Below are 57,126 nucleotides of genomic sequence, written 5' to 3' on the forward strand. Positions count from 1 at the left end.
ACCGAATGTAAAAGGTCGTGAGCAGATATTGAAAGTTCACTTGAAAAAAGTACCGCTTGCAGAAGGTGTTGATCCTATGCAAATTGCTCGCGGTACACCAGGTTACTCAGGGGCTCAGCTTGCGAACTTAGTGAATGAAGCAGCATTGTTTGCTGCACGCAAGAACAAACGTGTAGTCACAATGGAAGACTTTGAAGAAGCTCGTGATAAGATCAATATGGGGCCGGAACGCCGCTCAAATACGATGACAGAAAAAGAGATCATCAACACAGCGTATCACGAAGCAGGCCACGTTATTATTGGTTATTTAATGCCGGAACACGATCCATTAAATAAAGTGACCATTGTTCCTCGTGGTCAAGCCTTAGGTTTTGCTCAGTTCTTGCCAGAGGGTGACCGTGTAAGTGAAACCTTCACAAAATTAGAAAGCCAGCTTTCAACCTTATTTGCAGGTCGTATTGCGGAAGGCTTGATTTTTGGCGAAGACAAAATTACCACAGGAGCATCGTCTGATATTCATCGTGCAACCCAAATTGCTCGCGCAATGGTAACACAATGGGGCTTCTCGAAAGAGCTTGGACCAATCTTCTATCAAAATGAAGATGGAATGGGAGCGATTAAAGGCGTATCTGAAGAGTCGCAAAAACTCATTGATACCGAAATGCGTAAGATCATTGATAGAAACTATCAACGTGCAAAACAGACGTTAGAAGAGAATATGGACATCTTACACGCAATGAAAGATGCCCTATTGAAGTACGAAACGCTAGATAGTAAACAAATTGATGACTTAATGGCTCGTCGCCCAGTTAGAGAACCATCAGGTTGGACAGATACCCCAACCAAAGATGACAATGCAACCCCACCAAGCGGTGAGCAAGCGGCAGATACAACCTCTATTACCTTAGATGATAAGCCAGCTAAGGATAATAATATTGGTGATTCTCTTGCTGATACAAAAGCAGAAAACTAAGAGATAATTTAAAAGCCGAGAGTAAAAATTACTCTCGGTTTTTTGTTTACAAGCGGTCGTTTTTTGCTAATTTTTTGCAAATAGGGTAAAGAATTAACCTGTAATAATTTCTTTCCGTTTGTAACAAAATTTTTACTGGCAAAATCGTGCGTTCTCCTCTAAAATCACTCGATATTTTAATAAGAAAAACAGAGGTCATTATGCAATTTTTCAACATCGCCAATGAGGGGGTGAAATCACTTTCCCCTTATCAAGCAGGTAAGCCTATTGAGGAATTAGAACGTGAACGGGGCATTCAAAATATCATCAAACTAGCTTCAAATGAAAACCCGTTTGGTTTTCCTGAAAGTGCGAAACAAGCCATTATCAATCAACTTGATGATTTAACCCGTTACCCAGATTCAAACGGTTTTGAACTGAAATCAACCATTGCCAAAAAATTCAATTTACAGCCAAATCAAATTACCTTAGGCAATGGCTCAAATGATTTATTAGAGTTATTTGCCCACACCTTTGCCAGCGATAAAGATGAAATTATCTATTCACAATATGCGTTTATTGTTTATCCGCTGGTAACAAAAGCCATCAATGCCGTTGCTCGTGAAATTCCTGCTAAAAATTGGGGACACGATTTAGAGGGCTTTTTAGCAGCAATCAATGAAAAGACTAAACTCATTTTTATTGCAAACCCGAATAACCCAACAGGTAACTTCTTAACTCAAGCTGATATTGAGGTATTTTTAGCAAGAGTGCCAGCTAACGTCATTGTTGTGCTAGACGAAGCCTATACTGAATTTACGGCGACAGAAGAGCGAATTGATTCTTTCGGTTTATTAGTAAAATACCCGAATTTAATTGTGTCTCGCTCGCTTTCCAAAGCTTATGGTTTAGCAGGGCTTCGCATGGGTTATGCGGTGTCAAATCCTGAAATTGCGGACTTATTAAATCGTGTTCGCCAGCCGTTTAATTGCAACAGCCTTGCACTTGCTTCTGCGATTGCTGTGATGAATGACGATGCTTTTGTACAAAAAGTCGCAAAAAATAACAGCTTGGAAATGGCTCGCTATGAAGCATTTTGCCAAGCAAACGGATTAGACTATATTCCGTCTAAAGGTAATTTTATCACTATCGATTTTAAACGCCCTGCCGCCCCAATTTATGATGCATTATTGCGTGAAGGTGTGATTGTTCGCCCAATTGCAGGCTATGGAATGCCAAATCACTTACGTGTGAGTATCGGGCTACCTGAAGAAAATGACAGGTTTTTTACTGCATTATTAAAGGTTTTAGCTTAACAAGCGGTCTCTTTTATCAAAATTTTACAAATTATAGAAACAAATGGAAAAATTAACCTTAAACCCAATTTCCCGAGTAGAGGGAGAAATTAACTTACCCGGCTCAAAAAGCCTTTCTAACCGTGCATTATTATTGGCAGCATTAGCTAAAGGCACAACACGAGTAACTAATTTATTAGATAGTGATGATATTCGCCATATGCTGAATGCGTTAAAAGCCTTAGGTGTGTCTTACGAATTATCAGAAGACAAAACTGTTTGCGAGGTACAGGGTATTGGCGGTGCATTCCAAGCTCAAAATGGCTTATCGCTCTTTTTAGGAAATGCGGGTACGGCAATGCGACCATTAGCCGCCGCATTATGTTTAAAAGGCGAAAACAAGGCTCAAGTTATTTTAACAGGCGAGCCTCGAATGAAAGAACGCCCAATCAAGCATTTGGTTGATGCGTTACGTCAAGTTGGGGCAGAGGTGGAGTATTTAGAAAACGAAGGCTATCCACCGCTTGCGATTACAAACAGAGGTTTAAAGGGCGGAAAAGTACAGATTGATGGTTCTATCTCTAGCCAATTCTTAACTGCATTATTGATGTCTGCACCGCTCGCTAAAAATGATATGGAAATTGAGATTATTGGTGATTTGGTATCAAAACCTTATATCGACATCACACTCTCAATGATGAAAGATTTCGGTGTAACCGTTGAAAATCGTGATTACAACACATTTATTGTGAAAGGCAATCAAACTTATATAGCTCCACAAGGCAATTATTTAGTGGAAGGTGATGCTTCATCTGCCTCTTATTTCTTAGCTGCTGGGGCGATTAAAGGGAGCGTTAAGGTTACAGGTATTGGTAAAAAATCGATACAAGGCGACCGCTTGTTTGCTGATGTGTTAGAGAAAATGGGGGCAAAAATCATTTGGGGAGAGGATTTCATTCAAGCAGAACAAGCCCCATTAAAAGGCGTTGATATGGATATGAATCATATCCCTGATGCGGCAATGACTATTGCCACAACGGCGCTTTTTGTAGAAGGCGAGACGGTTATTCGTAACATCTACAACTGGCGAGTGAAAGAAACTGACCGTTTAACCGCAATGGCAACAGAGTTGCGTAAAGTGGGGGCAACTGTTGAGGAGGGAGAAGATTTTATCCGCATTCAACCGCTTGAATTAGATAAATTCCAACACGCAGAAATTGAGACCTATAACGATCACCGAGTGGCAATGTGTTTCTCATTAATTGCGTTGTCTAATACAGCGGTTACGATTTTAGATCCGAACTGCACGGCAAAAACATTCCCGACCTATTTCACTGAACTAGAAAAGCTATCGGTAAGATGAAAACAAAAAGGATTTAGTTTAAAACTAAATCCTTTTTTAATCTCTACTTATTATGCCCAACCACCGCTATTACGTCTGCGGCGAGGAATTAAGAGCGGCACAATCAAGCCAAGTAGTAAGCCAGCCCCTAATACAGCACCGCCGTAAATAAACCATTGAATCACAATTTCACGCTTTTCAGAATCGTGCATCGTTTCTAAATCACGGTTTTTGTTTTTTAAGATCTCAAGCTCACGTTTTAACTGTGCGTTTTCTTCCACTAAATCACTGCTTTTTTGAACCGCATCTTGCGTTCTACGCTGCATTTCTGCTGTGCGTTGTTGCCATTCATTGTCAATTTTACTTAAACGATTAGTTAAATCTTGAACTTGTTGGTTTAATTGTGGAATAAGCTCTTTTGGGCTTGCAGTATCACTTAAATCAGAGTTTAACACCCAGCCTTCACGGTTTCGGCTGTCTCTAATTAAGCTATAACGCTCTTTTTTATCTAATACTGTTACTTTTTCCCCTGCTTGGATTGCACCAGAAATTCTAAAATTATCTCCTGCACCTTTACGCATATAAGTATTCAGGTTTTCGCTAATATATTGCGTTTGAGCAAGTGTAGGAAGAGCAGTGTAGGATAACATTCCCACCAGTAAATAAACGATTTTTTTCATAATTCTCCTTGCAATCTAAAAAAGGAAAGGGGTAAACGAGTTACCCCTAAAGAATAGTAAGTGAATTAAATAAAAATTGCACTCAAAATATAGTAGATGATAATCGCAAGTAATGCACCTGCTGGTAATGTAACCACCCAAGAAGCGATAATATTACGGATTACACCAAGATTAAGTGCCGCAATACCTCGTGCAAAGGCAACACCAATTACTGCACCCACAAGTGTTTGTGTGGTAGAAATTGGCAGACCAGTACCAGATGCAATTACTACCGTGATTGAACAAGCAAATTGTGCCGCAAAGCCACGACTTGGTGTTAAATCAGTAATACCTGTACCGATAGTGCCCATCACTTTATGCCCCATTACTGCAAGACCAATTGCAATACCTACCGCACCTAATGGTAAAACCCAAGGAGCCATAACTGTTTTGCCATCGATAACACCTCCGTGATCTACAATAGAAACAACTGCAGCTAAAGGACCAATTGCATTCGCAACATCATTTGAACCGTGTGCAAATGCCATTGCACAAGCGGTAATCAGCATTAAAATACTGAATACTTTTTCTACACCGCTAAATGTAGCTTTTTCTTTTAAACTTGCTTTGAATGCATTGCTGCGAAGATAGAACACACAAATGATTGCACAAATCACAGAAATTACAGCAGAAAGAAGTGTAGTTTGTAAACCACTAAGATTTAAGCCGACGTGCTTTAAGCCTTTTTCTAGGGTGACGATACAAATAATAAATACCGTCAAGGCTGTATAGTAAGGCGCATATTTCTCAGCATTTGCCATTGGTTTATCTGTGTCAAATATCATTTTTTGTGTGGAAACAAAGATAAGATAAGCAATAACACCAGAAATGAAAGGCGTAACAAACCAGCTACCAACAATACCACCGAATTGAGACCATTGAACAGCTTCCATACCCACTGAAATAACAGCAAAACCAACAATAGCTCCGATGATGGAGTGAGTTGTTGAAACTGGCCAGCCTTTTTGAGAGGCGACAACTAACCAAATACCTGCAGCAAAAAGAGCAGACATCATACCTAGAATAAGAACTTCTGGATGACCGATGAAAGCTTCAGTTGAGATAACACCACTTTTGATTGTTTCCGCTACTTGACCACCTGCGAGATAAGCCCCAAAAAATTCAAAAACTAATGCAATATAAACAGCTTGTTTTGCGGTAATCGTACGAGAGCCAACGGCAGTTCCCATTGCATTTGCAACGTCATTTGCACCGATACCGAATGCCATAATAAAGCCGAAAATAGCCGTAATGACAACAATAATAAAACCGTAGTTGTTAATCAGTTCCATTGTACTTCCTATGATTTCGCTAACATTAACTCAATGCGGGAACCGATACGTTGTGCTTGATCGGCTAAAATACTGATACGCTCGATACATTTGTACAAGAACATTACATCAATCGGATTAAGCGTTTTTTCCAATGATAACAGGGTATGGCGTAATGTGATTTGGTATTGATCGGTATCGTCTTCGATTTGGTCAAGTTCTAAAATCATCTTATTAACGAAATCAAGTTCTCTACCTCTAAAGCCGGTTTCTAATAATTGATCCATTTCATCTAAAACTTTGCCGACTTGACGGCTGGCGTCAATACTACGAGAAAGGAATTTCTTAAAAAGAGGCTGCATTTCTGCAGGAATGACTAATTGGCGTCCGATAATGCGACCTGAAATATCTCTTGAATAATTTGCAAGTTTGTCTAGTTGCGTTACTAGCTCTAACAAATCCGTTCTTTCTAAAGGCATAAATAAGCCACGAGGAAGTTTTAGGCGGATTTCACGCTTTAGTGAGTCTGCACGGCGTTCTAAATCAACGATTTGACCGCGAACTAAAGAGGCTTTTTCCCAGTTATGTTCAAAAGTCGCGTCAAAAAAAGATTCTAACAATTCGCTACATTCTACAACTTTATTCGAGTGTTTTTGTAACGGTTTAAGTGGGGACTGGGCGAATAAACCTAAAATGTTATTCAGTGCCATAGGATATCTCCATAATGATAAATTTAAAATGACTTCCAATTTGAAATCTTGTGTATTTTACTTGATGTATCAGTAAAGATCACTGCATAACGCTTGTTTTTTAAACAGGTGATTGAGTTTTGTCAGAATTTTGCAAAAATTTAAACAAAATTGACCGCTTGTTATTGCTCTAATAAGGTATAAAAAATGCAAATTTCAATTTAATACAAATTCCGATAAACTATGCACTATTGAAAATAATCATTAATAGAGATAAAAATGGCAGAACATAACAGCACACTTCGTGAAAAAGTAAAAGATAAGCAAGTTGAGCAGATTAGCATTTCTCCGCACTCTATTGAAGCAGAGCAGGCAGTGCTTGGCGGTATTATGCTAAGTAACGATCATTGGGATAACGTGGCTGAGCGTGTACAATCACACGATTTCTATAATTATGCTCATCGCATTATTTTTGAGCAGATGGCGGATTTGGTGCGAGCAAACAAGCCGGTCGATATTATTACGCTTGATCAAGCGTTAAAAGACAAAGGTGTGCTACAAGATGTGGGCGGTTTTGCCTACCTTGCGGAACTTTCTAAGAACACTCCAAGTGCTGCAAATATTCTTGCCTATGCCGATATTGTACGAGATCGCTCCGATTTAAGAAGCGTGATTAGTGCAGGTAATCAAATTGCAGAAATGGGCTATAAAACCAAAGGGCGAAACTCCAAAGAGGTTTTAGACGAAGCCGAGCGAATCGTATTTGAAATTGCGGAAAAGCGAAATAATGCGAATGAAGGCCCGCAGCGTATTGATGATATTTTGCTGAAAACGTTGGCGAGAATGGATACCTTGTCTAAAAATCGCCATAACGGTGGAGTAACGGGCGTTTCCACAGGCTTTACCGATCTCAATAAAAAAACGGCAGGATTACAGCCTTCGGATTTAATTATTGTGGCTGCCCGCCCTTCAATGGGGAAAACCACTTTTGCGATGAATTTATGCGAAAATGCCTCACTGATTGATATTGAAGATAAAGACGATTTGGACGAACAAGGCAATCCGAAGAAAAAACCAGCAAAACCTGTGTTGATTTTCAGCCTTGAGATGCCTGCCGATCAGATTATGATGCGTATGTTAGCCTCACTTTCTCGCGTGGATCAAACTAAGATCCGAACCGGGCAGATTTCAGATGATGAAGATACCGCAAAAATTTCCACTACAATGGCGATTTTGCAAGAACGCAATAATATCTATATTGATGACAGTTCAGGCTTAACACCAACAGAGCTTCGTTCCAGAGCAAGACGTGTTTATCGTGAAAACGGTGGTTTGAGCCTGATTATGGTGGATTATTTACAATTAATGCGTGCTCCGGGTTTTTCCGATAACCGAACCCTTGAGATTGCCGAAATTTCTCGCTCATTAAAAGCCTTAGCTAAAGAGTTAGAAGTGCCTGTAGTGGCACTTTCTCAGCTTAATCGTAGCTTAGAACAGCGTGCAGACAAACGCCCTGTAAACTCGGATTTGCGTGAATCAGGCTCTATTGAGCAAGATGCGGACTTAATTATGTTTATTTACCGTGATGAAGTTTACAATGATAACTCTGATCTTAAAGGCATTGCGGAAATTATTATCGGTAAACAGCGTAACGGACCGATTGGACGAGTGCGATTAACCTTTCAAGGGCAATATTCCCGATTTGATAATTACAGTGGCGGACATTATGACGACGAATACTAAACCGATAACATTTTGTGCGATTTATAAAAGCAAAGCAAAAGATGAAATGTATCTTTATGTAGCAAAGCGAGATCAATTTGAACAGGTGCCAGAAGCGTTACGCCAAATGTTTGGCAAGCCTGAATTTGTGATGATGTTTAATTTAACGGGCGATAAACCACTTGTTCGAGCGAAGAATGACGAAGTGCTGCAAAAATTAGCAGAGCAAGGTTATTATTTACAAATGCCACCACCGCCTGAAAATTTGCATAAAGCCTTTTTAGCTCAACAAGTGGCACAACAAAAAGGGGAAAAATAATGCGTTGCCCATTTTGTTCCACCGAAGAAACCAAAGTAATTGATTCACGCTTGGCGGCAAATGGCTACCAAATTCGCCGTCGTCGTGAGTGTGTCAAGTGTAAAGAACGCTTTACCACTTTTGAATCAGCAGAGTTGGTTGTGCCTTATGTGATTAAAAATAACGGTAGTCGAGAGCCGTTTGATGTTGAAAAACTTAGAATGGGGCTAAGACGTGCTTTAAATAAACGCCCTGTCAGTGCTGATGATGTCGAAAAAGCGATTAGCCAAATTATCATTCAGCTACAAGCAATGGGCGAGCGAGAAGTGCCAAGCCGACATATCGGCACACTTGCAATGAATGCGTTAAAACAGCTAGATAAAGTGGCTTATATTCGTTTTGCCTCAATTTATCTGAGTTTTAGCGATATTGAAGAATTCACAAAAGAAATTGAAAAATTAAAAGAGTAAAGGATCAATATGTTAGCCATTATTTCCCCCGCTAAAACCCTTGATTTTGAAACAAAAATTGATGGATTTGCATTTTCTCAGCCAAATTTAACCGCTTACAGTCAAGAGTTAATTGATATTTGCAAACAACTTTCGCCTGCGGAAGTTGGGAGTTTGATGTCAATTAGTGATAAGTTAGCCGCTCTGAATGTCGCTCGCTTTACCGAATGGCAACTTGAGCATAACGAACAAAATGCAAAAGCAGCGATTTTTGCCTTTAAGGGCGATGTTTATACAGGGCTAGATGCAGAAACCTTAACCAAAGAGCAAATAGAATATGCTCAAACACATTTACGTATGCTTTCAGGTTTGTATGGTTTATTAAAACCGTTAGATTTAATGCAGCCATATCGTTTGGAAATGGGTACAAAATTAGCGAATCCCAAAGGTAAAGATCTTTACGCCTTTTGGGGAAATACGATTACTGAAAATTTACAAAAAGCGATTGATGAACAAGGCGATAATATCTTAGTGAATCTCGCCTCTGATGAATATTATGGGGCAATTAAGCCGCAAAATCTAAATGCCACAGTCATCAAGCCCGTCTTTTTAGATGAGAAAAACGGTAAATATAAAGTAATCAGCTTTTACGCTAAAAAGGCAAGAGGAATGATGGTTCGCTTTATGCTAGAAACTCAACCAACCAACGTTGAACAACTCAAACAGTTTAACTACGGCGGTTATTGGTTTGATGAAGAAAGCTCAACGGCAACAGAGCTGGTTTTCAAACGAGAAGAACAAAATGGTTAAGCGTTTATTGAGCGGGCGAATGTTATTCGCTCCTACTGTTTTGATAATGGCAGGCTGTGTTAGCCAACACAAGCCATTTTCTGTGCCAGAAAAAGTCAATTTTCAAGGTCAAACTTACGTTAAAGTAACCGCAAATCAGCTTGATGAAATGCAGCATTTACTTTACTTGCCTGAAATTGGCGAGAAAAATCCTGAAAATTGGGAAAAAGGCATTTTGTTTTTCTTAGATAAAAATAGTAACAAACAAACGTTAGAGCAGAGAGCCGCTTTTCGCCAATCTAGTTTTAACAAAAAACAAAATGTACTTGCGGATATCAATATTCAGAACAGTGAATTACAAAGTCAGGTAATTTATCCGCCAACAGAGCGATTTAACAATGTGATGTTAGAAGTAACTCGTGGGCGTAATTTGAATTGTGGCTATGGTCAGATTCAGTTTTCAGATAAAAGATCGCTAAATAAAGCAGAGTTTGCAAAAAAATCAAAAAAATTGACCGCTTACAACCAAGCAATGGTGCAACTTGCCCTTGAGTTTAACCAACTTGCTTGGTTAGTTGAATGTAGAAAATGACAGAAAATTATAACAAATTAGTGAAACGAGCAGCGAACTTTGCCATTATTGTGGCAGTTTCACTTATTATTATTAAAGCCTTTGCGTGGTGGCAAACAGGCTCAATTTCTATTTTAGCGGCAATGACCGATTCGGTTGTGGATCTGTTTGCCTCGCTTACCAATATTCTAGTACTGCGTTTTGCGTTGCAACCAGCTGATGATAATCACGCTTTCGGGCACGGCAAAGCAGAATCTTTGGCGGCTCTTGCTCAAAGTGCCTTTATTTCGGGTTCAGCGGTGTTCTTGCTGTTGCAAGGCTTCCATAAATTAACTAACCCAGAATTGATTAACCAATCCCATATTGGTGTTATTGTGAGTATTGTTTCTATTGTTGCAACGGCGATTTTAGTGCTATACCAACGCTATGTGGTAAAAATCACGCAAAGTCCGGCGATTGAAGCAGATTCATTACATTATCAAACCGATTTATTTATGAATGCGACGATTTTGTTGGCAATGTTACTTAATGGAGCAGGCTTCATTTATGCAGATGCCATTTTTGCGATTGGTATTGCACTTTATATCGCATTCAATGCAGTCAAAATGTTTTGGGAAGCGGTGCAGACTTTGCTTGATAAATCTTTGCCTGATGAAGAAATCGAACGTATTAAAGAGATTGCTTCGCATCACCCCAACATTTTAGGCATTCACGATATCCAAACTCGCCGTGCTGGGGCAGTGCGTTTTATTCAATTACATTTAGAGCTAGATGATCACTTAACGCTTTTAGTGGCTCACGAAATTACTGATAATCTTGAGCAAAAATTACTGGCGGCATTTCCTATGTCAAAAGTGATTATCCATCAAGAGCCAACAACGGTGGTTAAGCAAGAATTTCAAGATATGGTAGAGAATATTTAATGTATCAAGTTATCGTGCATTTTAGTTATCAAAATTTTGAGCAAGACCCAGTTACCTTAATTAGCCAAGTGTTAAATCAATGGTTATATAACGGGCAAGTCATCGGTAGAGAAATGCCGATTACCTTTCATCAAACTGAATTTCAAGCAAGAGTTTGCACGCCTGAGCAAGAGAGTTTATTGCCTGTTAATAATAGCGAAGAAGTGAATGAAGCACTATTACAAGCGGTCGAAAATGGCGTAAATTTTACCGGTTTTGAAATTGTTGGGCGTGATTATCAAGGCGAAGAAACGAGCCATAATAAACAGCCTAAATTCCAAATGCTATACACAACGCATTTAGATACCTGTTCGCCACTTTATGACGGAGACCAATTTGCCCCAATTCCACTTTATCGTCTAAAAGATCAAGCATTAAGCGAAGCATTGCTAGAGTGGCAACAAAATTGGCAAGCTTGCGATCTCTTGCAAATGAAAGGATTTGTTTTAGAGGAAAATGCGTTAAAGCAGATCGCTGATAATCGAAGTGAACTGGCATTACTCGGTTTAGATTTATGCAAACAAGTAGAAGAAAAAACGCAGATTCCGACTTTTTACTATCTTTATCGTTTAGGAACAGATAAAGAGGAAGAACATAATCGTAAGTGTCCGTTTTGCAATGGGGAGTGGAAATTGGCAACGCCATTGCACGATATTTTTCACTTCAAATGTGATCATTGCCGCTTAATTTCTAACCTAAGTTGGGAGTTGTTATAACTTTTAGTTATATTCAAGTGACAATTCGTCTTTTAGAAATGCCGTAAACATAATAATCTTGCGGCATTTTTTATTATATAACTATTTAATTAGGAGGCTTTGTGCTTATTCTCAATTTAGCGGTGTTTGCTGCTATTTTATTTTTACTGGCGAGGATTTATAACTCGACACAAAAACTAGGGCAAACCGTATTTATCGGTTTAGTGTTAGGTCTTGCAAGCGGTGTGATTTTACAAACGTTTTATGAAAAGCCACTGATTGATGCAACGCTCGATTGGATCAATTTAGTGGGGAATGGTTATGTCCGCTTATTGCAAATGATCGTAATGCCACTCGTGTTTGTTTCAATTCTATCGGCAATTACTCGTTTAAAAGAAGCGGGAGCATTAGGCAAAATTAGCTTTGGTGTACTTTCTGTATTATTAGTTACCACAGCTATTGCTGCACTTATCGGTATTGCGTTAGTTTATCTGTTCGATCTTTCAGCAGAAGGTTTAGTAGCCGGTACTCGTGAAATTGCTGCACAAGAACGAGTTGCAGGGCGTGTAGAGCAGGTGAGTAATTTATCTGTGCCAGCAATGTTACTTTCATTTATTCCAAGAAATCCGTTCTTAGAATTAACTGGTGCCAATCCAACTTCCATTATTAGTGTAGTTATCTTTTCAAGTTTATTGGGTTTTGCCGCATTAAGTTTAGGCAAAGAAGATAGAGATTTAGGTGAGCGTATTGCTCAGGGGGTAGAAACCCTAAATAAATTAGTGATGCGTTTGGTTCGTTTTGTTATTCGCTTAACTCCTTACGGTGTGTTTGCCTTAATGATCAAAATGGCAGCCACATCACAATGGGTGGATATCGTCAATTTAGGTAGCTTTATTGTTGCGTCATACATTGCAATCGGATTGATGTTTGTAGTACACGGTATCTTGCTTTTTGTTGCAAAAGTAAACCCGTTTGATTATTACAAAAAAGTATTACCAACCTTAAGTTTTGCATTTACTTCACGCTCAAGTGCGGCAACGATTCCACTAAATATTGAAACGCAAACGAACAAATTAGGTAATCACAGTGTAATCGCAAACTTTGCCGCAACCTTTGGGGCAACCATCGGTCAAAATGGTTGTGCGGGAATTTACCCTGCAATGTTAGCGGTAATGATTGCACCAACAGTTGGCGTTGATCCATTTAGCTTAAATTACATTTTGACCTTGATCTTAGTGGTGGCGATTTCATCATTTGGGATTGCAGGTGTAGGTGGTGGTGCAACATTTGCTGCGATTGTTGTACTATCAACCTTAAACTTACCGATTGAATTAGTGGGACTGTTAATTTCAGTTGAGCCAATTATCGATATGGGACGCACCGCATTAAATGTAAATGGTGCAATGGTGGCAGGCACAATCACCAATAAATGGGTAAAACCTGAATAAAAGAGACGAGAAAGGGCGATTTAATCGCCCTTTTTGATTGATTTCAGATAGTTATTCAATCCATTCAATCACTTCTTCTACAGGCTTGCGTGATTTTTTCTTAATATCTTTGTTGCGATAACCAAAGGTAACCATACATGAAATACCATATTCATTGAGATCAAATAAGCCTTCATCGGCTAAAATTTGATTGACTTTATCATAATGAAAACCTTCAATCGGGCAAGAATCAATACCGATTAAAGCCGCACCAGTCATCATATTCCCTAATGCGATATAGGTTTGTTTGGTACTCCAATCAAATAAGGTTCTTTCGCTTTCTAAAATTTTCATATCTTCTTCTTGGAAACTTTTATAGCGAGCGATAGAGCCTTCAATTTGCTCCTCTGTTAAACCACGTTTAGTCAGTGAATCTCTTAAATATGGCGAGTCATAGCGGACATTTTTCTTAGCAAGAATAATCACTAAATGGCTCATTTCTTCCATTGGGTGTTTAATTCCCCAAGAGAAAGGGGCAATTTTGCTGCGAATTTCAGGATTTTGTAGCACTAAAAATTTCCAAGGCTCAGAACCTACCGAACTTGGCGAAAGACGAGCGAGTTCTAAAATGTAATCCATATCTTCTTTGCTGATTTTGCGAGCTGGATCATAACTACGGCAAGCTGAACGGAAATTAAAAGCCTCTAAAACTTGTTGTTTACTGATATTGAACATTGTTGTTTCCTTTGTTAGCTGAAAAATATTACTTATCATAACGCTTTTAAGAGCTAATGCCAATTTCATCACTAGCACTTGCAAAGATATGAAAAAATATAACCGCTTGTAGTCAAATCCTTTACCTTAAAAATCAACAATTTAGCGTGGCTTCACATTTACTTTTATCCTTTAAAGTATTATCATCTCACCAATTTTAAATCATCAAGTTATTAGAGGATAGAATGCACAACTTAGAAGGTTTAGTTGCACAAGCCGTTGATGCGGTAAATGCAGCGAATGATATTGCGACATTAGAAGCATTGAAAGTGGAATATTTTGGTAAGAAAGGACATTTTACTGCCTTAATGCAAGGCTTGCGTGATGTGCCGGCAGAAGAACTCCCAGCCGTTGGTCAAAAAATTAATGATGCGAAACAGATTGCACAAAATGCGTTAAATGAGAAAAAAGAAAAACTCGAAGCCGAAGAGCTAAATGCAAAATTAGCTAATGAAAGTATTGATGTTTCATTGCCCGGTCGTAAAACAGAATTAGGTGGTTTGCACCCGGTTTCTATTACCATTGAACGTGTTGTTAAATTCTTCTCTGAGTTAGGTTTTTCGGTGGCAAACGGCCCTGAAATTGAAACGGATTACTACAACTTTGATGCACTCAACATTCCTGCTCATCACCCAGCTCGTGCCGATCATGATACTTTCTGGTTCGATGCAAATCGTTTATTAAGAACTCAAACCTCTGGCGTACAAATTCGTACAATGGAAAATGTAAAACCGCCTATCCGAATTGTAGCTCCAGGTCGTGTATATCGTAACGATTATGACCAAACCCACACGCCAATGTTCCATCAAATCGAATTATTATATGTGGATAAAAAAGCAAACTTTACCGAGCTAAAAGGGTTAATCCACGATTTCTTAAAAGCCTTCTTTGAAGAAGATTTACAAGTGCGTTTCCGCCCGTCTTTCTTTCCATTCACAGAACCTTCGGCTGAGGTTGATGTAATGCGTCAAAACGGTAAATGGTTAGAGGTGTTAGGTTGCGGTATGGTTCACCCGAATGTATTACGCAATGTTGGTATCGACCCTGAAGAATACAGCGGTTTTGCTGTGGGTATGGGCGTTGAGCGTTTAACTATGCTTCGCTACAATGTAACGGATTTACGTTCATTCTTTGAGAACGATTTACGTTTCTTAAAACAGTTTAAATAGTATGGGATTTTTCCCTTCTCCCTGATTTTTATTCTGAACGAATAAAAATCTGCCCCTTCTTCCACAAGGGGAGAGGGTAATGTAAGCGGTTAAAAATTTAGAAAATTTTGCAAATTAAAGGATAGAAATAATGAAATTCAATGAATCTTGGTTGCGTGAATGGGTAAACCCAGAAATTAGCACAGAGCAATTATGCGACCAAATTACAATGTTAGGTTTAGAAGTTGATGATGTAGAACCTGTAGCGGGTAGTTTTTCTGGGGTAGTTGTTGGTGAAGTTGTTGAGTGTGCTAAACACCCTGATGCTGATAAATTGCGTGTAACAAAAGTGAATGTCGGTGGCGAACGCTTATTAGATATCGTATGTGGTGCACCGAACTGCCGTCAAGGTTTAAAAGTCGCTTGTGCAGTTGATGGTGCAGTTTTACCGGGCGATCTCAAAATTAAGAAGACCAAATTACGCGGTCAGCCATCAGAAGGTATGCTTTGTTCTTACTCTGAATTAGGCATTAAAGAAGATCATAGCGGTATTATTGAGTTGCCTGCAGATGCGCCAATCGGTCAAGATTTCCGTGAATATTTAAATTTAAATGATGTGGCGATTGAAATCAGTTTAACGCCAAACCGTGCTGATTGCTTAAGCATTGCTGGTATTGCTCGTGAAGTGGGTGTGATTAACCGAGTTGATGTTAAAGCCCCAACAATTACGTCTGTTCCTGCAACGATTTCTGATAAAGTGGTGGTTGAATTACAAGCGCCAGAGGCTTGCCCGCGTTATTTAGCTCGTGTGGTTAAAAATGTGAATGTAAAAGCAGTTTCGCCATTATGGTTACAAGAAAAATTACGCCGCTGTGGTATTCGCTCAATCGATCCGATTGTTGATATTACTAACTTAAGCCTTTTAGAATTAGGTCAGCCAATGCACGCCTTTGATGCAGACAAAATTGAGGGCGGCATTCAAGTGCGTATGGCAAAAGAAGGCGAAGAATTAGTGTTATTAGATGGCACAACAGCAAAATTACAACCGAATACACTTGTAATTGCCGATAGCAAAGGTGCACTGGCAATGGCGGGTATCTTTGGTGGCGAAGTAAGTGGTGTAAGTGAAAATACTAAAGATGTAGTATTAGAGGCAGCATTCTTTGCGCCGTTAGCGATTACAGGTCGAGCTCGTCAATATGGCTTACACACTGATGCTTCTCATCGTTTTGAGCGTGGTGTTGATCCTGAATTAACACGTCAAGCAATGGAACGTGCAACTGCACTATTATTAGAAATTTGCGGTGGCGAAGCAGGCGAAATTGTAGAAGCAGTAAGTGAAGAAAATTTACCAAAACGTAATACTGTCACGCTTAGACGCAGTAAATTAGATTCGGTAATCGGTCATCATATTGAAGATGAAACGGTAACGGATATTTTAACTCGCTTAGGCTTAAAAGTAACATTTGCAAATGATACTTGGACAGCTGTTGCTCCAAGCTGGCGTTTTGATATTGAGATCGAAGAAGATCTGATTGAAGAGGTTGCTCGAATTTACGGCTATAACAGCATTCCAAATAATTCGCCACTTGCTCATTTAACAATGAAAGGTACGCCTGAAAAATTACTTGAGGCAAACCGTATCCGTACCGCTTTAGTGGATAGCGATTATCAAGAAGTAATTACTTATAGTTTTGTCGATCCGAAAAAACAAGCGTGGTTACACCCAGAGCAAGAGGCATTAATTCTACCAAACCCAATTTCAAGTGAAATGTCGGCAATGCGTGTATCTTTATTAACCGGCTTATTGGATACAATCGTATATAACCAAAGTCGCCAACAGAATCGAGTGCGTATTTTTGAAGCTGGTTTACGCTTTATTCCAGATAACAATGCAGAATCTGCGGTACGTCAAGAGTTTGTATTTGGTGCGGCGATTGTAGGCGATAAACGCCCTGTGCATTGGGAAAATAAAGCAGAAGCTGCGGATTTCTTTGATTTAAAAGGCGATATTGAACGTGTGCTTTCTCTCACTTCTGCCCGTAATGATTTACAATTTGTGGCAAAACAGTTCCCAGCGTTACATCCGGGGCAATCTGCTGCCATTATGCTAGATGGCAAAGAGATCGGTTTTATTGGTACAATTCACCCATCAATCGTGCAAAAATTTGGCATTAAAGGTAAGCCGATTGTATGTGAGATTTTAGCATCAGCGATTGCAGAGCGACCGGTAGCACAAGCGGGCGAAATTTCTAAATTCCCTGCAAATAACCGTGATATTGCGGTAGTGGTTGATGAAGCTGTTCCAGCAGGCGAAGTGTTAGAAACTTGTCGCCAGGCAGCAGGTAGTAAATTAGTGGGCTTAAACTTATTCGATGTTTACCGTGGTGCAAATTTAGCGGAAGGTAAGAAAAGTTTAGCGATTAGTTTGACTGTTCAAGATAATGAAAAAACATTAGAAGAAAGTGAAATCAATGCGGTCATTCAAGCAGTATTAGCTGAATTGGCAACTCGTTTCAATGCGGTACTTCGTGATTAGTCAGTAAATAAAATATGGCTGGTGTCATATCAGCCATAAAATAAATAAGGATCAATTATGGCACTTACCAAGATTGAAATTGCAGAAAATCTAATTGAAAAATTAGACTTAGAAAAGCGTGTTGCTAAGCAATTTGTTGAATTATTTTTTGAAGAAATTCGAGTATCTCTAGAGAAAGGTGAGGAAGTTAAATTATCAGGCTTTGGTAATTTTTCTCTGCGAGAGAAAAAAGCGAGACCGGGTCGTAATCCTAAAACAGGCGAAAATGTAGCAGTATCTGCACGAAGAGTAGTCATTTTCAAAGCCAGCCAAAAGTTGCGTGATCGTGTTGAACAACCAAATATTCAGTCAGGAAAATAAATTATCTTTCAGGGGTAGATGATAAAGAAAATATTCAGTATCAGGAGTGTAAGATGAAATTAGTGAGAAGGTGGTTATCATTAGGGGCTTTGTTAGCAAGTGCAATTATATTGTCAGCTTGTTCTAGCTCAGATAAATCAGTTTCCAAAGCACAAGCAAAAAGTAAAATTTATCATTCAGAGTATCACGCTGATCTAGCTGATCCTATTATGGCAATCAGTCGTTTGAGTGAACAGCAACACGAATGGAAAGGCACACGTTATCGTTTAGGTGGCAATAGTAAGTCAGGTATTGATTGTTCTGGTTTTATGCAAGTTACCTTTAGAGATTTATTCGGGATTAGCTTACCAAGAACAACTAAAGATCAAGCTAAAGAAGGGCAGCGTATATCTAAACGGGATCTGAGGACGGGTGATTTAGTTTTCTTCAACACAGGTAGAGGCCCAAACGGCAAACACGTTGGAGTCTATGTTAAAAATGGGCAATTCTTACATGCTTCAACAAAAGGCGGTGTGATTTATTCTGATATGAATTCACCTTATTGGTCAAAAGCATTTTGGCAGGCCCGCCGTTTATAATTCACTTTCAAGGAATTTATAATGCTGAAAAAAATTGGACAATCAGTCATTTTTGGACTTTTTTGTGCATTTTTAATTTTATTTGTTGCACCATTATTTCAAAATGTAGGTGTATTTACAGCATTCAATCAAAAAGAGATTATTAGTTATAATTCAGCCGTTAAAATTGCTTCTCCTGCGGTGGTAAATGTATATAGTCGAAATTTTAGTCCAGAGCACTCTACTTTTGAGGTAGAAAACCTAGGTTCTGGAGTAATTATGAGTAGTAATGGCTATATTTTAACCAATAAGCATGTTATTGAAAATGCAGATCAAATTGTTATTGCTTTACAAAATGGGGTTATTTCCACTAATGTTAAATTAATTGGAGATGATTCATTTACGGATTTAGCTGTTCTAAAGATTGATGCTGAAAATCTACCAACTATTCCGCAAAATTTGGATAGAAAATTAGAAATTGGTGATGTGGTACTTGCTATTGGGAATCCGTTAAATTTGGGGCAAAGTATCACGCAAGGTATTGTTAGTGCGATTGGTCGTAAAACCTTAACTGAAAGTGGAAGGCAAAACTTTATTCAAACCGATGTGTCTATCAATCAAGGAAATTCAGGTGGTGCATTAATTAATACGGCCGGAGAATTAATTGGTATCAATACATTACGTTTTGGGAAGAATACTAATGAATTATCTGAAGGTTTAAATTTTGCAATCCCTATTAATCTGGCGAATCAAATTATGAACAAGATTATTAAAGATGGTCGTGTGATTCGTGGTTATTTTGGGGTTAGTACCGATTTACTCGACACAGCGAAAATGCAAGGTTACGAAAAAGGTGTAATTATTGCGAATGTAGATAAAAATGGCCCAGCGGCAAAAGCAGGTATTGAGGCTGGCGACTTAGTGCTTAAAGTTGGGAATATTGATGCTCTTTCTCCCTCGCAAATGATGGAAGAGTTAGCGGAAATGACACCTTATACTAAGGTTAAAGTAGTGGTACAACGTGGAGATCAATTACTTAACTTTGATGTAACTATTACTGAATTACAAGCACAATAAGGTAAATAATGGAAAAAATAGTTATTACAGTTGATGGACCTAGTGGTGCAGGCAAAGGCACATTGTGTCACGCTTTGGCAGAAAAATTAGGCTTCGATTTCCTAGATTCAGGGGCGTTATACCGCATTACTGCCTTAAGTGCAGTTAAAAAAGATGTTGCCCTTGACGATGAAGAAAAATTAGCAGAATTAGGGCGCTATTTAAATATTCAATTTGTGCCTCAAAATGGCGAAATTAGCGTAATTTTAGATGGCGAAAATGTAGGAGATCAAATTCGTACTGCCGAAGCAGGGCAAAATGCTTCTAAAATTGCTGCTTTTCCTAAGGTTAGAAGGGCGTTATTAGAACGTCAAAGAGCATTTAGCACGGAAAAAGGATTAATTGCTGATGGGCGAGATATGGGGACGGTTGTGTTTCCAAATGCTCAAATTAAGCTCTTTTTAGACGCAAGTGCAGAAGAACGCACAAAAAGACGTGTAAAACAGTTGCAAGAAAAGGGATTTAATGCTAACTTTGATGAGATATTAGCTGAGATAAAAGAGCGTGATTTCCGTGATAGAAATCGGGTAGTTGCTCCTCTTGTTCCAGCTAAAGATGCGTTATTGTTAGATTCAACGCATTTATCTATTGATGATGTGATTAAACAAGCATTAGATCATATCGCTCAATATATTAAATTTTAGTTTGTGGCTTTACATAGGATTTGTTTAGCTTTTATTACCAACCCCGTTTAACAGGACGTTAGATGGATGTTTATTTTATAGAAGATTTATTATGTCAGAATTATCGTTTGCTCAACTACTTGAAGAATCATTTTCAGCTACACCACGTTTAGGTGATGTTGTTAAAGGTACTGTTGTTGCTATCCAAAAAGGTTATGTTATTGTTGATACAGGTTTCAAATCTGAATCATCAATTCCAGCGGAAGAATTTACTAATGCCCAAGGTGAACTTGAAGTTCAAGTTGGTGATGAAGTAGATGTTGTTCTTAAAGCTGTTGAAGATGGCTTCGGTGAAACAGTTGTTTCTCGTGGTGATGCAAAACGTAACGAAGCTTGGATTGCTTTAGAGAAAGCATTTGAAGAACAAGCTACAGTTATTGGTTTCGTAAATGGTAAAGTAAAAGGTGGTTTCACTGTTGAATTAAACGGTGTACGTGCATTCTTACCAGGTTCATTGGTTGATATTCGTCCTGTTCGTGATTCTTTAAATTTAGAAGGCAAAGAGTACGAATTTAAAGTAATCAAATTAGATCAAAAACGTAACAACGTAGTTGTATCCCGTCGTGCTGTTATCGAAACAGAAAGCAACCAAGATCGTGATGCTGTATTAGCAAACTTAGTTGAAGGTTCTGAAGTTAAAGGTACAGTTAAAAACTTAACTGACTACGGTGCATTTGTTGATTTAGGTGGCGTTGACGGTTTATTACACATCACTGATATGGCGTGGAAACGTGTTAAACACCCAAGCGAAGTGGTTAATGTAGGTGATGAAGTTACTGTTAAAGTATTAAAATTTGATAAAGAGAAAACTCGTGTATCATTAGGCTTAAAACAATTAGGTCAAGATCCTTGGGCAGTAATCGCTGAAAACCACCCGGTAAATAGCAAATTAACAGGTAAAGTAACTAACTTAACTGATTACGGCTGCTTCGTTGAAATTTTAGACGGTGTTGAAGGTTTAGTTCACGTTTCAGAAATGGATTGGACAAACAAAAACATTCACCCATCTAAAGTAGTTAATGTAGGTGATGTTGTTGAAGTAATGGTACTTGAAGTTGATGAAGAGCGTCGCCGTATCTCTCTAGGTTTAAAACAATGTAAAGCAAACCCGTGGGAACAATTTGCAGCAACTCACAACAAAAACGATAAAGTATCAGGTAAAATTAAATCAATTACTGATTTCGGTATCTTCATCGGTTTAGAAGGTGGTATCGATGGTTTAGTTCACTTATCAGATATTTCTTGGAATATTTCAGGCGAAGAAGCTGTTCGTAACTACAAAAAAGGTGACGAAGTTGAAGCAGTAGTTCTACAAGTTGATGCAGTTAAAGAGCGTATTTCTTTAGGTATTAAACAATTAGAATCTGATCCATTCACAAACTTTGTTGATGGTGCAAAAAAAGGTGAAATCGTTTCAGCTACAGTAGTAGAAGTTGATGCTAAGGGTGCTAAAGTTGAATTAGCAGGTGGTGTGGAAGGTTATATCCGTGCAGCAGATTTAAGCAGTGAAGTTGCAGTAAATGATACAGTTGAAGCAAAATATACCGGCGTAGATCGTAAATCACGCATCGTTCACTTATCTGTTCGTGCAAAAGACCAAGCAGAAGAATCAGCTGCAATTGCTCAAGTGAACAAAGAAGAAGTTGCAGTACCAAATGCATTTGCTGAAGCTTTCAAAGCAGCTAAAGGTGAATAATTAGTACTTAGCCAATCAATTAAATGGGTATGTTTGATGCATACCCATTTAAACTTAAATTGCTATTTTAAATATTCATTTAATTATGAGTGATTATTTAAAATTGCTATAACGATTTTGATGAGGAAGATATGACCAAATCTGAATTAATTGAGAGTTTATTGGCTAAAAATCCAAATTTGCATATTAAAACAGTAGAGAATTGTGTAAAAGAGATTTTAGAACATTTAACACTAACCTTAGAAAAAGGTAAGCGTATTGAAGTAAGAGGTTTTGGTAGTTTTTCATTACATTATCGTCAACCTCGTGTAGGACGTAATCCTAAAACAGGGGACAGTGTCACGTTATCTGGGAAATATGTGCCTCATTTTAAAGCAGGTAAAGATTTAAAAGAGCGAGTGGATATAGTCTAATTCTCATCAAATTATAAATTTCTGTAGTGAAGGAGATGATATGATTAAGTATATTTTTGGTATTTTACTTGTTATTGCTGTTATTATTGTTGCAATTACAATTGGTGCGAATAATGATCAACTTATTGCTTTCAATTATATTATTGCCCAAAGTGAATTACGTCTATCAACATTAGTTGCAATTTTATTTGGATTAGGGCTAATTTTAGGCTGGTTAGTAACGGGTATTTTTTACTTAAAAGTGAAAGTGCAAAATATTGCATTAAACCGCCGTGTAAAACGTCAAGGTCAGCAGATAACTGAATTAACCACGCCAAAGGTTGAATAATCAATGCTTGAATTATTGTTCCTTTTGTTGCCTATTGCCGCATTATACGGTTGGTATATGGGGCAGCGTAGTGCAAAAAAGGATCAAGAAACTGTCAATAATAAGTTTTCTCGTGAATATGTTACGGGATTGAACTTCCTTTTATCTAATCAACAGGAAAAGGCAGTTGATCTTTTCCTTTCTATGCTACAAAAGCAAGAGTCTGAAAATCAAATCTCGACTGAATCCCAATTTGAAGCTGAATTAACCTTAGGTAATTTGTTTCGCTCAAGGGGTGAGGTTGATAGAGCTTTGCGTATTCATCAAGCCTTAGAAAATAATCCTGACTATTCATTTGAACAGAAATTGCTCGCTAAACAGCAATTGGCTAAAGATTTTATGGCGGCAGGTTTTTATGATCGAGCAGAAAATTATTATATTTCATTAGTTGATGAACCTGAATTTGCTAAACATTCCTTATCTCAACTGACGGTAGTTTATCAAAAAACACGAGAATGGAAGAAAGTAATTAATGTTGCTGAAAAGTTACTAAAAATTTCGCCAGAATCCGATAAAATTCCATTATCTCATTTTTATTGTGAATATGCACAAGTGGTCAAATTTGACGATAAAATTGCATTTGTAGAAGTGTTAAACAAAGCTTTAGATTATTACCCTCAATCTACACGAGCTTCGATAATGCTAGCTGATTTCTATTTGGAACAGGAAGAGTTTAGCAAAGCATTAGGTTATTTTGAGCAAATTCTACAACAAGATCCTGATTATATTAGTGAAGTGCTTAGTCGAGTGAAGCAATGTTATATCGCTCTAAATGATCCTAATGGATATGAGTTGTTCTTGATTAAAGCTAATCAAGTCAAACATAATAGTAGCGTAGATATTGCATTAACCGAATTTATTGAAGAGAAAGATGGTATTAATGCAGCACATTCTAAATTATATCAGCAGCTAAGTGCTTATCCGAGTTTGATTACTTTCCATCGATTCATTCGATATCAAGCGGATTTTGCGGAAGAGGGAAATGGTAAAGAGAGTTTGGTGTTACTGCATAATATGGTGGGGAATCAAATCAAGAAAGGTTTTCAATATCGTTGCTTAAATTGTGGTTATCAAAGTTATCGCTTAATGTGGCAATGCCCATCTTGTAACCAATGGGAAAAAATTAAACCGATACAGAGTATCGATGGTCTTATCTAATAAAATTAAGGAGTTCAGTATGAACAATAAAGTCATTGTTGCTTTAGATTATGAAACGGAACGTGAGGCACTGGAATTTGTGGATTTAGTTGATCCATCACTTTGTCGTTTAAAAGTGGGCAAAGAGATGTTTACCACATTAGGTACAAATTTCTTAAAACAGTTACACGACCGTAAATTTGATGTATTCCTTGATTTAAAATATCACGATATTCCAAATACCGTTGCCCGTGCAGTACGTTCAGCCGCTGATTTAGGCGTATGGATGGTAGATTTACATGCTTCAGGCGGCTTAAAAATGATGGAAGATGCGAAAAAAATCTTAGAACCTTATGGCAAAGATGCACCATTATTGATTGCGGTAACGGTTTTAACCAGTATGGAAGATCTAGATTTATTACAAATTGGTATTAATGCTTCACCAATGGAGCAAGTCATTCGGTTAGCACATTTAGCTCAGCGTGCAGGTTTAGACGGGGTTGTCTGTTCACCACAAGAGGTTGAAGTATTACGCACACATTGTGGGGAAGATTTCAAATTAATCACACCGGGTATTCGCCCGGAAGGGAGTGATTTTGCTGACCAACGCCGTGTAATGACACCAAAACAAGCGATAGAAACAGGTTCAGATTTCTTAGTCATTGGTCGCCCGATTACCCAAGCGGCTGCTCCATTAGCGGTACTCAAATCCATAAATCAATCTATTAATGGTTAATCAATAGGCGGAATTTTCCGCCTTTTTAAATGATACAAGCGGTCATATCTGAGGAAAAATTTGCAAATGACATTAGTCTATTCAACCGAAACAGGCAGAATTAAGCCAGAAATTATGAAAGAAGAACGCCCAAAAGGCGATGGGATTATTCGCATTCAACGCCAAACCAGTGGGCGTAAAGGAAAAGGTGTTTGTGTGATTACGGGGCTTGATTTAGATGATAAAGCTCTTAATTCGCTTGCTTCAGAGTTGAAGCGTAAGTTAGGCTGCGGTGGTTCGTTTAAAGAGGGGATTATTGAAATTCAAGGCGATAACCGTGAACTGATTAAACAAATTTTGGAAGGAAAAGGTTTTAAAGTAAAACTTTCTGGAGGCTAAAAAAGTGGGGAAATCATTTGTAGAAGATCAGACTTGATCTGACAAATCATTTGATTTCCCCATTTACCTTTAATTATTTGAAAATAATGTCATCTTTTGGATCGTATTTATCCGCTTCAATCACTTTATTTTCTTCAAAGTATGTTTTCAGCATTTCAGCATCAATAAAGCCTGTGTTCACATAGCTAGGGTGTTTTTTCAGTAATGGATAACCATCGCCACCTGCCGCAACATAGTCAGGTAGAGAAACTTTATAGGTTTTCTCAGCATCAAACGGTTTTCCGCCGATTTTTACTTCAGAGATGGTTTTTGCATTACGATCAACGGTCATTGAAATACCTGCAAATTGAGGATAAGCACCGGTATCAACATCTTTTAATGCGATAGCAGTAAGGCTATCTAATAGTTCTTGCCCTTTTAAATCCACCGTTGCAATCATATTACCGAATGGTTGAACGGTCAGTAAGTTTTTATAGGTTACTTTGCCTTCCTCAATTGAGGTACGAATACCACCCGAGTTCATAATCCCGATGTCTGCTTTTACTCGCTCCATTTGAGATTGAGCAATTAAGCGGCCGAGATTCGTTTGATGGAAGCGAATATGTTCACGTTTACCATCTAATAAGCCTTTAACGCTACCCACCTCAATATTTAGTTTTTGGTCGCCTTCATCTTGATATTTTTTTAACAGAGCATAGGTTGCTTCATCAGCTTTAATTTCAGGCTGGTAAAGCTCATATTCTCTCGTGCCATCTTCTTTTTTGATGGTTTTTTTCAAGTTTACTGGGATTAACTCATATTTTACTAAAGTAGTTTTGCCATTTTTAAATTCAAAATCAGCACGGCCGACAAATTTACCCCATTCGCCAGCTTGAACAATCCAAGTACCATTTTGGAAATCTGGTTTACACTCTTCGCCCGGTGTATATTTCGCTTTGAATTGCCCCTTCTCATCAATACAAACGGTATCGTGTGTATGTCCACCAATGATTAGATCAAAAGCTCCTTTATCAAGCGTTCTTGCCATTGTTACATCGCCCGGTGCGTTTGTACCGTGTTTACCGTCAAAATAGTAGCCCATATGAGTTAAAGCAATACGCACATCCGGTTTTTCAGTTTTGTTAATTTCTGCAAGCGTTGTTTTTGCCGTTTCAATCGGGTTTTTAAATACCGCATTTTCAGTTACATCAGGATTACCTAATTTTGCAGTATCTTCAGTTGTAAGACCAACAACGGCAATTTTTAAACCACCTCGCTCAAGAATAATATAGGGTTTAACAATAGGCTTATCTGTTTTTTTATTAATAACGTTAGCTGAAATAAAAGGGAACTTCGCCCATTGTTCTTGCATTGAAAGGATTTGGAGAGGGAAGTCAAATTCGTGATTGCCTAACACCATAGCGTCATAACCAATCGCATTCATACCCTCAATATCAGGACGAGCGTTTTGCATATCTGATTCGGGTACACCTGTATTCACATCGCCTGCATTTAACACTAAGATTGATCCGCCTTTCTGTTCAACTTCTTTACGAATAGCGTCAATTAATGTTTTTTGTGCCGCTAAGCCATACTCGCCCTTATCACTTTGCCAGAAATGACCGTGTAAGTCATTGGTATGTAGCACAGTAAAACTATAGGTTTTATCGGTTTCATACGCTATTGCAGAGGCTGAGCCTAAAATAGCAAGAGAAAGTAATGTTTTCTTAAAGTTCATAGAAATACCTCAGTAAGTATTGGTGTTATAACAGGGCATTAGAAGAATAAAATGAATATCCAAGTAATTGCCAGTAAAATCATTGATAAAAATACGGCTGCCGAACCAAAATCTTTTGCTCTGCCAGACAATTCGTGAAAGTCAGAGCCAATACGATCCACAACGGATTCAATCGCACTATTTAATAATTCAACAATAAGCACTAAAAAGAGTGTTCCAACTAACAAGGCTTTTTCAATGTTAGTGTCGCCTAAAATTAAGGCTAGTGGAAATAAAATAACTGCACACCAAAATTCTTGACGGAATGCCGCTTCATTAATATAAGCTGCCTTTAAGCCTTTCATTGAATAATTTGTTGCATTGATCACACGTTGGAAATCAGCTTTATTTTTAGGTTTCATAAGTTGTTAGAAAAGTGAATAAGTTAAATGTTATTGTACTGAAAGAAAAGTTATCTTCAAGGGAGTTAGTATGAATAAAATCAATTAATCTGAAAATAGCAAAATTAGCTTTTTGCAAAAAAATTGAAAAAAATGACCGCTTGTTTATTCCATATTGGCTATTTTTCCGCTAATCTAACAACCTTGTTTTTCGGGTGGGTAAATAGTATTTATCCTTATTTTTGTCTTACAGAAGTGAAATGTTATGAGTCAATCATTATCATCAAAAATTCTTGGCGGTAATTTAGTATTACGCATCGCCATCGGTTTAGTGCTAGGGGTTCTACTGGCATTTATTAATAAAGATTGGGCAGTGAGCGTTGGCGTATTAGGTCAATTCTTTGTTAAATCTCTCCGTGCTATTGCACCTATTTTAGTCTTTGTATTAGTGTTATCAGCTATTGCGAATAAAGAAGTAGGTTCAGACAGCAAATTAAAGCCAATTTTAGTGCTTTATGTACTAGGTACATTTTGTGCTGCATTAACTGCTGTTGTGCTAAGTTTTATGTTCCCAACAACTTTAGAGCTAACTTCAAGCCCTGATGGTTTAACGCCGCCGCAAGGTATTGGTGAAATTTTAAAAACCGTTATTTTTAACTTAGTGGATAACCCTCTTGCTGCGTTAAGCAATGCAAACTTCATTGGTATTCTTGCATGGTCTATTGGTTTAGGGATTGCATTCCGTCACGGTTCAGCAAGTTCAAAAGCGTTTTTAAATGATTTAGCCAATGCAGTTTCATTTGTGGTGAAAATTGTGATTGCGTTCGCACCTATCGGCGTATTTGGCTTGGTGGCTGAAACTGTTGCTGTAAATGGTTTAGATGCATTTGAAGGTTACGCACGCTTATTATTAGTATTAGTGGGAGCAATGTTATTAGTTGTATTAGTATTAAACCCATTATTAGTGTTCTGGAAAACACGTCGCAACCCATATCCATTAGTATTTACTTGCTTGCGTGAGAGTGGTGTAACTGCATTCTTTACACGTAGTTCGGCTGCGAATATCCCGGTGAATATGAACTTAGCGAAGCGTTTAGGTGTGCGTGATGAAATTGCATCTGTAGCCATTCCTTTAGGTGCAACTATCAATATGGCAGGTGCAGCAATTACAGTTACGGTATTAACTTTAGCTGCAGCTTATACACAAGGGATTCAACCGGATTTCGCAACTGCATTATTATTAAGCATTGTAGCTTCAATCTGTGCTTGTGGCGCTTCAGGTGTTGCCGGTGGGTCATTATTATTAATTCCATTAGCGTGTAGCTTATTTAATATTCCAAATGATATTGCAGCCCAAGTAATTGGTGTAGGCTTTGTGATTGGAGTAATTCAAGATTCAGTTGAAACAGCATTAAACTCTTCAACAGACGTACTATTTACCGCAGCGGTAAGTTACGCAGAAGATCAAAAAGCGTAGTTTCTCTTTTCTCGGATAAGGTAGACTTTTTAGTCTGCCTTTCTTTTTTCGGTTTATTTTTGCGATCTGCGTCGAAAATTTACCAAATTCTTCTGAAAACTATCATCTTTAACGGCATACTTGGGTTAAAAAATTAACCTTTTGATTATGTTGGATCGTTTTTGTATTGCTCTCTTTTTATTCCATCTGCCTATCTTGCTGTTGCCTAGAGATTGGCTAATAGCTGGCATTACTTTGGGTGGAGTAATCTTAATCTACAGCATTTATGTTCGAGCCAAACTTATTTTTCTACTTGGTATGATAATCTGCGTTAGTTATTTTCACATTTTCCAAGTTGCAAAAAATGTGGAAAATATAACCGCTAGTAAACAGAACACTCAATTTAAAATTAGCAAAATCCTTAAGCAAACCGATTATCAAACCGCTATTGCTACACTGCCAACTGGTGAGAATATCTACCTAAATTGGCAAGCAGAGCAGCCATTATTGCTTAATCACTATTATCAAGCAGAACTCACACTACGCCCGATTTCGGCCCGCAGTAATATCAGTAATTTTGATCGCCAGCGTTGGTATTTTGCCAATCATATCCATATGACGGCGACTGCTCGGAAAGTGGAAAAATTAGCTCAAATAGAGAGTAGCTTTCGGACAGACTGGCTACATAAAGTTAAAGCAGACACGGAAAATTTACCTACACAAGGCTTATTATTAGCGCTTGCTTTCGGCGAAAGAGCTTGGCTAAAAACAGCTGATTGGGGGCTATTTCAACAAACAGCCACAGCTCATTTAATTGCTATTTCAGGCTTACACATTGGGCTTGCGATGCTGTTTGGATTTTATTTGGCGAAAAGCCTGCAATGGTTTTGTTTGAAAAGTAGGCTTAAGTGGTTACAAGCGGTCGGATTTTCACTTTATTTTGCAAGAATAGTGGGCTTTCTAACCGCCTTTGTTTATAGCTATTTAGCGGGCTTTGCTGAGCCGACAGTAAGAGCCTTATTCGCTATTGCCTTTGTGTTGCTTTGCCAATATTTAAGGCGGCATTACACCGCTTGGCAACTTTGGTGGAGAATTGTAGCCTTATTGGTGGTTATTGACCCACTCAGTTTACTTTCTGACAGTTTTTGGCTCTCTGTGTTAGCGGTAGTCAGCTTGATTCTGTGGTATCAAATTTTCCCTTTAAATCGCTTTATTTCTGATGAAACTCGCAAAAAAATGATGAAATTCAACCGCTTGTGGTTATCACTTTTGCATTTACAAATTGGAATTTGGCTGGTTTTCTCGCCTGTTCAGCTCTATTTTTTTGAGGGCGTATCTGCCTTTGCCTTACTTGCCAATCTGATTATTGTACCTCTTTACAGTTTTTTGCTTGTACCGCTGATTTTATTCAGTCTATTAACCGACAACCTCTTTTCTACTTGGCAACTGGCGGATTATCTTGCTCAAGAGAGTTTATGGCTATTAACACCCCTTTCTAATGCGTGGTTTACGCTAAGCTATTGGCAACAATGGCAGTTGCTTTCACTTAATCTATTGGTTTTATTATGTCTTTATTGCAAAGTATATGAGCTTTCTTATAAAAAATGGCTCAGTGCAGTTACATTATCAATATTGTTCAACTTGAGTTTTTATCTGCATAAATGGGCTAGTCAAGCCAAATCAGAATGGATTATGTTTGATGTTGGGCAAGGGTTAGCAATGGCATTGATTTATGAGCAAAACAAAGCAGTAATTTATGACACAGGTTCAAGTTGGCAATCTGGTGATGGCAAGATAAATTCAATGGCAAAGCTCGAAATATTGCCCTATCTAAAACGCAACGGCATTTCTGTAGAAGCCATTTTTCTCAGCCACGATGATAATGACCACTCAGGTGGAGTAGTCGATTTACTCTCTGCTTACCCAAATGCTCGGCTGATTAGCTCAAGTAAAGTTCGTTACCGCAATGTTGCACCGGAACCTTGCATTCAAGGGAAGTCGTGGCAGTTCGGAGAATGGCATTTATCCGCATTTTACCCATCACAAATTGTAGAACGAGCTAAAAATCACGACTCTTGCATTATTTTGGCAAAAAATGACCGCTTGCAGATTTTGCTCACAGGCGATTCTGGCATAGAGCAAGAACGCCGATTTGCCCCAAATATCAGGAAAATTGATTTCTTACAAGTCGGGCATCACGGCAGTAAAAGTAGTACTAGTGAAACCTTACTAGCCTTAGCCGAACCGCAATTCGCTTTTATTTCCGCAGGCAGATGGAATCCGTGGAAATTACCAAACAAGCAAGTAGTCGAGCGTTTAGAAAGAAAAGGCATTGAAGTATTAAATACCGCAAAAGTCGGAATGATTAGGGTTAAGTTTTATCAAAACTCATTTAAAATTATGCAAGCGAGAGACTTATTTTCGCCTTGGTATAAGCAGTTTTATTGATCAAATAGGTTTACCTAGCACGGCAAAGCCGTACTAGGTTAGGCATAATTCAGGCTCTTTGGGGCTGTAGGTTAGAGTGGCACATCATTCAACGCATTCGGATTTTTATTAATAAACATTGCATCACCATAGCTGAAGAATCGGTATTTTGCCTCAACAGCGTGGGCATAGGCGTTCATTGTGTTTTTGTAGCCTGCAAAAGCAGAAACTAACATAATCAATGTCGATTCTGGTAAATGGAAATTCGTTACTAACGCATCAACGACTTTGAAGGTTTTTCCAGGATAAAGGAAAATGGATGTATCTGAGAAGAATGGTGAAATCAGTTTGCCTTCCTTTTCGGCTGCTTGAGCGGCACTTTCAACCGAACGAACAGAGGTTGTACCAACCGCAATCACACGTTTGCCGTTAGCTTTAGTTGCTAAAATTTTATCCACCACTTCTTGGCTCACTTCGGCATATTCTGCGTGCATTTTATGTTCTTCAATCGTATCTACTCGCACAGGTTGAAATGTGCCAGCCCCAACGTGGAGGGTAACAAATGCGGTATTTACGCCTTTTACTTTCAGTTTTTCAAGCATTGCATTATCAAAATGTAAGCCTGCGGTTGGGGCAGCAACAGCTCCTAACACTTTGCTGTAAACCGTTTGATAACGCTCTTGGTCAGCATCTTCATCTGGGCGGTTGATATAAGGCGGCAGAGGCATATGTCCAGCCAGTTGTAATAAATCAAACAACGGATGTTGCTCACTAAATTTGAGTTCAAATAATGTATCGTGGCGGGCGACCATTGTGGCAGTAAATCCATTTCCTTCGCCTAACTTATCTTCCCCGAAAATTAACTCAGCCCCTTCTTTTGGTGCTTTTGAGGCTTTAACGTGAGCCAAACAGCGGTGTTCATCTAACACACGTTCGACCAACGCCTCGACTTTCCCTCCGCTTGGTTTACGACCGTAAAGACGAGCAGGGATTACACGGGTGTTATTGAAGATCAGTAGATCCCCTTCATTAATATGATCGTATAAATCCACAAATTGTTGATCGGCAAACTTGCCTGTTTCGCCATTTAAGTGGAGCAACCGGCTGGCAGAACGCTCAGCAGTCGGGTAGCGAGCGATGAGCTCATCGGGTAAGTCAAAATGAAAATCTGAAACTAACACGGTTATTCTATTCTCTGTAGTATAAAAATGGCGGAAATGATAGCATAAAAAGGAAGATAAGTCAGAAAAGCACACTCATCCTCAAAATGGAGCTTGCTAGCCTAAAGAAATTCTTATAGACTCGAAAAATCAAGTTCTCTTCTTTAGTTAGTTTGTATTATGAAAAAAGCACCTGATTTTATTTTAACTGCTATTGGATTGGGCGTATCGCTAGCTTCTCAAGCTAATACGATTGCACCAGAAAGAATCGATCCGTTCCAACAACAAATTGATGCTGCTCAGCAACAACGCCAACAGCAATACCAACAAAATCAAGCAGAGCAGTTACAACATCAGGCAGATGTGCGGCTTGATACTCGTATTACAGATAAACTGTAGAAGATCAGACTTGATCTGACAAATCATTATAAAAAGTGAGAGTTTCCCGTTTAGAATATGGGTGTCAAAAATCAATCTAAACAAAAAGGAAACTCTCATGTTTTATTCTAATCCTCTCATTAAACACAAGACTGGTTTGCTTAATTTAGCAGAAGAACTTGGAAATATTTCACAAGCCTGTAAAGCAATGGGAATGAGTCGAGATACATTCTATCGCTATCAACAAGCAGTGGAACAAGGTGGGGTTGATCTTCTACATATAAATAACATTCTTATGCCTATAATTCCATTTTCATTGGGGGGCGAGTATTTAAATGAAAATTTAGTATCCTACCCTAGATGTGAGGGAATAAAAATTAAATTTTGCAAAACTATCAGTGAATATAGTGATGGTATGCAGGTGAAGTTAGATGAGGTATATAGACTAAATTCCTCCGATATCCCTGATAGCATTAGCGCCCACGCTAATGCTATTTAATATAAGTTACAAGCGGCCAATTATTCTGAATATTTTGCAAATTTTAGCGGTAAATTAACCGCTTGTTTGGTACGAGTGAGGACGCTCGCACCATTGGGGAGGCAGTAAAAAAGCACAAGTCAGATAACTTGTACTTTATAGATTTGCAAGAAATTATCAAAATTCAACCGCTTACTTGAGCTTTTCAATCGCCCAATCTAGCCCTGAATTAAAATCTTCCGTTAAGTTTGGTCTTAGCTGTTCGAGTAAATCAATCAGAGTGTTTTTGTCTGGATGAGTAAAGTTAATATGTCCAACTTTTCTACCTGCTCGAACATCCTTTCCATACCAATGGAGTTGGCTAAATGGGAGATTTAACCATTGGTTTGAGTGTTCAATACCGATTAAATTAACCATCACACTTGGGGCGATTTGTTTGAGTTCGGGTGTTGGTAAATCAAGTAATGCTCGTATATGTAACTCAAATTGGCTGATAGAGCAACCGAGTTGTGTCCAATGTCCGCTGTTGTGAACACGAGGGGCGAGTTCATTAATGAGTAATTTATCGCCTACTATAAAACATTCCATCGCCATCACGCCGATGTAATCTAATTTCTGCATAACCGCCCCGAGCATTTGTTCAGCTTGTTGCTGATAAATCGCTTGGTTTGATAAATTTACATCAGATACTGAATAACGAAGAATGCCATTTTGTTGGAGATTATGAGAAGTCGGGTAGAAGCGTGTTGAACCATCACGGAATCTTGCCCCCACAATCGAGATTTCGCCATCAAACGGAATAAATTTTTCCGCAATCACTTTGCCGTATAAATCTGGCGTGATTTGTTGAATAGAGTCTTGGGTAACAATCCATTGTCCACGCCCGTCATAGCCACCTGTACGGCGTTTCACCACTACTTTTTCGCCGATATTTTGGAAAATCTGTTGCCATTGCTCCGCATTTTCCAGTAATTGCCAGCTTGAGGTGGCAAGATTGAGTTCATCAAGCAGGGATTTTTGCGTAAAACGGTCGGCTAATCGCCCGAACACATTGAGATTCACAAAATTTTTATGATTACCGAGTAGCTGCGTTAAAGGCGTATCTGCCCAGCGTTCAATTTCAGCGGTAATAATGCTGTTTGGCTCAATATCAAACACAGGAGCATCAAAGGCAAGCGGTTTTACTTCAATATCAAGTGGTGCACCTGCATAACGCAGCATTCTGCCTAATTGACCATTGCCTAATACATAAACGGGAGGGTAGATAGCACTTTTTTGCATATAATGTTCTCGAATTTAGAAATAATCGGATAGTGGTTTATCTAATTGTTGGTTGAGTAATACCATCAATTTAATGCGAGCTTTTTGTCCGCTTAAACCTTTGGTAAAAATAATGCCTTGTTGTTTGAGCTGTTTGCCGCCGCCCACATAATCATACACATATTGAGTAATGCCGTTGAAGGCACGGGAAACAATCACAACAGGGATATTCGCTTTCACTAAAGCAGCTACGCCATCAAGACAGCTGGGCGGTAAGTTACCTGCACCTAATGCCTCAATCACGACACCATCACAACGGCTTTCGGCAAGTTTCTCAAGTAAGAAACTGTCCATTCCAGCATAGGCTTTGAGTAGTTGAACATTCGTTTTAGTGAGCTGATTTATAGGAAAACGCTCGTAAGCGGTCAATTTTTGGAAGAAAATTACCGATTCTTTTGTAACCAAACCACAAGGCCCGAATGTTGGGGTTTGAAATGTAGCAACATTGGTTGTGTGGGTTTTGGTTACAAATTTGGCATTATGGATTTCATCATTCATTACCACTAGAACGCCTTTATCTCGGCTTTCTTCATTTAAGGCAACTAAAATTGCACTTTGTAGGTTAATTAAGCCGTCTGAGCCAAGTTCATTACTTGAACGCATAGCCCCTGTGATAGCGATAGGAACGTTCACATTTAAGGCTAAATCAAGGAAATAAGAGGTTTCTTCTAAAGTATCTGTACCGTGCGTAATCACAATACCATCAACATTTTCTTCGTTTACGGCTTGCTCTATACGAGTTTTTAACTGTTCCCAATGCTCAATATTGATATGTGGAGAGGGAATATTAAATAAGGATTCTTGCACCAATTTTGCAGGGTGGTTTAAGCGTTCTAACGCACTTAATAATGGATTTTCAGCAGAAGGGGAGACTTTGCCGTCTTCCCCTTCTTTCATTGAAATTGTACCACCTGTGTGGATAATTAATAATTTTTTAGACATTTGTAAAACGTGATTATTCAATACGAGGATCAGGGTTATCTAACACCATTTGAGTTTGTGTTTGGCGGAAGTGATGTAATTTTTCCGCAATTTCTGGGTTGAAAGCTGCTAAAATTTGTGCTGCTAATAAGCCTGCATTTGCTGCACCAGCAGGGCCAATTGCAAGTGTGCCAACAGGAATGCCTTTCGGCATTTGTACGATAGAATAAAGGCTATCGACACCGCTTAGCATTGAGCTTTTAACCGGTACACCTAGCACAGGTACAATGGTTTTTGCTGCAATCATACCGGGTAAATGAGCTGCTCCTCCTGCACCTGCAATAATGACTTTATAGCCATTCGCTTGGGCATTTTCTGCAAAAGAAAAAAGTTTATCTGGTGTGCGATGAGCAGAAACCACTTCAACGTGGTAGCTCAAACCAAATTGGTCTAAAATTTGCGTGGCTTCAGACATTGTCGCCCAATCACTTTTTGACCCCATAATAATGGCAATTTCGACTTTGTCAGACATTTTAAATCCTTATTCTGCTAATATAAAACGCTGTGATGATACCATACAAGGCAAACGTTTGCTTAGATATTTGATATGATAAAGCCAAATTTTAGGGCTGTTATCTATTGGTTAAAATATGATATAATCAATAACTAATTTTATTTTTGTTAAATTTAATCATCGGAGATATAAATGACGAGTAGTATAAATAAACGTTCGGTAATGACGCTTTTTTCAGATAAAAATGATATTTACAGCCACCAAGTGCGTATTGTCTTAGCAGAAAAAGGTGTTCCTTATGAAATTGAGAACGTTATGCTAGGTAGTATTTCTGAAGATTTATTGGAATTGAATTCTTATGGCAATATTCCAACCTTAGTTGATCGTGAGTTGGTGTTATTTAACCCTCGTATTATTATGGAATATTTAGATGAGCGTTTTCCACACCCACCATTAATGCCTGTTTATCCTGTTTCTCGTGGTCAGTGTCGTTTGAACATCTACCGTATCGAGCAAGATTGGTACGCTCAAATTGATTTAGTGAACAAAGATCCTGAGTCAGCAGAAGCGAAAAAAGCATTAGCTCAGCTCAAAGAAGATATTTTAGCATTAGCTCCTGTTTTTGCGGCTAAGCCTTATTTTATGAGTGATGATTTCAGCCTTGTTGATTGCTATATTGCCCCATTATTATGGCGTATGCAGCTATTAGGCGTGAAATTTACGGGTACTACAGCAAAACCAATTAACACTTATATGACGAGAGTGTTCCAGCGTGATAGTTTTATTCAATCTGTTGGCGGTGAAGCTCCAAAACATTTGATGGACGATAAAGATTAATGAAACCGTTAAGACCTTATCTTTATAATGCTTATTACAACTGGATTATTGATAACGACAACACGCCCTATTTATTGGTAAACGCAGAATATCCAGATGTTGATGTGCCAGTTGAATTTGTAAAAGAAGGAAAAATCATCTTAAATATTTCTTCTCGATCAGTCGGACAATATGTGGCAACTGATGAATACATTGGTTTTAGTGCACGCTTTCAGGGAATGCTAAGGGATATTCATATTCCTTTTGGTGCAATGGAAGCCATTTATGCCCAAGAAACGGGCGATGGCATTATGTTCCAAGAAGAAGAGTATTATAGCGTTGAGGCTTACCAAGCTCGCACAGGCACTGATAAAATGCAGAAGCCAAAAGTGAAAAAAGCATCAACATTAAAATTAGTGAAATAGAAGCGATAGAAATAATGAAGCCCTGTATAATACAGGGCTTCAGTTTTAGATAGTGATAAAAATTATTTCACGCGAGAAACGTATTCGCCAGAACGAGTATCGACTTTGATTACTTCACCGATTTGTACGAATAATGGTACGTTCACTACCGCACCTGTGCTTAATGTTGCCGGTTTACCGCCTGTACCTGCTGTATCACCTTTTAAGCCTGGGTCAGTTTCAACAATTTCTAACTCAACAAAGTTTGGTGGTGTTACTGCGATTGCAGAACCGTTCCATAAGGTTACGATACATTCAGCATTATCAACTAACCATTTTACATTATCGCCTAATGCTTTTTCATCTACAGAGATTTGCTCAAATGTTTCTGGGTGCATAAAGTACCAGAAATCGCCATCGCTGTAAGAGTAGTTGTAGTTAGCATCAACAACGTCAGCTGCTTCAACAGAAGAACCTGATTTGAAGTTGATCTCTAATACTTTACCCGAGATTAATTTACGGATTTTAGTACGGGTAAACGCTTGACCTTTCCCTGGTTTTACGAATTCGTTTTCAACGATTACACAAGGTTCGCCATCTTGGATAAATTTTAAACCTTTTTTAAAGTCATTAGTGCTGTAACTAGCCATTATTTCCTCAATTATTTAAAAAATAACAATAAATTAACACATTTTGAAACTAGCCCTATTGGGTTTGTCAAAAAGAGCCATATAATAACCTAAATTCACAAAATTAGCGAAAGATCTCTAAACTTTTTTGCTATAATTTTTATAATCACACTTAATAAAAGGAATACGAATGAAAAAATTGATCACTCTTTCTGCCATTTTAGCAGTTTCTGTAGCAACAGTTGCGGAAGCAAAACGTGGTGGCGGTTTCCGTGCTAGTCCATCAAAAGCGGTAGCAACTAAACCAGCACCTAAGCAACAAGCTCAACAAACACAGCAGCAAAGAGATGCCACTTTTGCGAACACACCAAATAATGCGGCAGCTCAGCCACAAGCTCGTCAAGGTAGCACTATAGCGAATGTGGCAATGGGGGCTGCAGCAGGTTATATTTTAGGCGATATGATGTCATCAAACGCACACGCAAACCAACCAGCAGAAGCAAATGCACAACAAGCGGTTGATTCTGCTCAAAATATTGCAAATGGTGCGATTGCGGAATTTAAGAGCATTGGTGGTCAAGTTGATCCATTCTTAGTGGAGAAAACAGACGGTTACCGCCGTTATTGTATCTCAGGCGTACAATATTTAGTGGCTGCACAAGGCGTACAAACTTCGCCAACGGTAATGGTTAATCCAAACGGCACACCATTACAATGTAATTTAATTCCTTAATAATCCTTAGGCGTGTCCTGTGCTCGCCTATGATTGTTTCCAGCGGACAGGCACAGGACCTGTCCCTACTGTTTTTTCAATGCAACCAATTCAAATTAAACCGCTTTGGCTATCTGAACTTGCTCAAGCCTTTAATAATCCTATTGATTTACTGCAATTTTTAGCTCTCAATCCAGCAGATTTTGAGGTAGATATCGCTGCTCGCAAATTATTTCCTCTCCGAGTGCCGAGAGTTTTTGCGGAAAAAATGGAAAAGGGCAATCCGAAAGATCCGCTTTTTCTGCAAGCAATGTCATTACAACAGGAATTTATTAAACAGGAAGGATTTGTTGCCGACCCGTTAGAAGAACAGCAAAGTCCGGCACCGAATATTTTGCATAAATATCATAACCGTTTGTTATTTATGATAAAAAATAGCTGTGCGATTAACTGCCGTTACTGCTTCCGCCGTCATTTTCCCTATGATGAAGTGAAAAGTGGTAAAGCAGTGTGGCAGCAAAGTTTAGATTATATTGCTGAACATACCGAACTAGAAGAAGTGATTTTTTCAGGCGGCGATCCGCTAATTGCAAAAGATCAGGAATTGGATTGGCTATTAGATAAATTAGAACAAATTCCACATATCAAAACATTGCGTATTCATTCACGCCTTCCTGTGGTCATTCCTAATCGAATTACGCCAGAATTATGTGAACGGTTATCACAATCTCGTTTGAATGTGGTGTTGGTTACTCATATTAATCACGCCAATGAAATTGATGATGTTTTTGCGGAGAAAATGGGATTATTGAAAAAAGCGGGAGTGGTATTGCTGAATCAATCGGTTATGCTAAAAGATGTGAATGATAATGCTCAAATCCTAAAAGCATTAAGCGATAAGCTCTTCAAGTATGGGATTTTGCCTTACTATCTACATTTGTTTGATAAAGTAGCAGGGGCGAGCCATTTTTATATTGAAGATGAAAAAGCGATTGAAATTTATCGAGAGCTACAAAAAATTACCTCAGGCTACCTTGTTCCCAAACTGGCAAGGGAAATTGCAAAAGAGCCGAATAAAACATTGAAAGGCTAATAGTAAATAGTAATAGATGACCTTTTTACTGTATATCCATTAATACGAATATACCATGCTAAAGGTCTTATTGTAATCTGCGAATTTATAGTTTGGAGAGCGTCTTGTTGGCAAAAAATACATTTTTTATATTCATAATTTTTTAAAAAGAGGGTTAAAGCCTTGTAATATATGACTTTAAGCCACTTTTTACCAACACTTTTGCTATTATGCTTTTATTTTAGATAGCAGTTTTAAACAGATAGAAATTATAACTCACATAGGCGGCGAAAAGGATAAGCCCTTCTAAACGGTTAATTCTTCCGCCTTCCGGTCGGTGATACACATTCAAACCAAATACAAAAAGTAAGAATGTTAAGGCAGACATAATCACAATATCACGAGAGAAAACTTCTGCAGCAACCTGCATTGGCTCAATTGCACCTGCAATACCTACTACAGCAAGGGTGTTAAATAAGTTAGAACCGATAATGTTACCTAATGCTAAATCCACTTCGCCTTTACGAGCAGCTGCAATAGATGAAGCAAGCTCAGGTAAAGATGTGCCAACTGCTATAATGGTTAAACCGATAACTAAATCGCTCACGCCAAAGAATTTTGCCACCTCAACAGCCCCCCAAACTAAGAATTGAGAGCTAACCACTAAAAGTACTAAGCCAATAATTAACCATAAAATTGATTTGCCCAAGCTCATTTCTTCACTATTATCCAATTCTGCATCAACATCAATGGCTAAGGCATCATCTTTACTTTTCATAGCAGTAATAATAGTCCAGCCCATATAGGTAAAGAATACTGCTAATAAAATAATCGCATCTAAGCGTGTAACATCGGCATCATAAAGTAAATATGCTGAAAGTAGAGTAACAGCCATTAAAAAAGGCAATTCTTTTTTCAGTACTTCAGAACTTACCATCAACGGCTTGATTAGTGCAGTTAAACCTAAAATAAGGGCAATATTGGTGATGTTTGAGCCATAAGCATTACCAAGTGCAATACCGGGCGAGCCACTTAATGCTGATGAAGCGGAAACAATCATCTCCGGGGCTGATGTGCCAAAGCCGATTACGACAATGCCAATTAATAACGGTGTCATACCAAAATGTTTTGCGGTAGAAGCGGCTCCATCAACAAAGCGGTCTGCACTCCAAACTAGCACAATTAAGCCACCGATAATAGCGGCAAGAGCAAGGGTCATAAATTATCCTTATTGTTACAAAATGAAAGTGCATTATAGCTTGTTGTATAAAAATAAATATAGGCAAAGCAAAATAAATCGCCTATTATTTTGAAAAATTTGAGCAAATAAATATGAAAAATAGTAACGAATTAAAAACACTTTTAGCTGAATTTACGGAAAAGCAGAAGGCCGCATTTTTAAATACAGATGTGCTTGGATTAATAGCTGAACGTAGCCGCTTTTATGATGAAATTTTGCGTACACTTTGGCAACAATATGGGCTGGAACAACGTGAAGATCTCGCTTTATTAGCCGTTGGTGGCTATGGTCGAGAGGAGATGTTCCCACTTTCTGATCTTGATATTTTAGTACTATCTGAACAGCCACTAGATGAACCAACACAGCAAGTGTTAAATGAATTATTTAATTTGCTGTGGGATAGCAAATTACAGCTGGGAACAAGTGTCCGAACCCTTGAGGAATGTATTGAGATTGGAAAAGCAGAAATTTCAGTTGCCACGAATATGTTGGAGGGGCGTTTTTTATTTGGAAATCATCAGCTTTGGATTAGGTTAAAAGAGGAAATATATCAGCCAGATTTTTGGGAAATTAATGCGTTTTTTAAAGCCAAAATGGACGAAAAAAATACTCGTTACACACGTTATCACAATACCAGTTACAACCTTGAACCCGATTTAAAGCATAGTCCGGGAGGATTGCGAGATCTTAATTTACTTTCTTGGATTATGTTACGCCAATATGGCGTGTATTCATTTATTGATTTACTGAATAAAGGCTTGCTTTATTCCGAAGAATATAAAGAATTAACAGCCTCACAAGCGGTACTTTTTCGTATGCGTTTTGCACTTCATTTGCAGCTTAAACGCTATGACAACCGTTTGAGATTTGACAGGCAGTTGCAATTAAGCGAATTTTTAGGTTATCAAGGCGAGGGTAATCAAGCGGTTGAAACAATGATGAGAGATTATTTCCAAGCCACGAAATCGATTTCTCAGCTAAGCCAGCTCATACTGAATGGCTTTGAACAAACGCATTTATTGAATTTGCAAAAAATTGGCGAAAAACAACCGCTTGATCGCTATTTTTATCAGCAAAATCAGATGATATTTATTGAAGATCGTCGCATTTTCAAACATCAGCCTACCACAATGTTGGATTTGTTCTTTCATCTCACCCATTTCCCGCAACTAAATGCGAGTGCTGATACGCTACGGCAACTGCGTTTATCACTCCAGCAGCAAGAGCAACCGCTGTGTGAAAATCAGGAAATACGAGAAAAATTTGTGCAACTTTTTCACCAGCCTAAAGTGGTTTCCAGAGCAATTTTGCCAATGCACCAATTAGGCTTCCTAACTGCCTATTTACCACAATGGAGGGGTATTGAGGGCTTAATGCAGTTTGATCTTTTCCATATTTATACGGTAGATGAACACAGTATCCGTGTAATGCTGAATTTAGAAAATTTTGCTGAGAATGTTCAACATTCTATTTTTCCTCTCGGCAATAGCTTATTTTCACAGCTATCCGATAAGCACAACTTGATTTATCTTGCCGCACTCTTTCACGATATTGCAAAGGGCAGAGAAGGCGATCATGCTAAAGTTGGGGCGGAGGATATGCGTGAATTTGCCAAATTGCACGGTTTTAGCCAAGAGCAAACAGATTATATGGCTTGGCTGGTAGAAGAACATTTAACGATGTCAATTATCGCTCAACGGCGTGATATTCACGATCCTGAAGTGGTGCGTGCATTTGCAAAAAAAGTACAAAGTTTGACCGCTTTATCCTCACTGCTTTGTTTAACGGTTACGGATATTTGTGCAACCAGTGAGAGTTTATGGAACGATTGGAAAGCCTCGCTTTTTATCCAACTTTACCAATTTACCTTACAACAATTAGCTGAAAATTTAGACTACGAAGCGGTAGCAAAAGAACATCGCCAGCAAGCGTTAGAATTGATGAAATTTGTGCTTTCCTCTAGCGAGCGTAAAGCCTTGAATGAATTTTGGCAGCCTTGCCCACAGAGCTATTTTTTACGCCATAAACCGACCCAGTTAGTATGGCACGCATTGAGTTACATTAGAAATCGCAAACTGCCGATGGTATTAATCAGCAACGAGTACGCCAGAGGAGGAACAGAAATTTTCATTTGCTGCCAAGATCAGCCTCAGCTTTTTGCTCGCATTGCTTATTTGCTCAGCCAAAAGAAAATCAGCATTCACGATGCGCAAATTATTACTAGTGAAAACGGCTTGGTGTTGGACAGTTTTATCGTAACTGAACGTAATGGAGAAGATTTAACAGGCGAAAGAAGCCTACAAATTCAGCAATCTTTAATCAAGATGTTAGCAATACCGAATAATCAAGCTAAGTTTATTAAAAAGCCTGTTAAATACGCTTCATTTAAACGCAAAACAAGATTACGTTTTCTGCCACAATCATCGAAACAGCAGACGGAGTTTGAGCTATTTACCCTTGATAGGGAAGGCTTATTGGCTCAAATTGGTTATATCTTTAATCGACTAAACTTAAATTTGCTGAATGCGAAAATTACTACTATTGGCGAGAGAGTAGAGGATTTCTTTGTGGTAAGTAATGCTGAAGGAAAAGCACTTTCGGAGCAAGAACAGTTGATACTTCAAGAAACGATAATGAGAGAACTAGATAATAAATAGCAAAAACCGCTTGTAATTTATCACTACAAGCGGTTATTTTGGGGAGAAATTTTACAATTTCATTTTACGATTTTAGTAAGCCTGATGAACCTTCAGAGTAATCTCTTGGCTGACCTTCTTCCTCTTTTTCAGGTTGAACAGGCAATTGAGCTTGTTGGAAAAACTCAATATTTTTCGCATTTTCGGGTAATAATTTTTCAGAACTTTGAGCTAAATGAGCATACAGTTTTTTATAATCTGCCGCTAAAGTTGAAAGTAGTTGAGCGGATTGCTCAAAATGCTGCTCAAGTTGTTGTTTTTGTTCATCAACTTGTGTTTTAGTCTGTTTAAGTTCTCTTTCTAATTCGTGTTGCTTCCTTACATTACTATTAAATACGCGCACGATAGTGCAACCTACTACAGCACCAACAATAAATGCAGCGGCAATGGCCGCCCAAACATCACTTGTCCATTGTTCCATCATAAACTCCTTATATTTAAGTAGTGAATTTATGGCTCTATTTTTAACATTTCAGCTTTTGTTTGAAAAGTTCCAAATGATTAAAATGTGATATAGGTTCAATTTTAAAGAATAAGTCTAAAAAACATTAGATTTTTGGTTAAAAAGTCTGTATAATTCCGCCACCCTGTTTTGCTTGGTTTTTCCCGCTAAGCAGTTTGGTCAGAATTGACTCGAAGGGGTTGGATTCTACCGTCATAGGTAATTCCTTTTAGGAATTGGGTTATAAACTTTAAATTTTGGTATTTAATTAATGAAAACTTTTGTAGCAAAACCAGAAACAGTACAACGTGACTGGTATGTAGTAGATGCGACAGGTAAAACTTTAGGTCGTTTAGCTACCGAATTAGCACGCCGTTTACGCGGTAAACATAAAGCTGAATATACTCCGCATGTTGATACAGGTGATTACATCATTGTTATCAATGCAGAGAAAGTAGCAGTAACCGGCAAAAAAGAAACTGACAAGGTTTACTACTGGCACACCGGCTATGTAGGTGGTATCAAAGATGCAACCTTCAAAGAAATGATTGCACGTCGTCCAGAAGCAGTGATCGAGATCGCAGTTAAAGGTATGTTACCTAAAGGTCCTTTAGGTCGTGAAATGTTCCGTAAATTAAAAGTTTACGCAGGTAACGAACATAACCACGCTGCACAACAACCACAAGTTTTAGACATCTAATCACGGAGCAGAAAAATGACAGCAGCAAATCAAAACTACGGCACAGGTCGCCGCAAAAGCTCTTCAGCTCGTGTATTTATCAAACCGGGCAGTGGTAATATTACCATTAACCAACGTTCTTTAGAGGTTTACTTCGGTCGTGAAACTTCACGTATGATCGTCCGTCAACCATTAGAATTAGTTGAATTAACAGATAAATTAGACCTTTACATCACTGTAACCGGTGGTGGTATTTCTGGTCAAGCAGGTGCGATCCGTCACGGTATCACTCGTGCATTAATGGAATACGATGAAACTCTACGCCCAGCACTTCGTGCAGCAGGCTTCGTTACTCGTGACGCTCGTCGCGTTGAACGTAAAAAAGTGGGTTTACACAAAGCACGTCGTCGTCCACAATACTCAAAACGTTAATTTATTTTCGTTTTCAAAAGGCAGGGTTTCCTGCCTTTTTTGTTATCTATAAAATTACTTTTTGTAGATATATTTCACAGCTAATAATGCAGTTCCTGCACCGAATAAATCGGCAATTCCATCTAACCAAGAGCTTTGTCGGGTTTCGGTAAAATAGGCTTGTCCTAACTCTGTTCCAAACGCATAAAATAGTGCAAATATCATTAAACCTAAATAAGGTACAAATTTATTAGATTGAATAAATGCTCTTGCTATGAGCCAAATTTGTATAAAGAAGATTGCGAAGTGTCCAATTTTATCAAAATGAGGAAATAGAGGAGGATCTCCACTGCTTTCACGGAAAATAAGAGAGTAGAGACTAATAACAAACCAAAGTAAGGCTAAAAGAGCGTGTCTATTCATTTCAATTATATTTCATAGAAAGATATAAAAAACAAGCGGTCATTTTTAGTAAAAATTTTACTAAAAACAACCGCTTATAGGCGTTATTTATTACTCAAATAAACCTTTATGTAATGCACGAACAGCATCATCTGCTTCACTATTTTTGATAAGCGTACAAACATTGTTGCTACTTGCACCGTAGCTGATTAGGCGGATATTGTAATTCTCAAGGGTATGGAATAATTTTTTCGCCACACCCGCTTGGAGATGTAAGTTATTGCCAATAATAGCCACTAACGCTAAATCATTTTCCACTTGAACATTGCAATAAGCATTGAGTTCATCAAGTAATTCAGGCGATAGCATATCTGTGCCAGAAGACGCTGAACCTGTTTTATCTAATGTGAGAGATACGCTTACTTCTGAAGTCGTAATCACATCAACTGAGATTTTATGTTTTGCTAAAATCGCAAATAAATTCGCTAAAAAGCCTTGTGCGTGTAGCATAGATAGGCTTGAAAGCGTTAATAAGGTTTGATTACGGCGTAATGCAATCGCACGGAACGTTGGGCGAGGTTGTGGATCACGAGTTACCCAAGTACCACCTTGCTCAGGGGCTTTGCTTGAGCCTACATACACAGGAATATTGCTACGCACCGCAGGTAATAAGGTTGCAGGGTGAAGCACTTTCGCACCAAATGTTGCCATTTCAGCCGCTTCATTAAATGCCATTGTATCAATACGTTGTGCGTTTGGCACAACACGAGGGTCAGTTGTGTAGATACCCGGAACGTCTGTCCAAATCAACACATCATTTGCATTTAATACTTCTGCTAATAATGCCGCAGAGTAGTCTGAACCACCACGACCTAAAGTGGTGGTTTTCCCTTCATCATCACGCCCGATAAAACCTTGTGTAATCGCAATTTTGCCAGCTTCGATAAGTGGCTTGATTACTTTATCTGATTGTTGTTGGGTTTTTTCATCATTTGGAGTTGCTTTTCCATAGTGGTTATTTGTTGCTACAACGTCACGCACATCAACCCATACAGCAGGGTGTCCACGCTCAATTAATAATTGCGTAAAGATTTTGGTGGACATCATCTCGCCGTGGCTGATTAATTCATCACTTAATGCTGTGGATGTGGCAAGGCTTGCAGATTCTGCTAATGCTTCAATATGCTCTAGTAACTCATCGATTTCAGCACGAACGCTATCTTGTGTTTGTAATTTTTCAATGATGTTGTATTGAATTTGACGAACAGATGCAATGATTTCATCACGCTTTTCTTTTTCACAACCATTTGCAAGTTCAACTAAATAATTTGTTACACCAGCAGATGCAGAAAGGACCACCACACGAGTGTTTTTTTCAGCAATAACGATATTAGCAGAGGAAGTCATTGCATCAAAATCAGCAACGCTGGTACCACCAAATTTAGCCACAGAAAGATGAGACATAATAAAAATTTCCTTAAATAGAGTAGATAATGTTGTGTTTAGGGGATATTCGGAAAGGAAATTTGAGTAGATTATACGGTTTGATTGAGAACCAATTAATCAGAGCACTCCATTTAATAAAATATTAAATGACAGCTGACAGGATTCAACCTATGCAGCCGATGTTAATTCCATTCTAGTGAATTCACACCTCGGCAAGCACTCCCATCACTTAATTCTCAAACGGCCCTAGTTGCCTCAAATTAAGTTGCCTGAGTGTTGCGCCTCTCCCGTAGCAGAAGAGTCTGCTACTATTTTTCAATGTTTGAAAAACTTATATAGAAATACCTTTTTGTCGATGATTTGTCAATGAATATTTACAATATTGATATAGAGTTATTTGAACGAAATAATACTCCTAAATTATTTTTTGAAATGGATCACAAAATTCAAATTATTTTATTGTAGTGTTCTTGTGTTGTTCTATTCTTACTTTACTCATTATGAGGTAACTTAGGAGACAATATTATGAGTGTATTAACATATTTGCAAAAAATAGGGCGTGCCTTAATGGTACCTGTTGCGGCATTACCGGCCGCTGCATTATTAATGGGAATTGGCTATTGGATTGATCCCGATGGTTGGGGGGCTAATAGCCAATTAGCAGCATTACTGATTAAATCAGGTGCTGCAATTATTGATAATATGTCGATTCTATTTGCAGTTGGTGTTGCATTTGGAATGTCGAGAGAAAAAGATGGTGCAGCTGCACTATCAGGCTTAGTGGGGTATTTGGTGTTAACGACCTTACTAGCTCCGGCTGCTGTTGCTCAGTTATTAGGCGTTGCTGTAGAAGAAGTACCTGCTGCATTCGGTAAAATCAATAATTAGTTTATTGGTATTTTGGTAGGGGTGATCTCAGCTGAACTTTATAACCGCTTCTACCAAGTGGAATTACCAAAAGCATTATCATTCTTTAGCGGTAAGCGTTTAGTGCCGATTGTGGTTTCTGTAATTATGATCGTCGTAGCATTTATCTTGCTCTATGTGTGGCCGGTTATTTTCGGTGGATTGGTTTCTTTTGGTGAATCAATCAAAGATATGGGGTCAGTTGGTGCAGGTATTTACGCTTTCTTCAACCGTTTATTAATTCCTGTTGGCTTACACCACGCACTTAACTCTGTATTCTGGTTTGATGTGGCGGGCATTAATGATATTCCTAATTTCTTAGGTGGAGCGAAATCGTTAGCGGAAGGCAAAGCGGTAGTAGGTGTAACTGGTATGTACCAAGCAGGGTTCTTCCCTGTGATGATGTTTGGTTTACCAGCAGCGGCACTTGCGATTTATCATAGTGCAAAGCCGGCTAAGAAAGCCCAGGTTGCTTCTATTATGTTTGCTGCTGCACTAGCATCATTCTTTACGGGGATTACAGAGCCGTTAGAATTTGCCTTTATGTTTGTTGCACCGGTACTTTATGTAATACATGCACTACTAACAGGCTTATCCGTTTATATTGCCTCATCAATGGAATGGATTGCAGGCTTCGGCTTTAGTGCAGGCTTAGTAGATTTAATCTTATCTAGCCGTAACCCTCTTGCTGTTCAATGGTATATGCTTATTGTGCAAGGTGTCTTATTTGCTGTTATTTACTATGTGCTATTTAGAACCGTGATTCGTTTATTTAACCTAAAAACGCCGGGTCGTGAAGATGAAGATAGTATCCAGGTGTCAGCTGAAACCTCTCGTAGTGAGCAGGCTGCAAAATTTATTGAGGCATTAGGCGGCAAAGAGAATATTACGAGTATTGATGCTTGTATTACTCGTTTGCGTTTAATTTTAGTAGATACAGCCAAAGCGAATGAAGCAAAATTAAAAGCTTTAGGTTCAAAAGGAAATGTAAAACTGGGCGAAAATGGCTATCAAGTTATTTTAGGACCTGAAGCAGAATTTGTTGCAGATGCAATGAAAAAGCTATAATACCGGTTAGAAAATAGAAGTAAGCGGTCAGAATATTGTAATTTTTTGCAAAAATCTGACCGCTTGTTTTATGCCTTTTTATTGATTGGTGTGTGTTTATGGCTTGCCATTTTTTGACGAATTTCACGGCGTTGTTTTGAAAGTTCCGCGTTACGAATCATATAATCATCAACACGGTTTTCATAATCATAACGCATATTAGCAATAATTGCACGTACGTCTTCAATCGACATTTCATCAGTGATGTATTGAGTTAGATTATCTAATAACAACACACGTTTTTGGTTATCACGAATTTTGCGATCGTTATCGGCAGTTTCGCGATGTAATTTATTTTTTAAACGATAAAGATGTACATATTCCAACATATCGTGGAATGATTTATTCACTTCAGACATAGAAAATCCTCTTGGTTAAGTTGATTAAAAATAAGTAGATAAATCCTATTCTTTTTCTGCCAATTCGTCAAAAAATTTTGTGTTAATTTTATGATTTAAATCTATTATCAAAAAGTTCGTTAAATTTGTAGTGATATTTAGCTTAAAAATGGTAATATCTTATCATTTATGGTTATTAAGGGATTTTGTTATGTCATCAAATATCATTCCTCGTGAATTTGCTGCAATTGATTTAGGCTCAAATAGCTTTCATATGATTGTAGCCCGTATTGTGAATGGCTCAATTCAAGTCCTTTCTCGTCTTAAACGCCGTGTTCGATTAGCTGATGGGCTTGATGAAAATCTAATACTCAGCCAAGACGCTATCGACAGGGGTGTGGATTGCTTGGCATTGTTTGCAAAACGCTTAAAAGGCTTTTCGCCGGAAAATGTGAAAGTGGTCGGTACTTATACCTTACGCAGAGCTGCAAATAAGCAAGACTTTCTTGGCCAAGCAAAAGCGGTTTTTCCTTATCCAATTTCAATTATTTCCGGGCAAGAAGAAGCTCGATTAATTTATTCAGGTGTTAGCCACACACAGCCCGAAACGGGTAGAAAGCTCGTAGTGGATATTGGTGGTGGCTCAACAGAAATTACTATTGGCGATAACTTTAATCCAATTCGGGCAGAAAGCCGTCATATGGGGTGCGTGAGTTTTGCCAAGCGTTTTTTTCCAAACGGGGAACTGACTACCGAACTCTTTGATAGTGCTTATCAGCTGGCAATGGAAAAAATTGAAGACTTGATGTGGGAGTACCAAGAATTAGGTTGGGAACACGCACTAGGCTCGTCAGGCACAATTAAAACTGTTCATCAAGTTCTTATTGCTAACGGCTATCGAGATGGAATGATAACCGAGTCTCGCCTACAAAAAGTGATTGATTTATGTTTAGGATTTAAATCGTTGAATGAGATAAAAATGCGAGGATTACTGGAGGAACGAGTAGATGTGTTAGTTCCCGGTTTAGCTATTTTGTTAGCCCTTTTCCATACCTTCAAAATTGAAACCTTGCGCTATTCTAACGGCGCTTTACGAGAAGGCGTGATGTATGGCTTAGAAAAAAGTTTCCAAGTGGGCGATATTCGCCAGCGAACAGCTGAAGCCTTAGTGGAGCAGTTTGATTTAGATAAAAAGCAAGCTGCAAGAGTAGAGAAAACAGTATTTATGCTTTTTGATCAAATTCGAGGTTGGAAAAACCGTCGCCAAGTTGAAGATTTCCGCTCTATGTTGAAGTGGGCAAGTTTATTGCACGAAATTGGTATTGTTGTAAATCATAATAATGTTCATCGCCACTCAGCTTATTTGATTTCGAACCGAGATTTACCGGGTTTTGATTTTGAACAGCAAACGTTGTTAGCGGTTTTAATGCGGTATCATCTCAAAGGGTTTAAGCGTTCTGATATTCGTAGTATTAACCGCTACCAATATCGTGATATTTTGACCTTAGTTCGTTTATTTAGATTAGCGGTATTACTTAATCGTTCTCGCCAAGCAACGGTTGAACCGAAGCAGATTGTTCTTTCTATTGAAAATAACGATTGGCATTTAGCGTTTGACGAGGGATTTTTGAGCCAGAACCCATTAGCATTAGCTGATTTAGAAGACGAGCAAAAGATATTATCTACTGCAGATCTTAGTTTAACCATTTCTTAAAAGACAATCGCTATTCACTATTTTCATTAACGCTTAAAGGCGTTAATGATTTCCTTTCCAATAAAATTTGATCTACCTCGCATTTTTGAAATTTTCTTATTGAGATTATTCTATTAAGCCATTATTCTTTCTTTTATTGGAGTATATCTTCATAAATAGCTATTTATGGAGTGATACATCAAATTATATTAAAAAAATAGATTGAGGAAAAACCTATGTTATTAGCCGATTTATCAAGAGATGATTACGCAAAATCATTACCACCTCTATTTGCTCGCTTATGTGGGAAATTAAAAACTTTAGATTTAGCGAATTTAGAACTAGGTTGGCAGGATTTAGAAGATGGCATTCGTATGAATGTGATGTCGTTTGAAACCAGCCCTGCAGAAGGCAAAAAAGCGGAAATGCACCGTAAATTTGTGGATATTCAACTTCTTATTGAAGGCGAAGAGATGATCGAATATGGCTTAAGCCAGCCTGATTTAGCAAAATATGATGAATATCGTGATGAAGCTGACTACCAGCTTACCGATGCGATTGATGATAAAAATGAAGTTATTCTTAAACCAAATATGTTTGCTATTTTCTTGCCTTATGAGCCACACAAACCGGGTAATTCAGTAAATGGCAATAAAGTATTGAAAAAATTAGTAGTAAAAGTTCCTGTGGAATTATTATAGGAGGTGGGAATGTCTGCTAGAGGAAAAATTCTTAATACAATCAGCTCACTACAAAATAGTTTAACTAAAACAGAAAAGAAAATAGCAGCAGTTATTTTATCTCAGCCGGAATTGCTTAGCCAATGTTCTTTATCTGAGGTTGCTAAACATTTAGATGTTGGTGAAGCAACCTTTATCCGTTTTTGCCGAACATTAGGCTTTAAAGGCTATACTGATTTCAAATTAGAATTAGCAATAGAACTTGCTACTCAAAATCAAGATAAACGAGTTTTATTGGATACGGATGTATCTGAAGGCGATACATCGAAAGACATTGCCAATAAGCTAAAAAATAGCTTGGATAGTGCAATTAGTGAAACTATTAATTTGCTTGATTTTGATGTGCTGGAAAAAGTTGTACAAGAGCTACGGAAGGCTAAAAGAATATTTTTATTTGGTGTAGGTTCTTCAGGGCTAACGGCAGAAGATGCCAAACATAAATTAATGCGGATTGGGCTGCAAACTGATGCAATAACTAATAATCATTTTATGTATATGCAAGCCGCTCTTGTTGAAGAAGGTGATTTAGTCATTGGTATAAGCCATTCAGGTTACTCTGAGGAGGTTGTGAAATCACTCCGTTTCTCTCGTGCAAATAAAGCCACTGCCGTTGCGATTACCCATAACTTACGTTCCCCTGTCACGGAAGAAGCAAATTATGTATTAATTAATGGTAATCGACAAGGTCATATGCAAGGCGATTCTATTGGTACAAAAATGTCCCAGCTTTTTGTATTAGATTTAATTTATACCTTGCTAGTAAAAGCTGAGCCTGAAAACGCTTTAAAGCAAAAGCAAAAAACGTTGAATGTAATTTTAGAGCAGAGAATTAAAAGCTAGTCAGAACATTGGTTTGTGAAAGCACAATCTGAGATTAATTTGTATTCATTTAAAGCAAGCAGTTATGAAAATAGCTGCTTGTTTTGTTTTTGGTGTTCTATTTCTTTTATTTAATTTGCAAATTATCAAGGAAATCTGACCGCTTATTAGTATTTTTGCGAAGTAGATCACAGTGTTTTTTAGATACTCGCTATAGAATAAGCACTATTTCATTTTATCTTAAGGAGTATTTATGGGTGACAATGTAACAACGAAAAAGCTGATTGTCGGTACAATTTCATTGGCGTGTGCAGTCATTTTCTTTGGTGGTTTTGCTAAAGATATTGCAGGCGGCATTTTTGATTTTGGTAAGCTAACAGGGCAATTCCCTGAATGGTTAAAAACAGCAGGGGGAACAAGTGCAAAAGGCGGCTTTATTTTTGCACTAACCTTAGTGCCTAGCGTAATGCTGGCACTTGGTTTTGTGGCAATTTTCGAACATTTCGGTGCTTTGGCTGCTGCTTCAAAATGGTTAAGCCCAATTTTAAGACCGTTAATGGGCATTCCTGGTAGTGCTTCAATTTCATTAATTGCTAGTACACAAAGTACTGATGCAGGCAGCTCAACCACCAAGTTCCTACGCAATGAAGGCAAAATTACTTACAAAGAATTATTAATCTTTGCCGCCTTCCAATTTAGTGCAGGTGCATTACTCACGAACTTCTTAGCCTCTTTTGCTCCATTGTTATTAATTTCAGATAAATCAGGTGCAGTTGCTCCAACCTCCATTGCAATGTGCTTAGGCGTGATTTTCCTATTCAAGATTTTCGGTGCTAATTTAATGCGTTTATATGTGAAAAAATTTGTAAAAGATACGGAGACAGAAGTATGAGTACGCAAAAGAAATTAATTACAGATATTTTTATTGATGGTGCACGCAAAGGTTGGGATATTGCCGTACATAGCACAATTCCTAATGTACTGATGGCATTTGTGATTATTTATATGCTTAATGCGTCTGGCTTACTGAAAATCATTGGGGAATGGCTTGGTTTTATTATGGCACCAGTTGGTTTGCCAGGAGAGGCGATCGCGGTATTTCTTGCTGCATTTCTTAGCTGGGGAGGTGCGGCTGGAGTATTAGTTGCGCTAGTCCAAGAAGGTGTATTGAATGTTCAGCATATTGCTATCTTGCTACCGGGTATGGCATTAGTTGGTTCAACTGTGCAATATATGGGGCGTATTCTAGGCGTATTAGGCGTGCCAGGTAAACATTATTTAGTGCTATTTGGTATCTGCATTATCAATGCTTACCTTGCTATGTTTGTAATGCAATTTTTAATCTAGGAGGCTGTAGTGGAAAAACAAATCGTCGAAAAATTCTTAGCAGAATTAAAAGAAATTACGGATATTGAAAGCCCAGCAAATTCCATTGAAGGCGTTAATCAAGTAGCACAATGGTTTATTAGTAAAGCTGAAAAATCTGGCTTAGAGTATAAATGTTTACCAATGACGAGCGATAAGGTAGCAGAGAGCTTGCTGATTAGTAACGATCTGAATGCTTCGCAATATGATATTCTTTTTGTGGCTCATATGGACACAGTTTTCCCTGTGGGTACAAGTAAAGATGTCCCATTCACCTGTAAAGATGGAATTGTTAATGCACTAGGGGTAATTGATGATAAATCAGGTGCTCTTTTAACCTTCTATATTTTAGAAGAATTAGATTTAAGCAAGTTGAAAATTGCGATTTACCTGAACTCACACGAAGAAATTGGCTCAACTTATGCGAAAGAAAGCATTCGTGAATATGCCCGAAAATCAAAATATTGCTTTGTAATGGAGCCAGCCCGTGAAGATGGCTCAATGGTGGCAACTCGAAAAGGGGTCATTACCTATGATGTTGAATTTCACGGTGTGGCTGCTCACGCAGGGAATAACCCAGAACGAGGGCGTTCAGCCTTAGTTGAAGCAGCTAATTTTATTGTGGAATTCTCTAAACTGAATGATTACCAAGTAGGGCATACCTTTAACTGTGTAATGACGCACGGCGGCACTGCACATAATGTGATTGCTGATTATGCCAAATTAACTATTGAAATGCGTTATCGTTTGCCATCATCAAGAGAATATTTTGAGCAGCAATTGCAACGAGTGCTAGGCAATCCGCTCATAGAGGGGGTAACTTCAACTAAAACTTTGGTAAATGATGAAGCTCCAATGATTGATGAGGTTTATTTACCAAAAATCAAAGTATTATTTGATGAGGTAGGAAGTGAATTACAAACTGAGACTAAATGGGTTGATGCAGGTGGATTAAGTGATGGTAATATTGCATCTTCAGCAGGTTGCCCAACTATTGATGGTTTAGGTCCAACAGGGGGTAATATGCACGCTAAAACTGAATATTTGGTTGTTGATTCGATTATCCCGAAACGTAATTTAGTTGTTAGTGTGATTAAGCGGTTATTTAATCTCTAAAAACAGATACAAGCGGTCAAATTTCTACGTTTTGTTGCAATTTAGCGAGCTGTAACAAGACTATTGGTTACAGCTCTTTATTTTATAGATATTGTTGTTGCTCTTTCATCAGTTGAGAGAAGAAATCAATCAGCACTCGTACTTTTGGCGATAGATAACGGCGGTTTGGGTAGAGTAGGCTGATTTGCAGGGAATCTTGCTCTAAAAATGGCATAATCGGCACTAACTCGCCATTTTTGAGTTCTTCTTTTATCAAAAACTTCGGAATATTGATAATACCTAATCCTGCTTTAGCCATTTGCACTAACGCATAGCCATTATTACTGTAAATTTTCCCCTCAGGTTTAATACTGCTTTTCTGACCTTGTTGCGTGAATTGCCATTGTTGATGGTATTCATAAAGTAAGCAACCTCGTTTATTTAGTTCTTCAAGGCTTTGTGGTTCGCCATTTTGGGTGAGGTAATCAGGTGAAGCAACCAGGACGAGGTACGAGTCGGCAATTTTTTTCGCTACAATAGAGCTGTCAGCAAGACTACCAATACGCAAAACTAAATCGAAACCCTCAGCAATTACATCAACTCGGCGGTCGCTAAATTCAATGTGAAGCTGTAAATTAGGGTAGCCTTCCATAAACTTCGCTAAATAAGGAGCAATAAAGCGAGAGCCAAAATCCATCGGCACAGACATTATGATTTTGCCTTGTAATGTTGAGCTGATATTACTCACGCTGGCTTCCGCCTCTTTCAACTCATTTAAAATCGGCAAACAGCGTTGATAGTAGAGTAATCCTGCCTCAGTTGGGGTGATTTTACGCGTGGTGCGTTGTAGCAAACGGACATTTAAATGCTCTTCTAATTGAGCCACTAATTTGCTTGCCATCGGTAACGAGATTTGAGCTTGCTGTGCCGCTTGGGTAAAACTTTGGGTTTCAATGACTTTGCAAAATAGACTGATTGCGTTTAGTTTATCCATTTTCTCTATTCTTTATATTGTAATTTCTGCTAAGGCTTGCTATCGTAAAAATAGTATGTGTAAAAATCAACACAAAAAGAAATAAATTCAAGAAATCTTAAATAATTATTAAAAATTAGGTAATAAATTATGGGCAAATCACTCGTTATTGTGGAGTCTCCTGCTAAGGCAAAAAAAATTAATCAATATCTTGGTAGCAATTATGTGGTGAAATCAAGTGTCGGGCATATTCGTGATTTACCGAAAAGCGGTAGCGATGAAAAAGCCGAAAAAGCAAAGCCGATCTCAACAAAAGGAATGAGTGCTGAGGAAAAAGTAAAAGTAAAAGCAGAAAAAGAACGTACTGCGTTAGTAAAACGTATGGGGATCGACCCATACAACGGCTGGAAAGCGAACTATCAGATTATGCCTGATAAAGAAAAGGTGGTGTCTGAATTAAAATCACTGGCGAAGAAAGCAGACCATATCTATCTCGCAACCGACTTGGATAGAGAAGGGGAGGCGATTGCGTGGCATTTGCGTGAGATTATTGGTGGCGACGATAGCCGTTTTAGCCGAGTGGTCTTTAATGAAATTACCAAAGATGCAATTAAAAAGGCGTTTGAAGATCCGCAGCCGCTGAATATTGATCGTGTTAATTCTCAACAAACTCGCCGCTTTTTAGACAGAGTGGTAGGCTTTATGGTATCGCCATTACTGTGGAAAAAAGTTGCTCGTGGCTTATCCGCAGGGCGTGTGCAATCTGTGGCGGTAAAATTGCTCGTTGAGCGTGAGCGTGAAATTAAAGCATTCCAAAGTGAAGAGTTTTGGACAATTCAAGCCAATACGCAAATTAATCGTAAAAAATTACCGCTTGAATTAACCTCGTATAAAGGCAAAAAATTCGCAGCAAAGAATGAAGAAGAAGCCAACGTTGCGGTTCAAGCGTTAGAAAAAAGTGATTTTATTATTTCTAATATTGAAGCGAAAGAAACGAGTTCTCGTGCCTCTGCTCCATTCATTACTTCATCGTTACAACGTACCGCAAGCACACGTTTAGGCTTTGGGGTAAAGAAAACAATGATGTTGGCACAGCGTTTGTATGAAGCAGGTTATATTACTTATATGCGTACAGACTCTACAAACCTAAGCCGTGAAGCTCTAGCGATGGCTCGAGGTTATATTGAAGATAACTTCGGTGCAAATTATTTGCCTGAAAAAGCCAATGTGTATCGCAGTAAAGATAACGCACAAGAAGCCCACGAAGCCATTCGTCCGTCTGATGTAAACGTGAAAATGGCAGAT

The 57,126-nt window shown here is 38.4% G+C and carries 57 protein-coding genes, 2 pseudogenes and 1 riboswitch (2 of these 60 running past the window's edge); of the genes and pseudogenes, 42 read left to right on the forward strand and 17 right to left on the reverse strand.

Annotated features, from left to right (window positions below; genetic code table 11):
• From ftsH to aroA, 3 genes are all read left to right on the forward strand, one after another.
• Positions 1–973, forward strand: the end of a protein-coding gene (ftsH, locus tag ACERCF_RS01775) for an ATP-dependent zinc metalloprotease FtsH (protein ID WP_373624415.1). It extends 974 nt beyond the left edge of the window; the window shows 973 of its 1,947 coding nt (coding positions 975–1,947); its start codon lies off the left edge, out of view; its stop codon occupies positions 971–973.
• Positions 974–1,173: 200 nt separating this feature from the next.
• Complete coding sequence (gene hisC, locus ACERCF_RS01780) at positions 1,174–2,268, forward strand: histidinol-phosphate transaminase (RefSeq protein WP_373624416.1); 1,095 nt, start codon at positions 1,174–1,176, stop codon at positions 2,266–2,268.
• 43 nt (positions 2,269–2,311) lie between these two features.
• Positions 2,312–3,610, forward strand: a complete 1,299-nt coding sequence (gene aroA / locus ACERCF_RS01785; protein ID WP_373624417.1) for a 3-phosphoshikimate 1-carboxyvinyltransferase — start codon at positions 2,312–2,314, stop codon at positions 3,608–3,610.
• 50 nt (positions 3,611–3,660) lie between these two features.
• Here aroA and ACERCF_RS01790 read toward each other — a convergent pair whose 3' ends face one another.
• The 3 genes from ACERCF_RS01790 to ACERCF_RS01800 form a co-directional block, all read right to left on the reverse strand.
• A complete protein-coding gene (locus ACERCF_RS01790; RefSeq protein ID WP_373611484.1) occupies positions 3,661–4,239 on the reverse strand; it encodes a TIGR04211 family SH3 domain-containing protein in 579 nt (192 codons plus the stop codon).
• 95 nt (positions 4,240–4,334) lie between these two features.
• Entirely contained in the window at positions 4,335–5,600 is a 1,266-nt protein-coding gene (locus ACERCF_RS01795; protein WP_373624418.1) for an inorganic phosphate transporter, read from the reverse strand.
• Between the two features lie 8 nt (positions 5,601–5,608).
• Positions 5,609–6,289 carry a TIGR00153 family protein gene (locus tag ACERCF_RS01800; protein ID WP_373611470.1) on the reverse strand — a complete coding sequence of 227 codons (681 nt, stop codon included), beginning with the start codon at positions 6,287–6,289 and terminating at the stop codon, positions 5,609–5,611.
• A 258-nt stretch (positions 6,290–6,547) separates the two neighbouring features.
• On the opposite strand from ACERCF_RS01800, the gene ACERCF_RS01805 reads away from it, so the two are divergent.
• The 8 genes from ACERCF_RS01805 to ACERCF_RS01840 all read left to right on the forward strand — a co-directional run bounded on the left by ACERCF_RS01805 (position 6,548) and on the right by ACERCF_RS01840 (position 13,202).
• Positions 6,548–8,011 (forward strand): replicative DNA helicase, encoded by a 1,464-nt coding sequence (locus ACERCF_RS01805; protein ID WP_373611469.1) that lies wholly within the window; start codon positions 6,548–6,550, stop codon positions 8,009–8,011.
• Complete coding sequence (locus ACERCF_RS01810; RefSeq protein ID WP_373624419.1) at positions 7,995–8,309, forward strand: YcgL domain-containing protein; 315 nt, start codon at positions 7,995–7,997, stop codon at positions 8,307–8,309. The genes ACERCF_RS01805 and ACERCF_RS01810 overlap by 17 nt, the downstream gene beginning before the upstream one ends.
• Positions 8,309–8,758 carry a transcriptional regulator NrdR gene (gene nrdR, locus ACERCF_RS01815; protein WP_373611467.1) on the forward strand — a complete coding sequence of 150 codons (450 nt, stop codon included), beginning with the start codon at positions 8,309–8,311 and terminating at the stop codon, positions 8,756–8,758. The genes ACERCF_RS01810 and nrdR overlap by 1 nt, the downstream gene beginning before the upstream one ends.
• 9 nt (positions 8,759–8,767) lie before the next feature.
• Positions 8,768–9,547, forward strand: coding sequence for a peroxide stress protein YaaA (yaaA, locus tag ACERCF_RS01820; protein ID WP_373624420.1), 780 nt, complete (start codon positions 8,768–8,770; stop codon positions 9,545–9,547).
• Entirely contained in the window at positions 9,540–10,118 is a 579-nt protein-coding gene (locus tag ACERCF_RS01825) for an ABC transporter ATPase (protein WP_373624421.1), read from the forward strand. The genes yaaA and ACERCF_RS01825 overlap by 8 nt, the downstream gene beginning before the upstream one ends.
• Positions 10,115–11,020 carry a cation diffusion facilitator family transporter gene (locus ACERCF_RS01830; RefSeq protein WP_373611464.1) on the forward strand — a complete coding sequence of 302 codons (906 nt, stop codon included), beginning with the start codon at positions 10,115–10,117 and terminating at the stop codon, positions 11,018–11,020. Before ACERCF_RS01825 ends, ACERCF_RS01830 begins: the two co-directional genes overlap by 4 nt.
• A complete protein-coding gene (locus ACERCF_RS01835) occupies positions 11,020–11,775 on the forward strand; it encodes a Zn-ribbon-containing protein (protein ID WP_373624422.1) in 756 nt (251 codons plus the stop codon). The genes ACERCF_RS01830 and ACERCF_RS01835 overlap by 1 nt, the downstream gene beginning before the upstream one ends.
• A 101-nt stretch (positions 11,776–11,876) precedes the next feature.
• Positions 11,877–13,202 carry an L-cystine transporter gene (locus ACERCF_RS01840; protein ID WP_373624423.1) on the forward strand — a complete coding sequence of 442 codons (1,326 nt, stop codon included), beginning with the start codon at positions 11,877–11,879 and terminating at the stop codon, positions 13,200–13,202.
• Positions 13,203–13,253: 51 nt separating this feature from the next.
• Here ACERCF_RS01840 and ACERCF_RS01845 read toward each other — a convergent pair whose 3' ends face one another.
• Positions 13,254–13,916 carry an NAD(P)H-dependent oxidoreductase gene (locus tag ACERCF_RS01845; RefSeq protein WP_373611461.1) on the reverse strand — a complete coding sequence of 221 codons (663 nt, stop codon included), beginning with the start codon at positions 13,914–13,916 and terminating at the stop codon, positions 13,254–13,256.
• A 224-nt stretch (positions 13,917–14,140) separates the two neighbouring features.
• Between ACERCF_RS01845 and pheS the strand changes: the two genes are divergently transcribed.
• From pheS to yciH, 12 genes are all read left to right on the forward strand, one after another.
• Positions 14,141–15,124, forward strand: coding sequence for a phenylalanine--tRNA ligase subunit alpha (gene pheS / locus ACERCF_RS01850; RefSeq protein ID WP_373624424.1), 984 nt, complete (start codon positions 14,141–14,143; stop codon positions 15,122–15,124).
• A gap of 130 nt (positions 15,125–15,254) precedes the next feature.
• Positions 15,255–17,642: a phenylalanine--tRNA ligase subunit beta gene (pheT, locus tag ACERCF_RS01855; protein ID WP_373624425.1), complete on the forward strand. Its 2,388-nt coding sequence runs from the start codon at positions 15,255–15,257 to the stop codon at positions 17,640–17,642.
• 57 nt (positions 17,643–17,699) lie between these two features.
• Positions 17,700–18,002 carry an integration host factor subunit alpha gene (locus tag ACERCF_RS01860; protein WP_373611458.1) on the forward strand — a complete coding sequence of 101 codons (303 nt, stop codon included), beginning with the start codon at positions 17,700–17,702 and terminating at the stop codon, positions 18,000–18,002.
• A 53-nt stretch (positions 18,003–18,055) separates the two neighbouring features.
• Entirely contained in the window at positions 18,056–18,580 is a 525-nt protein-coding gene (locus tag ACERCF_RS01865) for an NlpC/P60 family protein (RefSeq protein WP_373611457.1), read from the forward strand.
• A 21-nt stretch (positions 18,581–18,601) separates the two neighbouring features.
• Complete coding sequence (gene degS, locus ACERCF_RS01870; RefSeq protein ID WP_373624426.1) at positions 18,602–19,636, forward strand: outer membrane-stress sensor serine endopeptidase DegS; 1,035 nt, start codon at positions 18,602–18,604, stop codon at positions 19,634–19,636.
• An 8-nt stretch (positions 19,637–19,644) separates the two neighbouring features.
• Complete coding sequence (cmk, locus tag ACERCF_RS01875) at positions 19,645–20,319, forward strand: (d)CMP kinase (RefSeq protein ID WP_373624427.1); 675 nt, start codon at positions 19,645–19,647, stop codon at positions 20,317–20,319.
• Between the two features lie 91 nt (positions 20,320–20,410).
• Positions 20,411–22,054: a 30S ribosomal protein S1 gene (gene rpsA / locus ACERCF_RS01880; protein ID WP_373624428.1), complete on the forward strand. Its 1,644-nt coding sequence runs from the start codon at positions 20,411–20,413 to the stop codon at positions 22,052–22,054.
• A gap of 131 nt (positions 22,055–22,185) precedes the next feature.
• Positions 22,186–22,467, forward strand: coding sequence for an integration host factor subunit beta (locus tag ACERCF_RS01885; RefSeq protein WP_373611453.1), 282 nt, complete (start codon positions 22,186–22,188; stop codon positions 22,465–22,467).
• Positions 22,468–22,507: 40 nt separating this feature from the next.
• Positions 22,508–22,795: a LapA family protein gene (locus ACERCF_RS01890; protein WP_373611452.1), complete on the forward strand. Its 288-nt coding sequence runs from the start codon at positions 22,508–22,510 to the stop codon at positions 22,793–22,795.
• 3 nt (positions 22,796–22,798) lie between these two features.
• Positions 22,799–23,992: a lipopolysaccharide assembly protein LapB gene (lapB, locus tag ACERCF_RS01895; protein WP_373624429.1), complete on the forward strand. Its 1,194-nt coding sequence runs from the start codon at positions 22,799–22,801 to the stop codon at positions 23,990–23,992.
• A gap of 19 nt (positions 23,993–24,011) precedes the next feature.
• Positions 24,012–24,707: an orotidine-5'-phosphate decarboxylase gene (gene pyrF / locus ACERCF_RS01900; RefSeq protein WP_373624430.1), complete on the forward strand. Its 696-nt coding sequence runs from the start codon at positions 24,012–24,014 to the stop codon at positions 24,705–24,707.
• 66 nt (positions 24,708–24,773) lie between these two features.
• Positions 24,774–25,085 carry a stress response translation initiation inhibitor YciH gene (gene yciH, locus ACERCF_RS01905; protein WP_373611449.1) on the forward strand — a complete coding sequence of 104 codons (312 nt, stop codon included), beginning with the start codon at positions 24,774–24,776 and terminating at the stop codon, positions 25,083–25,085.
• 73 nt (positions 25,086–25,158) lie between these two features.
• Here the strand turns inward: yciH and ushA are convergent, their stop codons facing one another.
• Positions 25,159–26,802: a bifunctional UDP-sugar hydrolase/5'-nucleotidase UshA gene (gene ushA / locus ACERCF_RS01910; protein WP_373624431.1), complete on the reverse strand. Its 1,644-nt coding sequence runs from the start codon at positions 26,800–26,802 to the stop codon at positions 25,159–25,161.
• Between the two features lie 38 nt (positions 26,803–26,840).
• Positions 26,841–27,203 carry a diacylglycerol kinase gene (locus ACERCF_RS01915; RefSeq protein ID WP_373611447.1) on the reverse strand — a complete coding sequence of 121 codons (363 nt, stop codon included), beginning with the start codon at positions 27,201–27,203 and terminating at the stop codon, positions 26,841–26,843.
• A 244-nt stretch (positions 27,204–27,447) separates the two neighbouring features.
• On the opposite strand from ACERCF_RS01915, the gene sstT reads away from it, so the two are divergent.
• Positions 27,448–28,659: a serine/threonine transporter SstT gene (gene sstT, locus ACERCF_RS01920; RefSeq protein WP_373624432.1), complete on the forward strand. Its 1,212-nt coding sequence runs from the start codon at positions 27,448–27,450 to the stop codon at positions 28,657–28,659.
• A 144-nt stretch (positions 28,660–28,803) separates the two neighbouring features.
• Entirely contained in the window at positions 28,804–31,086 is a 2,283-nt protein-coding gene (locus ACERCF_RS01925; protein ID WP_373624460.1) for a DNA internalization-related competence protein ComEC/Rec2, read from the forward strand.
• 71 nt (positions 31,087–31,157) lie between these two features.
• Here the strand turns inward: ACERCF_RS01925 and queA are convergent, their stop codons facing one another.
• Positions 31,158–32,246: a tRNA preQ1(34) S-adenosylmethionine ribosyltransferase-isomerase QueA gene (gene queA / locus ACERCF_RS01930; protein ID WP_373624433.1), complete on the reverse strand. Its 1,089-nt coding sequence runs from the start codon at positions 32,244–32,246 to the stop codon at positions 31,158–31,160.
• Positions 32,247–32,405: 159 nt separating this feature from the next.
• Between queA and ACERCF_RS01935 the strand changes: the two genes are divergently transcribed.
• Together ACERCF_RS01935 and ACERCF_RS01940 are read left to right on the forward strand one after the other, a co-directional pair.
• Positions 32,406–32,624, forward strand: a complete 219-nt coding sequence (locus ACERCF_RS01935; protein ID WP_373624434.1) for a hypothetical protein — start codon at positions 32,406–32,408, stop codon at positions 32,622–32,624.
• Between the two features lie 97 nt (positions 32,625–32,721).
• Positions 32,722–32,880: pseudogene (locus ACERCF_RS01940) on the forward strand (helix-turn-helix domain-containing protein); the annotation flags it as partial.
• Between the two features lie 393 nt (positions 32,881–33,273).
• On the opposite strand, the gene purK reads toward ACERCF_RS01940, so the two are convergent.
• The 3 genes from purK to purE are packed head-to-tail and all read right to left on the reverse strand — an operon-like array spanning position 33,274 to position 35,854.
• The gene (gene purK / locus ACERCF_RS01945; protein ID WP_373624435.1) at positions 33,274–34,362 is read right to left on the reverse strand and encodes a 5-(carboxyamino)imidazole ribonucleotide synthase; all 1,089 of its coding nucleotides are present in this window, start codon (positions 34,360–34,362) and stop codon (positions 33,274–33,276) included.
• Between the two features lie 15 nt (positions 34,363–34,377).
• Positions 34,378–35,343, reverse strand: coding sequence for an asparaginase (locus tag ACERCF_RS01950; RefSeq protein WP_373612124.1), 966 nt, complete (start codon positions 35,341–35,343; stop codon positions 34,378–34,380).
• A gap of 13 nt (positions 35,344–35,356) precedes the next feature.
• Positions 35,357–35,854 carry a 5-(carboxyamino)imidazole ribonucleotide mutase gene (gene purE / locus ACERCF_RS01955; RefSeq protein WP_373612125.1) on the reverse strand — a complete coding sequence of 166 codons (498 nt, stop codon included), beginning with the start codon at positions 35,852–35,854 and terminating at the stop codon, positions 35,357–35,359.
• Between the two features lie 174 nt (positions 35,855–36,028).
• Here purE and ACERCF_RS01960 point away from each other — a divergent pair, with 174 nt between their 5' ends.
• Both ACERCF_RS01960 and ACERCF_RS01965 read left to right on the forward strand, forming a co-directional pair.
• Positions 36,029–36,673 (forward strand): glutathione S-transferase N-terminal domain-containing protein, encoded by a 645-nt coding sequence (locus ACERCF_RS01960; RefSeq protein WP_373624436.1) that lies wholly within the window; start codon positions 36,029–36,031, stop codon positions 36,671–36,673.
• The gene (locus ACERCF_RS01965) at positions 36,673–37,077 is read left to right on the forward strand and encodes a ClpXP protease specificity-enhancing factor (RefSeq protein WP_373612127.1); all 405 of its coding nucleotides are present in this window, start codon (positions 36,673–36,675) and stop codon (positions 37,075–37,077) included. The genes ACERCF_RS01960 and ACERCF_RS01965 overlap by 1 nt, the downstream gene beginning before the upstream one ends.
• Before the next feature lie 62 nt (positions 37,078–37,139).
• Here the strand turns inward: ACERCF_RS01965 and efp are convergent, their stop codons facing one another.
• Positions 37,140–37,706 carry an elongation factor P gene (gene efp / locus ACERCF_RS01970; RefSeq protein ID WP_373612128.1) on the reverse strand — a complete coding sequence of 189 codons (567 nt, stop codon included), beginning with the start codon at positions 37,704–37,706 and terminating at the stop codon, positions 37,140–37,142.
• Between the two features lie 169 nt (positions 37,707–37,875).
• Between efp and ACERCF_RS01975 the strand changes: the two genes are divergently transcribed.
• Positions 37,876–38,418 (forward strand): Cj0371 family chemotaxis-regulating polar lipoprotein, encoded by a 543-nt coding sequence (locus tag ACERCF_RS01975; protein ID WP_373624437.1) that lies wholly within the window; start codon positions 37,876–37,878, stop codon positions 38,416–38,418.
• 79 nt (positions 38,419–38,497) lie between these two features.
• Entirely contained in the window at positions 38,498–39,490 is a 993-nt protein-coding gene (gene epmB / locus ACERCF_RS01980) for an EF-P beta-lysylation protein EpmB (RefSeq protein ID WP_373624461.1), read from the forward strand.
• Between the two features lie 220 nt (positions 39,491–39,710).
• Here epmB and ACERCF_RS01985 read toward each other — a convergent pair whose 3' ends face one another.
• Positions 39,711–40,688: a calcium/sodium antiporter gene (locus ACERCF_RS01985; protein ID WP_373612131.1), complete on the reverse strand. Its 978-nt coding sequence runs from the start codon at positions 40,686–40,688 to the stop codon at positions 39,711–39,713.
• A 113-nt stretch (positions 40,689–40,801) separates the two neighbouring features.
• On the opposite strand from ACERCF_RS01985, the gene glnD reads away from it, so the two are divergent.
• Positions 40,802–43,366 (forward strand): bifunctional uridylyltransferase/uridylyl-removing protein GlnD, encoded by a 2,565-nt coding sequence (glnD, locus tag ACERCF_RS01990; protein ID WP_373624438.1) that lies wholly within the window; start codon positions 40,802–40,804, stop codon positions 43,364–43,366.
• A 64-nt stretch (positions 43,367–43,430) separates the two neighbouring features.
• Here glnD and ACERCF_RS01995 read toward each other — a convergent pair whose 3' ends face one another.
• Positions 43,431–43,826: a Z-ring associated ZapG family protein gene (locus ACERCF_RS01995; protein ID WP_373612136.1), complete on the reverse strand. Its 396-nt coding sequence runs from the start codon at positions 43,824–43,826 to the stop codon at positions 43,431–43,433.
• Positions 43,827–44,118: 292 nt separating this feature from the next.
• Between ACERCF_RS01995 and rplM the strand changes: the two genes are divergently transcribed.
• Together rplM and rpsI are read left to right on the forward strand one after the other, a co-directional pair.
• The gene (gene rplM / locus ACERCF_RS02000) at positions 44,119–44,547 is read left to right on the forward strand and encodes a 50S ribosomal protein L13 (protein ID WP_373612133.1); all 429 of its coding nucleotides are present in this window, start codon (positions 44,119–44,121) and stop codon (positions 44,545–44,547) included.
• A 15-nt stretch (positions 44,548–44,562) separates the two neighbouring features.
• On the forward strand, positions 44,563–44,958 hold the full coding sequence (rpsI, locus tag ACERCF_RS02005) for a 30S ribosomal protein S9 (RefSeq protein WP_025217229.1): 396 nt from the start codon (positions 44,563–44,565) through the stop codon (positions 44,956–44,958).
• A 54-nt stretch (positions 44,959–45,012) separates the two neighbouring features.
• Here the strand turns inward: rpsI and ACERCF_RS02010 are convergent, their stop codons facing one another.
• Complete coding sequence (locus ACERCF_RS02010; protein WP_373612134.1) at positions 45,013–45,360, reverse strand: VanZ family protein; 348 nt, start codon at positions 45,358–45,360, stop codon at positions 45,013–45,015.
• Between the two features lie 90 nt (positions 45,361–45,450).
• Entirely contained in the window at positions 45,451–46,803 is a 1,353-nt protein-coding gene (gene lysC / locus ACERCF_RS02015) for a lysine-sensitive aspartokinase 3 (RefSeq protein WP_373612135.1), read from the reverse strand.
• Between the two features lie 94 nt (positions 46,804–46,897).
• A riboswitch (Lysine riboswitch) is annotated at positions 46,898–47,080 on the reverse strand.
• A gap of 230 nt (positions 47,081–47,310) precedes the next feature.
• Between lysC and nagE the strand changes: the two are divergent.
• A pseudogene (gene nagE / locus ACERCF_RS02020) lies at positions 47,311–48,759 on the forward strand (N-acetylglucosamine-specific PTS transporter subunit IIBC).
• A gap of 68 nt (positions 48,760–48,827) precedes the next feature.
• Here nagE and ACERCF_RS02025 read toward each other — a convergent pair.
• Positions 48,828–49,157, reverse strand: coding sequence for a DUF496 family protein (locus tag ACERCF_RS02025; RefSeq protein ID WP_373611585.1), 330 nt, complete (start codon positions 49,155–49,157; stop codon positions 48,828–48,830).
• Between the two features lie 190 nt (positions 49,158–49,347).
• Here ACERCF_RS02025 and ppx point away from each other — a divergent pair, with 190 nt between their 5' ends.
• The 6 genes from ppx to ACERCF_RS02055 all read left to right on the forward strand — a co-directional run bounded on the left by ppx (position 49,348) and on the right by ACERCF_RS02055 (position 54,869).
• Positions 49,348–50,850: an exopolyphosphatase gene (gene ppx / locus ACERCF_RS02030; protein ID WP_373611584.1), complete on the forward strand. Its 1,503-nt coding sequence runs from the start codon at positions 49,348–49,350 to the stop codon at positions 50,848–50,850.
• 215 nt (positions 50,851–51,065) lie between these two features.
• The gene (nanQ, locus tag ACERCF_RS02035) at positions 51,066–51,530 is read left to right on the forward strand and encodes an N-acetylneuraminate anomerase (protein ID WP_373624439.1); all 465 of its coding nucleotides are present in this window, start codon (positions 51,066–51,068) and stop codon (positions 51,528–51,530) included.
• 9 nt (positions 51,531–51,539) lie between these two features.
• Positions 51,540–52,409, forward strand: a complete 870-nt coding sequence (locus ACERCF_RS02040) for a MurR/RpiR family transcriptional regulator (protein ID WP_373611582.1) — start codon at positions 51,540–51,542, stop codon at positions 52,407–52,409.
• 232 nt (positions 52,410–52,641) lie between these two features.
• A complete protein-coding gene (locus ACERCF_RS02045) occupies positions 52,642–53,280 on the forward strand; it encodes a nucleoside recognition domain-containing protein (RefSeq protein ID WP_373624440.1) in 639 nt (212 codons plus the stop codon).
• The gene (locus tag ACERCF_RS02050) at positions 53,277–53,735 is read left to right on the forward strand and encodes a YjiG family protein (protein WP_373611580.1); all 459 of its coding nucleotides are present in this window, start codon (positions 53,277–53,279) and stop codon (positions 53,733–53,735) included. Before ACERCF_RS02045 ends, ACERCF_RS02050 begins: the two co-directional genes overlap by 4 nt.
• Positions 53,736–53,744: 9 nt before the next feature.
• Positions 53,745–54,869, forward strand: a complete 1,125-nt coding sequence (locus ACERCF_RS02055) for a M20/M25/M40 family metallo-hydrolase (protein WP_373624441.1) — start codon at positions 53,745–53,747, stop codon at positions 54,867–54,869.
• Positions 54,870–54,951: 82 nt separating this feature from the next.
• Here the strand turns inward: ACERCF_RS02055 and ACERCF_RS02060 are convergent, their stop codons facing one another.
• Positions 54,952–55,842 carry a LysR family transcriptional regulator gene (locus ACERCF_RS02060; protein WP_373624442.1) on the reverse strand — a complete coding sequence of 297 codons (891 nt, stop codon included), beginning with the start codon at positions 55,840–55,842 and terminating at the stop codon, positions 54,952–54,954.
• Between the two features lie 129 nt (positions 55,843–55,971).
• On the opposite strand from ACERCF_RS02060, the gene topA reads away from it, so the two are divergent.
• Positions 55,972–57,126, forward strand: partial view of a type I DNA topoisomerase gene (gene topA / locus ACERCF_RS02065; protein WP_373624443.1) — the start only. 1,452 nt of this gene lie beyond the right edge of the window; the window shows 1,155 of its 2,607 coding nt (coding positions 1–1,155); it begins with the start codon at positions 55,972–55,974; its stop codon lies off the right edge, out of view.

It is taken from the genome of Mannheimia kashgarensis, assembly GCF_041807705.1.
Classification (GTDB): domain Bacteria; phylum Pseudomonadota; class Gammaproteobacteria; order Enterobacterales; family Pasteurellaceae; genus Mannheimia.

What these genes read in the sequence shown, in the direction of transcription:
- ACERCF_RS01845 (WP_373611461.1), bottom strand. Translation starts at nt 13,916, where the DNA reads ATGTTCAATATCAGTAAACAACAAGTTTTAGAGGCTTTTAATTTCCGT.
- ACERCF_RS01865 (WP_373611457.1), top strand. Translation starts at nt 18,056, where the DNA reads ATGAAATTAGTGAGAAGGTGGTTATCATTAGGGGCTTTGTTAGCAAGT.
- ACERCF_RS02025 (WP_373611585.1), bottom strand. Translation starts at nt 49,157, where the DNA reads ATGTCTGAAGTGAATAAATCATTCCACGATATGTTGGAATATGTACAT.
- hisC (WP_373624416.1), top strand. Translation starts at nt 1,174, where the DNA reads ATGCAATTTTTCAACATCGCCAATGAGGGGGTGAAATCACTTTCCCCT.
- lysC (WP_373612135.1), bottom strand. Translation starts at nt 46,803, where the DNA reads ATGTCTCATCTTTCTGTGGCTAAATTTGGTGGTACCAGCGTTGCTGAT.
- glnD (WP_373624438.1), top strand. Translation starts at nt 40,802, where the DNA reads ATGAAAAATAGTAACGAATTAAAAACACTTTTAGCTGAATTTACGGAA.
- ACERCF_RS01795 (WP_373624418.1), bottom strand. Translation starts at nt 5,600, where the DNA reads ATGGAACTGATTAACAACTACGGTTTTATTATTGTTGTCATTACGGCT.
- ACERCF_RS01810 (WP_373624419.1), top strand. Translation starts at nt 7,995, where the DNA reads ATGACGACGAATACTAAACCGATAACATTTTGTGCGATTTATAAAAGC.
- ACERCF_RS01885 (WP_373611453.1), top strand. Translation starts at nt 22,186, where the DNA reads ATGACCAAATCTGAATTAATTGAGAGTTTATTGGCTAAAAATCCAAAT.
- ACERCF_RS01935 (WP_373624434.1), top strand. Translation starts at nt 32,406, where the DNA reads ATGAAAAAAGCACCTGATTTTATTTTAACTGCTATTGGATTGGGCGTA.
- rpsI (WP_025217229.1), top strand. Translation starts at nt 44,563, where the DNA reads ATGACAGCAGCAAATCAAAACTACGGCACAGGTCGCCGCAAAAGCTCT.
- cmk (WP_373624427.1), top strand. Translation starts at nt 19,645, where the DNA reads ATGGAAAAAATAGTTATTACAGTTGATGGACCTAGTGGTGCAGGCAAA.
- pheT (WP_373624425.1), top strand. Translation starts at nt 15,255, where the DNA reads ATGAAATTCAATGAATCTTGGTTGCGTGAATGGGTAAACCCAGAAATT.
- rplM (WP_373612133.1), top strand. Translation starts at nt 44,119, where the DNA reads ATGAAAACTTTTGTAGCAAAACCAGAAACAGTACAACGTGACTGGTAT.
- degS (WP_373624426.1), top strand. Translation starts at nt 18,602, where the DNA reads ATGCTGAAAAAAATTGGACAATCAGTCATTTTTGGACTTTTTTGTGCA.
- ACERCF_RS01985 (WP_373612131.1), bottom strand. Translation starts at nt 40,688, where the DNA reads ATGACCCTTGCTCTTGCCGCTATTATCGGTGGCTTAATTGTGCTAGTT.
- efp (WP_373612128.1), bottom strand. Translation starts at nt 37,706, where the DNA reads ATGGCTAGTTACAGCACTAATGACTTTAAAAAAGGTTTAAAATTTATC.
- pheS (WP_373624424.1), top strand. Translation starts at nt 14,141, where the DNA reads ATGCACAACTTAGAAGGTTTAGTTGCACAAGCCGTTGATGCGGTAAAT.
- ACERCF_RS01965 (WP_373612127.1), top strand. Translation starts at nt 36,673, where the DNA reads ATGAAACCGTTAAGACCTTATCTTTATAATGCTTATTACAACTGGATT.
- ACERCF_RS01960 (WP_373624436.1), top strand. Translation starts at nt 36,029, where the DNA reads ATGACGAGTAGTATAAATAAACGTTCGGTAATGACGCTTTTTTCAGAT.
- ACERCF_RS01805 (WP_373611469.1), top strand. Translation starts at nt 6,548, where the DNA reads ATGGCAGAACATAACAGCACACTTCGTGAAAAAGTAAAAGATAAGCAA.
- ACERCF_RS02050 (WP_373611580.1), top strand. Translation starts at nt 53,277, where the DNA reads ATGAGTACGCAAAAGAAATTAATTACAGATATTTTTATTGATGGTGCA.
- yciH (WP_373611449.1), top strand. Translation starts at nt 24,774, where the DNA reads ATGACATTAGTCTATTCAACCGAAACAGGCAGAATTAAGCCAGAAATT.
- yaaA (WP_373624420.1), top strand. Translation starts at nt 8,768, where the DNA reads ATGTTAGCCATTATTTCCCCCGCTAAAACCCTTGATTTTGAAACAAAA.
- ACERCF_RS01915 (WP_373611447.1), bottom strand. Translation starts at nt 27,203, where the DNA reads ATGAAACCTAAAAATAAAGCTGATTTCCAACGTGTGATCAATGCAACA.
- ACERCF_RS01975 (WP_373624437.1), top strand. Translation starts at nt 37,876, where the DNA reads ATGAAAAAATTGATCACTCTTTCTGCCATTTTAGCAGTTTCTGTAGCA.
- lapB (WP_373624429.1), top strand. Translation starts at nt 22,799, where the DNA reads ATGCTTGAATTATTGTTCCTTTTGTTGCCTATTGCCGCATTATACGGT.
- nanQ (WP_373624439.1), top strand. Translation starts at nt 51,066, where the DNA reads ATGTTATTAGCCGATTTATCAAGAGATGATTACGCAAAATCATTACCA.
- ppx (WP_373611584.1), top strand. Translation starts at nt 49,348, where the DNA reads ATGTCATCAAATATCATTCCTCGTGAATTTGCTGCAATTGATTTAGGC.
- ACERCF_RS01800 (WP_373611470.1), bottom strand. Translation starts at nt 6,289, where the DNA reads ATGGCACTGAATAACATTTTAGGTTTATTCGCCCAGTCCCCACTTAAA.
- ACERCF_RS02045 (WP_373624440.1), top strand. Translation starts at nt 52,642, where the DNA reads ATGGGTGACAATGTAACAACGAAAAAGCTGATTGTCGGTACAATTTCA.
- ACERCF_RS02010 (WP_373612134.1), bottom strand. Translation starts at nt 45,360, where the DNA reads ATGAATAGACACGCTCTTTTAGCCTTACTTTGGTTTGTTATTAGTCTC.
- ACERCF_RS01950 (WP_373612124.1), bottom strand. Translation starts at nt 35,343, where the DNA reads ATGTCTAAAAAATTATTAATTATCCACACAGGTGGTACAATTTCAATG.
- ACERCF_RS02040 (WP_373611582.1), top strand. Translation starts at nt 51,540, where the DNA reads ATGTCTGCTAGAGGAAAAATTCTTAATACAATCAGCTCACTACAAAAT.
- ACERCF_RS02060 (WP_373624442.1), bottom strand. Translation starts at nt 55,842, where the DNA reads ATGGATAAACTAAACGCAATCAGTCTATTTTGCAAAGTCATTGAAACC.
- epmB (WP_373624461.1), top strand. Translation starts at nt 38,498, where the DNA reads ATGCAACCAATTCAAATTAAACCGCTTTGGCTATCTGAACTTGCTCAA.
- ACERCF_RS01890 (WP_373611452.1), top strand. Translation starts at nt 22,508, where the DNA reads ATGATTAAGTATATTTTTGGTATTTTACTTGTTATTGCTGTTATTATT.
- ACERCF_RS01995 (WP_373612136.1), bottom strand. Translation starts at nt 43,826, where the DNA reads ATGGAACAATGGACAAGTGATGTTTGGGCGGCCATTGCCGCTGCATTT.
- ACERCF_RS01830 (WP_373611464.1), top strand. Translation starts at nt 10,115, where the DNA reads ATGACAGAAAATTATAACAAATTAGTGAAACGAGCAGCGAACTTTGCC.
- ACERCF_RS01790 (WP_373611484.1), bottom strand. Translation starts at nt 4,239, where the DNA reads ATGTTATCCTACACTGCTCTTCCTACACTTGCTCAAACGCAATATATT.
- rpsA (WP_373624428.1), top strand. Translation starts at nt 20,411, where the DNA reads ATGTCAGAATTATCGTTTGCTCAACTACTTGAAGAATCATTTTCAGCT.
- ACERCF_RS01860 (WP_373611458.1), top strand. Translation starts at nt 17,700, where the DNA reads ATGGCACTTACCAAGATTGAAATTGCAGAAAATCTAATTGAAAAATTA.
- aroA (WP_373624417.1), top strand. Translation starts at nt 2,312, where the DNA reads ATGGAAAAATTAACCTTAAACCCAATTTCCCGAGTAGAGGGAGAAATT.
- ushA (WP_373624431.1), bottom strand. Translation starts at nt 26,802, where the DNA reads ATGAACTTTAAGAAAACATTACTTTCTCTTGCTATTTTAGGCTCAGCC.
- ACERCF_RS01825 (WP_373624421.1), top strand. Translation starts at nt 9,540, where the DNA reads ATGGTTAAGCGTTTATTGAGCGGGCGAATGTTATTCGCTCCTACTGTT.
- ACERCF_RS01835 (WP_373624422.1), top strand. Translation starts at nt 11,020, where the DNA reads ATGTATCAAGTTATCGTGCATTTTAGTTATCAAAATTTTGAGCAAGAC.
- purK (WP_373624435.1), bottom strand. Translation starts at nt 34,362, where the DNA reads ATGCAAAAAAGTGCTATCTACCCTCCCGTTTATGTATTAGGCAATGGT.
- pyrF (WP_373624430.1), top strand. Translation starts at nt 24,012, where the DNA reads ATGAACAATAAAGTCATTGTTGCTTTAGATTATGAAACGGAACGTGAG.
- nrdR (WP_373611467.1), top strand. Translation starts at nt 8,309, where the DNA reads ATGCGTTGCCCATTTTGTTCCACCGAAGAAACCAAAGTAATTGATTCA.
- sstT (WP_373624432.1), top strand. Translation starts at nt 27,448, where the DNA reads ATGAGTCAATCATTATCATCAAAAATTCTTGGCGGTAATTTAGTATTA.
- purE (WP_373612125.1), bottom strand. Translation starts at nt 35,854, where the DNA reads ATGTCTGACAAAGTCGAAATTGCCATTATTATGGGGTCAAAAAGTGAT.